Genomic DNA, 57671 nt, shown 5'->3' on the forward strand with positions numbered 1-57671 from the left:
AACAGCTGCACCCCGGCGGCATGCCGCACCATGGCGTCGACGTCGATATCTTCGCGGAAGGTCACCCACAGCGCCAGTCCGCCTTCGGGATTGCGCAGCGTGACGCGTTCGCCGAAACGTGCGTGCAGCGACTCCATCAACGCATCCTTGCGCGCGCGATACAGCTTGGCGGCACGGCGCAGATGCTTGCGCAATTCACCATCGGCGATCAGATCCGCCAGCATCTTTTGCAGGACGGCGTCGCCGTGCGTGGAAATCAGCAACTGATTCTTGCCCAGCGCTTCGATCAGGTTTTCCGGTGCGACGATGAAGCCGCAGCGGAACGACGACCCCAGCAGCTTCGACAGGGAGCCGATGTAGACGACGCTGCGCTGGCCCGGGTCGCTGGCCAGCGGCAGGTAGGGGCGGCCGTCAAAGTGGTACTCGTGGTCGTAGTCTTCCTCGATGATGGTGAAGCGATGCTGCTGCGCCAGCGCCAGCAGTTTCTGGCGGCGATCGGCGCGCAGGCTGACCGTGGTCGGGAACTGATGGTGCGGCGTCAGGTAGATCAGGCGCACCGGTTTCTTCAGGCACAGCGCTTCGATCTGGTCGATGCGGCAACCATCGCGGTCGACGTCGATGACTTCAATCTGCGCTCCAAGCGCGCGGAAGATGGCCCAGGCCGGCGGATAACTGAGCCGTTCCACCAGCACCAGGTCGCCGGGGCGGATCAATGCGCCGGCAGCCAGGTGCAGCGCCATCTGTGTGCCCTGCGTGAGACAGATGTTGGCGGCGCCGGCGGTCAGCCCGCGCGTGGCGCGCAGCATCTCGGCCAACGCCGTGCGCAACTGGCCGGCCGATTCCAGGTTGCCGTATTTGACCCAGTTGGACTTGAAGGCGGCCTTCATGGCGTTGCGGTAATAGCGATGCAGGACAGCCTGCGGCAACAGCCGGTGATCCGGCGCGCCGTTGTCGAAATACATGGTGTCGCGCGTGCGTCCCGCACGCATCGCAGGTACGTAGAGGTCGTCGAAATACGGCGGCAGCGCCGGCGTCATGAAGTCCGGTGCAAAGGCAGCACCGACACCGGCTGCACGTCGCGACTGCGGCGTTTTGGCGGCCGCCATGGCGTGGTCGGCGAACCGCGCATTGACGAAGGTGCCGCGGCGCGGTTCACTGACCAGCCAGCCTTTGATGATGGCTTCTTCGTAGGCCAGGATCACGGTCTTGCGGTTGACGTCGAGGATATCTGCCAGCTCGCGCGTGCCGGGCAAGGCTGCACCCGGCTCCAGTCGGCCGCTGCGGATGGCGTCGGCAAGGCCGTCGACGATCTTGCGGTAGGACGCTTTCTGTCCGGCGCCATCGGCGTCGAGATCGAGCAAGGGACGCCATTTTCTCATCTGGACCATGTGGATTGTTCAAATCTGGAGGTTTCAATGGTCCTATTCTAACGCCACAATCCTCTCATCCGATAAACGCTCGACGAGGACATCATGCAAGGCAAGCACACCATCACACTGGAGCAATCCGGCAAGACTTTTGCCGCAGGCGAGGAGTTGTTGCTCGACGCTGCGCTGGCGCAGGGTGTTTCGATTCCGTTTTCCTGTCGTCGCGGCGAATGCGGCTCGTGCAAGGTCAAGGTGCTGGAAGGCGTTCACGAGACCGAGCCGTACGTAGCCTTGGGCACGCCGTATCCGCTGGCGCATGACGAGATGCTGTTGTGCCGCAACCGCGCCTGCAGCGATATGCGCATAGCCATTCCGGGCTGGTCGCCGGAAGTACAGGCGTCGCGCTTCGAAGCACAGGTGCTGGAAAAAGACTTGTTGACGCCGACTGTGGTGCGGCTGGTGCTGCAAGGTACGGCAGCGATGCCGGTGCGTGCCGGCCAGTACGTGAAGGTCTACCTCGATGACGGCAGCAGCCGCTGCTTTTCGGTCGCCAACATTCCTGCCGACGATGACGGCAAACTGGTCTTCCATATCCGGCGCGTTGCCGGCGGCCGCTTTTCGGAAGGCATGCTCGACCGTCTCGCCGTCGGCGACGTGCTCAGCATCGAGGGCGGCTTCGGCGCCTGCACCTGGCAAACCGGCGAGCGTTCGGCCTTGCTGCTGTTTGCCACCGGCACCGGCTACGCCGGCATCAAGCCGATCCTGCTGGCGGCGCTGGCGGAAACAGATTCTGCCCCTGTGACCCTGTACTGGGGCGGCGCCCGCGCCGATGATTTCTACGACAGGGCATTCCTCGACGGTCTTGCCGCGACCGATGCCCGATTCACGTGGGCCGGCGTCATCGCGCAGGCGGAGCACATTGAAACCGGCATGCAGCAAGGCTACGTGCAGGACGTCGCAGCCGGCGGTGATCATGCCTGGACGAATGCTCGCGTGTATGCCTGCGGCAATCCGGCGATGGTCGCGGCCGTGCGCGAACGCTGCCTGGCGCTTGGCGTCGCGGCGCATCATTTCATTGCGGAAGCGTTCGTGCCGTCGGGAGCCAGCACGGCGCCGATGGCACGCGGCGGTTTCGATCCGGTGTGGGAGCGCGTCGGCCCCAAATATTCGCTCGACGGCATGCTGGCGGCACGCGAACAATCCATTCGCGCGCTGGCGCAAATCGTCGGCAAGCTGCGCGTGGGCATGACGACCGGCGAGGCAGTGGCAATGGCCAATGATCATCTGCGCGCGATGGGGTCGTCGCACACCTGGCATCCGACCTACATCCGCTTCGGCGACGACACGGTCAGAACGCCGCGCGAGGGCGTGGAGAAGGAACGCCGGCTGCGCGCCGCCGACATCGCGGTGGTCGATCTGGGCCCGGTGTGGGATGGTTATGAAGGCGATTTCGGCGACACCATCGTATTCGGCGACGACAGCCTGCACCGCGCCTGCGCGCAGGCGGCGCGCGATGTCTTCAGCGAAACGCGCGATGCCTGGCGCACCGGCCTGACCGGGCGCGCGCTGTACGATTTCGCCGAGGCGGCGGCGGCGCGCGGCGGCTGGCAGCTGGAGCGCAATCTGGCGGGGCACCGGGTGTCCGACTTCCCGCATGCGCTGTTCGGGCCGGCCAAGCTGGCCGAGATGGACATCGTGCCGGGCGACGCCGTCTGGGTGCTGGAAATCCAGCTGCGCCACCCGACCGAAGCGATCGGCGCCTTCTACGAAGATATCCTGATCGGCACGCCGTCGGCGCGTGCGGCGGAACCGGTTGCCGCAGTGCCTGCGTAGAAGGTCGACGTATTCGGCCGAAGCTCAGTCTTCGGCGACGATGCAATTGCGCCCGCGCTGCTTGGCCATGTACAGGCGTTTGTCGACGGCTTCCATGAATTCGATGCGCTGGTCCTGGCGGGACGGGATGATGGTCGCCATGCCGAGGCTGATGGTGACGACGCTTTCGACCTGCGATTTTTCGTGCGGAATTTTTTCTTTCACCACCAGCTTGCGGCAGCGTTGCGCCACCTTCAGGCCGGAGGCCCGATCGGTCTCGGGCAAGATCAGGACGAATTCTTCGCCGCCGTAGCGCGCGAAGAAGTCACGTGTGCGCGTGGCGGCCTTGCCCAGTACGCCGGCGATCTGCTTGAGGCAGGCGTCGCCGCGGATGTGGCCGTAGTGGTCGTTGTATTGCTTGAAGTAGTCAATGTCGAGCATGATCACCGACAGCGGCGTGCGGTTCCTGACGGCGTTGGCCCATTCCACTTCCAGCGCCGAGTCGAACATGCGGCGATTGGCGACGTCGGTGAGGCTGTCTCGGTAGGACAGCGCTTCCAGTTCCTTCTGCAGTTCGGCCAAACGTGCTTCATTCTTCTTGCGCTCGGTGATGTCGAACATGAAGCCGATCAGCGCGTCGACTTCACCATCCGGCTTGCGCACCACGTGCACCACGTCGCGGATCCAGACGTGCTCGCCGTCGCGCGTGATGGCGCGGTAGTCGGCTTCGTGATCGACGCCTGCCTTCGATTGCGCCACGCAAAAATTCACCACGCCTTCACGGTCTTCCGCATGGATGCGCGCGGCCCAGTCCTCCACCGAGACCCAGCTCTCCGGCGTCCAGCCCAGCAGCGCTTCGATCTGCGGACCGACGTAGGCAAACTTCATCGTGCTCCAGTCGATTTTCCAGGGTATCGCCTTGGTCGATTCAAGCAGTGTTTTGTAGACGGCGCTGTCGGGTTCCATTTGTTTTTGTACTTGTTTGATCATGTGGACGTCGTGATGAATTTTGCCAAGGGTTGCTTGAGGTTTTGAGTAACTCCGGGCAGCCGTCGGCGGCAAGGAAGATTGTCGTAAGGATAACCCGGCGTGTTGCAAGACGTATGAAATCTGTGTGAAAAATACTCGAAAAAGTTTAAGTCAAATCGATGCCGATTCAGGCCGATAGCGGAGTTGCGGGGCATATCGACGACGTTATTGCGTCAATAGTCATCATCAATTGATTTAAAACATTTAATCAATTGTGCAAAAGACTTTCGTCTGCTTTATCTTTTAGTACATGACTTGCAGAAAGATTCGACGCTGCCCGAGCAGCGCACTCGCCCCTCAACTCATCAAACAGGAACGCAGCACATGTCTTCGAATGCCTCCGCAACCTCCCTCAGCTCGCCCGGCGAGCTTCAACAAGATTCGGCAATCTTCCGCGCACTGGCCGAGATGCTCGCTCACGGCGGCATCCGCATCAACGGCAACAATCCCTGGGATATTCAACTGCATCGCGCCGGCGTGCCGGAGCGCGCCTTCGCGCAGGCCAATCTCGGCCTCGGCGAAGCGTACATGGACGGCGACTGGGACGCCGAACAGCTCGACGAATTTTTCTCGCGACTACTGCGCACGCGACTGACCGACAACATCAAGCCGCTGCGACTGGTCGGCCATGTGCTGGCGGCGAAATTCATGAATCGCCAGAACCTCAAGCGCTCGCGCATGGTCGGCGAAGTGCACTACGACCTCGGCAATGATTTCTATGCCGCGATGCTCGATTCCCGCATGACCTACACCTGTGGCTACTGGAACACCGCGACCACGCTGGAAGAAGCGCAGGAGGCCAAGCTCGACCTGATCTGCCGCAAGCTGCAACTCAAGCCCGGCATGCGTGTGCTCGACATCGGCTGCGGCTGGGGCAGCTTCATGTCCTTTGCCGCTGAACGTTACGGCGTCGAAGCGGTAGGCGTGAGCATTTCGAAAGAACAGATCGCGCTGGCGAAAGAGCGCTACGGCCATCTGCCGCTCGATTTCCGCCTGCAGGATTATCGTGAGCTCAACGAACGCTTCGACGCCATCGTCAGCATCGGCATGTTCGAACACGTAGGCCGGCGCAACTATCGCACCTACATGGAAGTGGCGCATCGCTGCCTGGCCGACGACGGCCTGTTCCTGCTGCACACCATCGGCAAGAACCAGCGCAAGTCCTCGCCCGATCCGTGGATCGACAAATACATTTTCCCCAACGGCGACCTGCCGTCGGTGGGCCAGATGGGCGACGCCTTCGATCACTTGTTCGTGGTGGAGGATTTGCACAATTTCGGCGCCGACTACGACAAGACGCTGATGGCCTGGCACAGCAATTTCGAAGCGGCGTGGCCGCGTTTCGAGGCACAGCTTGGCGCGCGCTTCCGCCGCATGTGGCGCTATTACCTGCTGTCCTGCGCCGGCGCCTTCCGCGCTCGCGACATCCAGCTGTGGCAATGGGTATTGTCGAAGAAGGGCGTGATGGGCGGCTATCGTCGCGAACGGATCTGATCAGATCGACCGTCCGAAGGCGGATCGTTTGTTCAAATTGGATTCAAGATGAATTCAGTTTGCACCCAGACGATTCGCCAGCAAAGGCAACAGCAATTCCGCCGCCTCCTGGCATTTGAGTGACAGCAAAGGATCCGCGCGCGTGACGCCGCGGTTGATGGCGGCGATAGGTTTTCCCGCTTCCGCAGCCATGCGGCAAAAGCGGTATCCCGAAAACACCACCAGCGACGACCCCACCACCAGCACTGCATCGGCCGCCGCCACTGCGCGTTCGGCAGCTTCGCTGCGTGCACGCGGCACGCCGTCACCGAAGAACACCACGTCGGGTTGCAGCATGCCGCCGCACACCGGGCAAGGCGGCACATGGAAATGGGCGAGGGCGGCTGTCTCCAGATCGGCGTCGCCGTCCGGCAAGGCGGCCGCATCACTGGCCGCCAGTTCGGGGTTGGCGTGTTCCAGCAAGTCCTGCACGCTGCGGCGTGTTTGCACCGTCGCGCAATCGAGGCAGACCACGCGATGGATGTTGCCGTGCAATTCGATGACCTCGCTGCTGCCTGCCTGCTGGTGCAGGCCGTCGACGTTTTGCGTGAGGATGGCGGAGACCTTGCCTGCAATTTCCAGCGTCGCCAGCGCACGGTGGCCGGCGTTTGGCGCGGTGCCGGCCAGCTTGGGCCAGCCGATCATGCTGCGCGCCCAGTAGCGCCGGCGCATGGCTTCCGAACTGCGGAAAGCGGGGCCTTCCATCGGCGCCTTGCCGCGCCGCACGCCGTTGGCGTCACGGTAATCGGGAATGCCCGACGCCGTGCTGATGCCGGCGCCGCTTAGGACCAGCACGTGGCGATGCGGCGCCATGAACGCGGCCAGCGCGTCCAGGTCCGCATCAAGCCGGCTGGAGATGTTGTCTTCCAAGAAAGTCTGTTCTTAAACCCGGTCCATGCCGGCGGTCACGATGAACGACACCAGCGCGGCCGTGATCGACCAGACCGCCAGGCGATATTGCGGGATGAATTTGGTGATGACCGGCAGCAGGAAATACAGGACGACGCCGATGAGGATGCAGGTGATGACTCTTTTCATGACTTGATCTTGTTGATGTTGATGAATATGCCCGCCGGCTCGTCGCCTGCGACCGTTGCGATCCTATCATTGATTGGGGGCAATGGCAGCAGGGCGACCGGCAACGGGCAGGGGCAAGAACGCACACGGGTATATTTAAAACTTATACCCCCATCGACAAACGGTATTTCCTTGATCTTCTCTTAAAAGAATAGACTTCAGTCACAGCAGTTTCGGAGGACGGATTGTTGTGAAGGTCGCTACCACGGCCGCTTTGTCTGACAGTAACGCATCGTACCCGGTGCAGTAACGGCAGGCGATATCTGAATAATCATTTTGGAGACGTACATGGAATACCGTTCGGCAGCCGAGCCTGTTGAATTGTCAGCCCCTGACCGGTCGGGGCGGGCAGTGACACCGGCAGCAACCACTGTAGCAAACTCAGCGTCATCAGTATCCACTCCCGTCTCGGGGACTGTACCGCTCGCGACGGTCAGTCTCGACGACAAATACACGGCCACTTCGGGTTCGATCTTTCTGTCCGGCATCCAGGCGCTGGTGCGCTTGCCGCTGCTGCAGTATCTGCGCGACCAGAAAGCCGGACTCAACACCGCCGGCTTCATTTCCGGCTATCGCGGTTCGCCGCTGGGCGGACTCGATGAAGCCCTGTGGAAGGCGCAGCCGCATCTGGAGGCGCACAAGATCAAGTTCCAGCCCGGCACCAACGAGGACATGGCGGCCACCGCCGTCTGGGGCACGCAGCAGGTCGACCTGATCGGCCCGGCCAAGGTCGAGGGCGTGTTCTCCATGTGGTACGGCAAGGGCCCCGGCGTGGATCGCTGCGGCGATGTGCTCAAGCACATGAACCATGCCGGCACCTCCGCCAAGGGCGGCGTGCTGCTGGTGGCCGGCGACGACCATGGTGCGTATTCGTCGACGCTGCCGCATCAATCCGATCATATTTTCTCGGCATCGATGATTCCGATGCTGTACCCCTGCAATGTGCAGGAATACCTCGATCTCGGCCTGCACGGCTGGGCCATGTCGCGCTTCTCCGGCTGTACGGTGGGCTTCAAGGCGCTGGCCGACACCGTCGAGTCGAGCGCCTCGGTGGACGCCGATCCGTTCCGGGTCGAGATCAAATACCCGGCCGACTTCGTCATGCCCGAAGGCGGCCTCAACGCCCGTTTGTCGACCGACACGCTGGGCGTGCAGGCGCGCAAGCAGGAAGCGCTGATGCAGGATTACAAGATCTACGCCGCGCTCGCCTACGCGCGCGCGAACAAGCTCAACCGCGTGATGATCGACAGCCCCAAGGCACGGCTGGGCATCATCGCCTCGGGCAAGTCCTATCTCGACGTGCTGGAAGCGCTGAGCGAACTTGGCATCGATGAAGACTTCGCCGCCGAGATCGGCTTGCGCCTGTTCAAGGTGTCGATGCCGTGGCCGCTGGAGCCGGAAGGCGTGCGTGAGTTCGCCCAGGGCCTCGACGAAATCCTGGTGGTCGAAGAAAAGCGCCAGATGGTCGAATACCAGCTCAAGGAACAGCTCTACAACTGGCGCGACGACGTGCGTCCGCGCGTGATTGGCAAGTTCGACGAAAAGGGCGAGTGGGTTGCGCCGCGCGGCGAATGGCTGCTGACCTCCAAGGCGGACTTTTCGGTAGCCCAGATCGCGCGCGTGATTGCGGCGCGTATCGCGCGTTTCCACACCAGCGACCTGATCAAGGCGCGCCTGGCTTTCCTCGACGCCAAGGATGCGGTGCTGAACAAGGCGGTCAGCACGCCGCCGCGTCCGGCTTACTATTGCTCGGGTTGCCCGCACAACACCTCGACCAAGGTGCCCGAAGGCAGCTTCGCGCTGGCCGGCATCGGCTGCCACGTGATGGCCACCGCCATCTATCCCGAGTTCAACAAGCTGACCACGCACATGGGCGGCGAGGGGGGGCCGTGGATCGGGCAGGCGCCGTTTTCGAAGGTGCCGCACGTGTTCGCCAACCTCGGCGACGGCACCTATTTCCATTCGGGTTATCTGGCGATCCGCGCTGCGGTGGCGGCCAACGTCAACATGACCTACAAGATCCTCTACAACGACGCAGTGGCGATGACCGGCGGCCAGCCGGTCGACGGCACCACCTCGGTGCCGATGATCGCGCAGCAGATGGCGGCCGAAGGCATCAAGCATATTGCGCTGGTGAGCGAAGACATCAGCCGCTACAGCGATCGTTCCAATCTGCCGGACCTGGTCACCATCCACGACCGCAAGGACATGGACGCAGTGCAACGGGACATGCGCGAGTTGAAGGGCGTGACCGTCATCATCTACGACCAGACCTGCGCCGCCGAGAAGCGTCGTCGCCGCAAAAAAGGCGAATATCCCGACCCGGATCAGCGCCTGTTCATCAATGAAGCCGTCTGCGAGGGCTGCGGCGACTGCGGCGTGCAATCGAACTGCACCTCGATCCTGCCGCTGGAAACCGAGTTCGGCCGCAAGCGCGCCATCGACCAGTCCTCGTGCAACAAGGACTATTCCTGCGTCAAAGGCTTCTGCCCCAGCTTCGTCACCGTCAGCGGCGGCAAGCTCAAAAAATCGAAGACCGGCGTCATCAAGAAGGACAGCGCAGACGACTTCGGCGTGCTTCCTGAACCGGCAATCCCGTCCTGCGACACGCCGTTCAACATCCTCATCAACGGCATCGGCGGCACCGGCGTCATCACCATCGGCGCATTGATGGGCATGGCCGCGCATCTGGAAGGCAAGGGCGCGTCGGTGCTGGACATGACCGGCATGTCGCAAAAGAACGGTTCGGTGACCTCGCACGTGCGCATCGCGCGCACGCCGCAAGCGATTCGCGCCCAGCGCATCGCCACCGGCGAGGCCGACCTGATCCTCGGCTGCGACATGCTGACCGCCGGTTCGCATGACGCGATTTCCAAGATGCGTCCGGGCCGCACCCGCGCGGTCGTCAACGTGCATCAGCAACCGCCGGGGCAATTCGCCAAGAATCCCGACTGGCAATTCCCATTCGAAGACGTCAAGGCGCTGATCGAGGACTCGGTCGACAATCAAGCTGACTTCATCGACGCCACACGCCTGGCGACGGCGCTGATGGGCGACTCGATTGCGACCAACCTGTTCATGCTGGGCTACGCTTATCAACGCGGCGAATTGCCGCTGACCGAAGCCGCCTTGCTGCGCGCCATCGAGATGAACGGCGTCGCCGTCGAGTCCAACAAGACCAGTTTCCTGTGGGGCCGCCGCGCCGCGGTCGACCTGGCGCGCGTCGAGCGCATCGCCGTGCCGGCGCAACCGGTGGTGATCCGCATGCCGGAGACCTTGGACAAGCTGATCAAGCGCCGTGTGGCTTTCCTGACCGATTACCAGGATGCGGCTTATGCTGAATCCTTCATGCGCTTCGTCGAGCAAGTGCGCGCGAAGGAAGCCGCCTTGAATCTGGGCGACAAGCTGACCATGGCGGTCGCACGCAATCTGTCCAAGCTGATGGCCTACAAGGACGAATACGAAGTCGCGCGGTTGTACACCGACGGTCGCTTTGTGGAACAACTGAAGCAGCAGTTCGAAGGTGACTTCTCGCTGAGCTTCAACCTGGCGCCGCCGCTGTTCTCGAAGAAAGATGCACAAGGCCGCCTGGTCAAGGCGAAGTACGGTTCCTGGATGATGTCGGCGTTCAAAGTGCTGGCGAAGTTCAAGGGACTGCGCGGCGGCAGCTTCGACGTCTTCGGCTACACCGAGGAGCGCAAGACAGAGCGTCGCCTGATCGCCGAATATCGCGATACGGTGACCACGCTGCTGGATGGCCTGAGTGCGGACAAGCTGGCGCTGGCCGTCGAGATTGCGCAGTTGCCGGAGCAGATCCGCGGTTACGGCCACGTCAAGGACAAGGCGCTGGCGCAGGCGCGCGGCAAGCAGGATGAATTGCTGACGCGCTATGCCGCCGCCGTGCCTGCCGGACTGGCGCAGAAGGTCAACGTGGCAAATATCGTTGCGGCTTGATTCTGTAGCCTGATGCAGAGGGACGCGCGGTGTGCAGAGATGCAAAGCAGTTTGGGATTGCTGCACACCGCGCGCTATTGACCGGATCTCTCAGCCATTACCCCATTTCGTGCACAATGACTGTCGTGAATGACGGCTTCAGCTTCAGCGCCAATGTCGCCCAGGCGACATCATTGGCGCTGCTTTTGCGTTAGTCTTTTGCCAAACAAGATAAAACAGACCTCAGGAGACAAGCATGGATTTTGAACTGAACGAAGACCAGTTGGCCTTCCAGGCCAGTGCGCGCGATTTCGCCGCCGGCGAGATGGCGCCGCATGCGGCCCGCTGGGACGAGGAATCGCATTTCCCCGTCGACGTCATCGCCAAGGCCGGCGAACTCGGTTTCTGCGCGCTGTACACGCCGGAGGAAGTCGGCGGCCTCGGCCTGTCGCGCCTCGACGCCACCGTGGTATTCGAAGAACTGGCCTACGCCTGTCCGTCGACGGCGGCGTTCCTGACGATCCATAACATGGTGAGCTGGATGATCGCCTCATGGGCCACGCCGGAAGTCAAGGCGACCTGGTGCGGCGACCTCGCGGCGGGCAAGAAGATCGGTTCTTATTGCCTTACCGAACCGGGTTCGGGCTCCGATGCCGCCTCGCTCAAGACGACCGCCAAGCTGGTCGACGGCCACTACATCATCAACGGTTCCAAGGCCTTCATCTCGGGCGCGGGCGCAACCGACGTGCTGGTGCTGATGGCGCGCACCGGCGGCGACGGCGCCAAGGGCGTCTCGGCCATCGTGGTGCCGGCCAATACACCCGGCATCAGCTACGGCAAGAAGGAAGTCAAGATGGGCTGGAACAGCCAGCCGACGCGCGCCATCAGCTTCGACAACGTCAAGGTGCCGGTCAATCATCTGCTCGGCGCCGAAGGCGAGGGCTTCAAGTTCGCCATGAAGGGCCTCGACGGCGGCCGCATCAACATCGCCACCTGTTCGGTCGGCGCAGCGCAGGCGGCGCTCGACGCGGCGCATGGCTACATGAAGGAGCGCACGCAGTTCGGCCGTCCGCTGGCCGACTTCCAGGCGCTGCAGTTCAAGCTGGCCGACATGCAGACCGAACTGGTCGCGGCGCGCCAGATGGTGCGCCTGGCTGCGGTCAAGCTTGATTCAAAATCGCCCAACGCCACCACCTATTGCGCCATGGCGAAACGCTTCGCCACCGATCTCGGCTTCAAGATCTGCAACGAAGCGCTGCAAATCCACGGCGGTTACGGCTACCTCCGCGAGTATCCGCTGGAGCGCTATTTCCGTGACGTGCGCGTGCACCAGATCCTGGAAGGCACCAACGAAATCATGCGCGTGATCATCGCGCGCCATCTGCTTAGCAACGATTCCAACGAGGACATCCGATGACCAGTTACACCAATTTGCGACTTGAGAAAGATGGCCACACCGCCATCCTCACGCTGGCCAATCCACCGGCCAACACCTGGACGCGCGAGAGTCTGGTTGACCTCAAGCGTCTGGTCACCGACCTTAATGATGATCGCAACATCTACAGCCTGGTTGTCACCGGCGAGGGAGAGAAATTCTTTTCCGCCGGCGCCGACCTGAAACTGTTTGCCGACGGCGACAAGGCAGTGGCGCTGGAAATGGCGCGCCGTTTCGGCGAAGCGTTTGAGACTTTGAGCCAGTTCCGCGGCGTCTCGATTGCCGCCATCAACGGCTACGCCATGGGCGGCGGTCTTGAGTGCGCGCTGTCCTGCGACATCCGCATCGCCGAGACGCAGGCGCAGATGGCCTTGCCGGAAGCGGCGGTCGGACTGTTGCCTTGCGCCGGCGGCACCCAATTGCTGCCGCTGCTGGTCGGCGAAGGCTGGGCCAAGCGCATGATCCTGTGCGGCGAACGCGTCACCGCCGAAACGGCCTTGCGCATCGGCCTGGTGGAAGAAGTGGTTGAGAAGGGACAAGCGAAGCAACGCGCGCTGGAGCTGGCAAAGCAGGTCGACAAGCAGAGCCCGTCGAGCGTGGCCGCCAGCAAAAAGCTGATTCAAGGCGCACGTCATCAGCCGCCGATGGCCAACCTGCCGGTGGAGCGTGAACTGTTCATGGATCTGTTCAGCACCCAGGATCAAAAAGAGGGCGTCAATGCCTTCCTGCAAAAACGCAGTGCGGAATGGAAGAATGCCTGAGGCCGGAATATTGATCTGAAGTTGATGTTTTGCAAACAATCAAAAAGCCGAAAGTGAAAACTTCCGGCTTTTTTTGTGTTTCAACAGGTTGCGCTGCAATATATTTGGTCCTTGGCATGGCATGATTATGATCGTTCTATTTTTCTTTTGATGTTAATTTACTGGTAAGACCATTCAAGTTCGTACTTCCTGCAGTTATAAAAATATGAAACAGCAAATCATCACACTGGGCGGCGGCGGTTTTTCGACCGAGAGCGATCCGTCTCTCGACGAATACATCCTCAAGCAAGCCCGCACTGCGCATCCGCGCATCGGATTCGTGCCGACCGCCAGCGGCGATGCGCCGTCTTATCTCCTTAAATTCTATGCACGCTTTGCGGCGCTCGATTGCATGCCGACGCATCTGCCGTTCTTCGATCGCACGCCGGACCTGCGCGAATGGGCCATGGCGCAGGACGTGATTTTCGTCGGCGGCGGCAACACCAAGAGCATGTTGGCGGTGTGGCGCGCCTGGGGCTTCCCGGCGATCCTCAAGGAAGCGCTGCAAAGCGGCACCGTGCTGGCAGGCGTGAGCGCCGGCGCGATGTGCTGGTTCGAACACGGCGTGACCGATTCCAACGCCGGTGTGCTGGCGCCGCTGGATGGCCTCGGCTTCCTGCGCGGCACCTGTTGCCCGCATTATTCCCATGAATCGGAACGCCGCCCGGCGTTCGAGGCTTTCGTGCGCGACGAAAAATTACCGGCCGGTGTGGCTGTTGATGACGGTGCGGCCTTGCACTTCATCGACGGCAAGCCGGTGCGCGTAGTGGCCGGCAGGTCGGGCGCCGGCGCCTACCTGGTCAGCAAGCAGGGCTCGGTGATGTTGGCAGATAGTCAAGCATCGCATTAAACCGGGGAACTGACGTCCCGCCCCGGCGATCTCCTTTCAGAGTCATGAACAGGAGTCGCCTATGGAAATACCTTACCTCAACAATCTTCAACCGGGGCCGCTGCAGTCAGGCGTGATCGTCGCGGTCGCCGCCGTGCTGGCGATCCTGCTGGCGATGATCGTGCATCGCATTGGCATCGTGGTGTTGCGGCGGCTGGTGCGCAACCGGCCGTTCACCACCAACGCCACCCGCATTGCGTTTCGCGCCAGCCAGGTCTGCGTGGCCTTGTTCGCCGTGCGCGTGGTGCTGACGGCAGCCCCCGACGATACGCCCGGACTGCGTTCGCTGTCCTATGTCTGCACGGTGGCGCTCATCGTCGCGCTGACCTGGTTCGTGATGAGGTGCATCGTGTCCGTCAGCGCCACCATCACCCAGCTGAATCCCTACGACGTCGCCGACAACCTCAAGGCCCGCCGCATCCTGACGCAGACGCGCGTGCTCACGCGCAGCGCGTATTTCATCACCGGTTTGCTGGGACTGGCCTTTGTGCTGCTGACCTTGCCCGGTGCGCGCCAGTTCGGCGCCAGTCTGCTGGCCTCGGCGGGCGTGGCCGGGCTGGTTGCCGGTATTGCAGCGCGGCCGGTGCTGGGCAACTTCATCGCCGGTCTGCAGATTGCGTTTTCACAGCCGATCCGCATCGACGACGTGCTGATCGTCAACGGCGAATGGGGCCGCGTGGAAGAGATCACCGGCACCTTCGTGGTCGTGCGCATCTGGGATGAGCGCCGCATGATCGTGCCGCTGCAATGGTTCATCGAAAATCCCTTCGAGAACTGGACTCACACCTCGTCGACCATCCTCGGCACCGTGTTTTTGTGGCTCGATTTCAAAGTACCGTTGGAGGCGCTGCGGACCGAGTTCGAGCGCGTCTGCAAGGCAGCGCCACAATGGGACGGGCGTGTCTGCGTCCTGCAGGTGACTGATTCGAACGAGCGCGCGATGCAGGTGCGCATGCTGGTCAGCGCGCAGAATTCAGGCAACGCCTTTGACCTGCGTTGCGCCATCCGCGAATCGATGATCGCCTTCATCGCCGAACATCATCCTGAGGCCTTGCCGCGCCTGCGCTCGGCGATTGATCCGGTTGAACTGACACCATCCACTTTGGCCGACGCCGGAGTGCACGACAAGATATTGGATGGCGCGCCGATGCAGCGCTGACTTGGCTGGAATCGCCTATACTTGCGCGATTCCAAAAACTGGCAGCAAGGCAGCAGTAACGTGACGCAACGACGAGCAGGTTTTCTCCTCACCAGGCACTGGCGCGACACGCCGGCCGGGACTGAAGTCGAGTTCTGGCTGGCGACCGATGACGGGCCGCAACTGGTGCGCCTGCCGCCGCAGCATTCCGTCGCTTTCATCCCTGCAGAACAGCGCGAACAAGCCGAAGCGCTGCTGCGCAACGAGCGCGAGGTCGAGTTGCGGCCGTTGCAGCTGACCGACTTTTCGCACCGTCCGGTGCTGGGGTTGTATTGCCGCCAGCATCGGCAGTTGATCAAGATCGAGAAGCAGTTCCGGGACTACGGCATCGCCATTTACGAGGCTGATATCCGTCCGCCGGAACGTTATCTGATGGAGCGATTCATCACGGCGCCGGTGCTGTTCAGCGGCGACGCCAACGGCGCCGGGCCGCTGCTCAACACGCAACTCAAACCGGCGCCCGACTACCGTCCGCAACTGAAGCTGGTGTCGCTCGACATCGAGACGACCATGGGCGGCGATTTGTATTCGATCGCGCTGGAAGGCTGCGGCCAGCGCCAGGTCTACATGCTGGGCCCGCCCAATGGCGATGCCGGCGGGCTTGATTTCGACATGGAGTATTGCGACAGCCGCGCGCAGATGCTGGAAAAACTGAATCAATGGATGGCGCAGCACGATCCCGACGCCATCATCGGCTGGAACGTGGTGCAGTTCGACTTGCGGGTGTTGCGCGAGCATGCCGCGCGCTTCGGCATCCCGCTGCGGTTCGGCCGCGACGGCAGCGAGCTGGAATGGCGCGAGCACGGCTTTCAGCAGAATCATTACTTCGCCTCGGCGGCGGGGCGGCTGATCATCGACGGCATCGAAGCGCTGCGCTCGGCGACCTGGAGTTTCCCGTCGTTCAGCCTGGAGTCGGTGTCGCAGACCCTGCTCGGCGAGGGCAAGGCGATCAACAATGCCTACCAGCGCATGGACGAAATCGACCGCCGTTTTTCCGAAGACAAGCCGGCGCTGGCGACCTACAACCTCAAGGATTGCGAACTCGTCACGCGCATCTTCGCCAAGACCGAATTGCTGAGCTTTCTGCTGGAGCGCGCCTCGGTGACGGGCTTGCCGGCAGATCGCAACGGCGGCTCGGTGGCGGCATTCGCCCATCTCTACATGCCGCACATGCATCGGCTTGGATTCGTCGCGCCGAACCTGGGCGATACGCCGGGCGAGCCGAGTCCGGGCGGCTTCGTGATGGATTCGCAAAGCGGCCTGTTCGACTCGGTGCTGGTGCTCGACTACAAGAGCCTGTATCCGTCCATCATCCGCACCTTCCTGATCGATCCGGTCGGCCTGATCGAAGGACTGGCGCATCCGGGCGACGCCGACTCGGTGCCGGGTTTTCGCGGCGCGCGCTTTTCGCGCAGCAAGCACAGCCTGCCGGCCATCGTCGAAAAGATCTGGCAAGGCCGTGAAGTCGCCAAGCGCCGGCAGAACAAGCCTTTGTCGCAGGCGCTCAAGATCATCATGAATTCGCTCTACGGCGTGCTCGGCTCGACCGGTTGCCGCTTCTTCGATGCGCGCCTGGCGTCGTCGATCACGATGCGCGGCCACGAGATCATGCATCGCACGCGCGAGCTGATCGAAGAACAAGGTTATGAAGTCATCTACGGCGATACCGATTCCACCTTCGTCTGGCTCAGGAAGGCGCACGACGAAGCGGCTGCCGACGCCATCGGCAACGCGCTGGTGCGGCACGTCAACGAGTGGTGGGCGGCGCATCTGCAGGAAACCTACGGCCTGGCCAACGCGCTCGAGCTGGAGTACGAAACCCACTACCGGCGCTTCCTCATGCCAAACGTGCGCGGCACCGATTTCGGCAGCAAGAAGCGCTACGCCGGCATGGTCATCAAGCCGGACGGCCGCGAAGAAATGGTCTACAAGGGACTGGAATCGGTGCGCACCGACTGGACGCCGCTGGCGCAGCAGTTCCAGCAGGAACTGTATCAACGGATTTTCCGACGCGAGCCCTACCAGGACTACGTACGCGACTATGTCGAACGCACGCTCAGCGGCGCACTCGACGACGCGCTGGTGTACCGCAAGCGCTTGCGGCGACCGCTGGATGCCTATGAGCGCAACGTTCCGCCGCACGTGCGCGCCGCGCGCATGGCCGACGAGTTCAACCGGGAACAGGGGCGACCGCTGCAATACCAGGACGGCGGCTGGATCAGCTACGTCATGACTACCGCCGGTCCTGAGCCGCTGGAGACGCGGCGCACCGCCATCGACTACGACCACTACGTCACGCGTCAGCTGCAGCCGGTGGCCGACGCCATCCTGCCGTTCTTGCAGGATGACTTCAGCGCACTGGTTGGTGGGCAGAAGGAACTGTTCTAGTCGGCCACCTTCACCACCACCTTGCCGAACTGCTTGCCGGATTCCAGGTGAGCGTAAGCCTGCGGCGCCTCATCGAAGGCGAACACGCGATCGACGATGGGACGCAGTTTTGTCGCGGCGATGAAATTGCTCAACTCATCCAGCATGGCGCGGCTGCCGACGAAAATGCCGCTGAGTCGCTTTACCCCTGCAATCAGCGCCAGCGGCTCGATGCTGGCGCCGCCGAAACCCGTCAATCCGCCGATCACCGACACCACGCCACCCATGCGCGTAGCCGTGAGCGAGCGCGCGATCGTATCTTCGCCGCCGACTTCGACGGTGAGGTCGACGCCGCGGCCGCCGGTCAGTCGCAGTACTTCGTCCTGCCACTCCGGCGTGGTCCGGTAGTTGATGGTCTCGTCGGCGCCGAGCTCACGCGCGCGCGCCAGCTTGGCGTCGCTCGACGAGGTGATGATCACACGCAAGCCGGCCGCCTTGGCGACTTGCAGCGTGAATATCGAGAGTCCCCCCGTGCCTTGCAGCAAGACCGTCGCGCCCGGCAGCAGTCCGCCGTCGCTGAACAGCGTGTTCCAGGCGGTCGTGCCGACGCAGGACAGCGTAGCCGCTTCGGCGTAGTCGAGATGGGCGGGAATCGCGACCAGTGTGTCTTGCGGCGCCACGAAGAATTCCGCCAGCGTGCCGTTGATGTGCGTGCCGAACGCAGCTGCGGTCTTGTACGGGTCCGGCTTGCCGTCGATCCAGCTTTCAAAGTAACTGTGCGTAACGCGGTCGCCGACGGCAAAACGCGTCACGTCCGCGCCGACTGCGACGATCTCGCCCGCGCCGTCGCCGGCCGGCACCAGCGGCGCCTCGGCCAGGTTGATGTAGTTGCCGCGCGCATACATCAGGTCGCGGTAGTTGAGCGCGGCGGCGTGGGTCTTGATCAGCACTTCATGCGGACGCGGCTGCGGTGTCGCGATGCGCGTGAGCGCCAGTTCGGCGACGCCGGCGCCGGGGCGCAGTTGATAGGCTTTCATGGTGGAGAGGCTCATGGTGGCTCCGAAAAAATGTTGCAGGGAAGGCGGTGCAAAAATTTCACCGAGCAGCTACGATATAAGAGATGTTATGGAAGCATTGGATAGAATTCGATCAATCATTGATTCTGAAATGGAACCAATATGAATGAACGCCTGGATGGGATTTCAGTTTTCGTCGACGTTGCCGAAGCCGGCAGTTTTGCGCTGGCGGCGCAGCGCCTCGGGGTCACGCGCTCGGCGGTCGGCAAGATCGTCGCGCGGCTGGAGCAGCGACTCGGCGTCCGGCTGTTCGTGCGCACTACGCGCCGCCAGACGCTGACCGAGGACGGCCAGATTTATTACGAACGCTGCCTGCGCGCTCTGGCTGAACTGGAGGCCGCCGAGGAAGCCTTTGAAGGCGGACGCCGGGCGCCGGCCGGGCGTTTGCGCATCAGCGTACCGGTCTTGCTGGGGCGGCATTGCATCGCGCCGGTGATGCTGCGCCTGATGCAGAAATATCCGTCGCTGCAGATCGAGATGTCGTTCAACGACCGCGTCGCCGATCTGGTGGAGGAGGGCTACGATCTTGCCGTCAGGGTCGGCACGCTGCCCGACAGCGGCAAGCTGGTGGCGCGACGTTTGGGCGTGCAGCGCATGGGCATTTGCGCGTCGCCGTCCTATCTCGCGCAGCATGGAACGCCGGTGAATGCGGAGCAACTGGCGCAGCATGCGGGCATCGCCTACAACAACGGCGGCCGCGATGCACCATGGGAGTTGCAAGGCGACGATGGTGAAATACATGAAGTCAGGGCGGACTGCCGTCTGCATCTGGACGATTTGCAGGCCATCAACGATGCGGCCGTCGCCGGAGCTGGCCTGGCGTGGCTGCCGTGCTGGATGATCCTGCACGAATTGCGCCAGCAGCGTCTGTCGCTGGTGATGGGCGCGGATCAACTGGTGGCGAGTCCGATCCACGTGGTGTGGCCGCAAGCGCGCCACTTGCCGTCCAAGGTGCGCGTCGCGATCGATGCGCTGGTGGAAGAGGTGCCGCCGCTGTTGGGACAGGACGAGGTGCTGGCGAACTATCCCGCCACGCTGCTGCAGACGCAAAAAAGCCCGCCGGTGGAACTGGCGGGCTAACAGGAGCTAATGGAAGCTAACAGAGGACTACCGCTAAAAACGGTGATTACAGATACTGCACTTCAATCGTGGCCGAGCCGTCGAGGTCGATGTTCTGCGTCAGCGGCAGGTTGGCGCCCTTGTCCAGAACAGCGGTGACGCCCAGGTTGCCGGAGATGGTCTTGTACGAACCGGGCACGGTCGAACCGCTGGCGGAGAACGACTGGCGGCCGGTGCCGTCAGCGTTGAAGCGGCCGTAGGTCGACTTGGCCCAGGTGTTGTTGTTGGCGGCGTCGGCGACGACATCAGGGGTAGCGCCATCAGCGGTGAACGAACCGACGATGGAGCGCACGCTGTAGGCGCCGATGTTCTTGCCGCCAGCAGCGCCCAGACCGTAGGCATGCTTGTCGGCCAGATTGGAGTTGATCGCAGTCATCAGGCCGGCGACGACGGTGGACGCCTTGTTGTCGATGGCGCGCACGGCAACCTTGGTTGCTGCATCGCAAGTGACGGTGAAGGCGATGGTTTTTTCATCCAGTACGTTCGGTGCGGTGGCGCTCAGGCCCTTGGCGGCGATGGTGCCGTAGTCGACCACGTTGGTGCCGGTGAAACTAGGTGTACAGGCCGAAGGGCGGATCACGCCTTTGACCTTCAGTTCAGCGGTGTCGGCGGCTTGCGCAGCGAAGGACACCAGCAGGGACGCCGACAGTGAAGCAGCCAGGGCGGAGAAGAGGGCGATTTGCTTGTTCATGATCGTTTCCTTAAAGAGTCAAAATGGGTTCAATTCGGTTTGCATTCGTTGTGCCTGAGCACCTTGTGTTTGCTTAAGCAGTGAAGCCATTTTGACGATTTAAAGATCGGATTTATATGAGAAAACTCTCAAAAAATCGGTGTTGCGGAAATGTGGAAATTACTAAGTTGGACTCCCGGCGCCAGGCCGGGAGCGGGATTGCAGAGGGATGAGAGAATTTCTGTTGCTTTGAGGAATTGGGGTGGGACGCTTAATTCAGCGCTTCCTTGGCAGCTTCTTCCGGCGTCAGGCCGTCATAAAACAGGTCAGTGAACCATTCGACTTCTTCCTCGATATGTTCTTGCGCCTGTTCCAACGTGGCGCCGCCTTTGACGAGGAATTTTTCGACTTCGGTACACCACTGAATGAGTGCTTCGGTTTCCGGATCGAGCTTTTCTTTCTTGGGCATGATGATTTCCTTGTTTCGTTATTGCAGGGGGTGTTATCCGGATGGTGTTGCAAGCATATGCCAAAGCGCGCCATTGTGCAGGAGCGAAATCAGCTCAGCGCCGCCCACAGCAGCGACAAACCCGATGCCAGCAGCAACAGGTCCAGCAGGCGCTGGAAATTGGCTTCGCTCATTTTCATGACGAAGACTTTGCCGACAAAGGTGCCGGCCATCAGCGACGCGCCCACCAGCACGCCTTGCAGGAACACCGACAAGGGCATCGCGCCGAGCTCACGGAAAGTCAGTACCTTGCTGACGTAGAGCAGCAATGAACTGGCCGCTTCGGTGGAGAGGAAAGCGCCCTTGCTGAGGCCGTAGGCGGTGAACACGGGTACGCTGAGCGGCCCGGTCGACAGCACGATGCCGGTCAGGTAGCCGATCAGGGCGCCGGCCAGCGCGAGCTGCCAGAGACGGATGCTGAAGTTGCGTTTTTTGACCCAGTGGCGGAACGGGATCATGACGATGAAGAACAAGCCGAGGCTGATGTCGATGAAGTGCGGCGGCAATTCCAGCAAGGTGCGCGCGCCCAGCGCCGCGGCCGGCACGCCGGGAATGGAGTACGCCAGGAAGGCGCGCCAGTCGACTACGCGCCACCACACCAGCACGCGCGACAGGTTGGCCATCACGGCGGCCACCGCCATGATGGGCACCGCCTGCTTGGGACCAAAGTTGTAAACCAGCACCGGCAACAGCATGATGGAAGAGCCGGTGCCGATGATGCCGCTGACCATGCCGGCAATCAGGCCGACGCTCAGGACGAAGATGTAAGCTGCCACAGGGTGTGTTCTGAAGGAGTTTTTATGGAATGCTGCGGCGGTATTGTACGCCGTCGTTCAGCACCCCGTTGGCGGCCGCGCTATTGACTAAGGACGTTCGCCGGCCTTGAGTCGCGTGGCGATCTCATTGACTACTGCCGGCAGGTCCGCCACCGAGTCGATGACGTAATGCGCGCCGGCTTCGCGCAGGCGCATTTCGGCCAGCGCCTTGAGCGCCTTGATCTGTTCCGGCGACAGCTGCGCCAGTTCGTCCTTGGTGCAACCGACTTCGTTGCCGGACAGCGAGACGCCGACGGTCCACATGCCGGCGTGGATGCCTTCTTCAATGCCGGGTACGGTGTCGTCGACCTTGATGCAGGCGGCGACGTCGCCGATCTTCAGCGCCAGCATGTTGGCCAGCGCCATGTAGGGACCGGGACGGCCGCCGGCTTCCAGTTCATCGCCGGCGATGACGTGGTCGGGCGCGATGCCTTCGGCCGCCGCCAGTGGCAGCAGCACGTCCAGCACCTGGCGCGGATAGCCGGAGCAGGAGCCGACTTTCAGGCCCTTGTTGCGCAGCCATGCCAGCATGTCGGCGGCGCCGTCGATGGCTTGCGAATACTCGCCGACCTTGGCGATCTGCATCGGCATGAAGCGCGCATAGATGGCGTCGACGTCGGCGTCGCTTGGAAGATTGCCGTGACATTCCTGCCATTGGCGGGCGATGTCAGGGTTGTCGAGCAGGGTGCGGATGTGCTGCCACTTGGACAGGCCCATCGGACCGCGCGCCTGCTTGAGCGAGATGTTCATGTCGAAGCTCTTGAAGGCATCGACGAAAATCTGCGTCGGCGCCAGCGAGCCGAAATCAACCAGCGTGCCGGCCCAGTCGAAGATCACCGCTTGCAGGTCGATGGAGGCGTGGAGGGGACGTGTCATGGGAATTCCTTTACGGTCAAAAATGCGATCAAGAGTGGATGGCGGCGATGAAATTGCGTCCGCGCGGACCTTGGAGTGCGCGTTGCACCAGCGCGTCCCAGGCTTCGGCGACGCCGTAGTGCGCGGGATCGGTGCTGACGCCGAGATGTTCCAGGAAGGCCGACAGGGTGGCGACGGCTTGCTGCGCATCGGCGGCGCCGAAGATGTCCAGCAGCAGGGCGTCGACGGCGTCATCGTTGCCGAAGGCCAGCGCCATCACATGCGGCAGCGAGAACGAGCAGGCGATGCCGTGGGCGACGCCGTGGTGCAGCGTGATGTCGTAGGACAGCGAATGCGCCAGCGCGGTCTTGGTGTTGGAAAACGCCAGGCCGGCTTGCAGCGCGGCGGTGGCCATGCGTTCACGCAGCGCCAGTTCGCGCGGATGCGCCATGAGGTCAGGCAAGGTCGCCACGATGTTGCGTGCTGCGGCGGCGGCCAGGCTGGAGGAGACCGGATTGCGGTTGACGTTCCAGATCGATTCCAGCGCGTGCGACAGCGCATCGAGGCCACTGGCCAGCGTAATGCCTTGCGGCAGGCTCAGCATCAGTTGCGGATCGATGATGGCGGCGGTCGGCCAGGTCCAGGTCTGGTGCAGCGAATACTTGCTGCCGGCATCGGCGTCCCAGATGGTAGCCCAGGGCGTGACTTCGCTGCCGGTGCCCGCGGTGGTGGGAATGGCGATCAGCGTCTTGGCGCCGTCGCCCGACAAAGGTGATCCATCATTTAAACCCTGTAAATGCGCCAGCAATTCATCGAAGCGGCCCGAAGGCGTGCGCGTCAGCATGGCCTTGGCGCAGTCGATGACGCTGCCGCCGCCGAAGGCGACGATGCAGTCGACATCGGCATGTTCTCGCCACACGCGTTCATACATCGCGGCCAGCCAGCTGACGTCGGGATTCGGTTGTACGGCGTTTTCAATACCGGCCAGTTGCGGGCCGAGCAATTGCGCGATGCGTGCCTCCAGTCCGAGTGCGGCGGCTTCGGGGAAAGTGATCAGCAGGGCGCGCCTGCCGTTGAGCAGCGCCGGCACTTGCGCCAGGCTGCCGCTGCCGGCCTGGATGGCGACCGGGTTGTGATAATTCCACATAAGGTTCTTTGCTAGAAATTAATGGGTCTTGCCGTCCTGGATCATCTGGCGCAGGCGGCTGGAGATGGTGTCGGCAACCACCACCATCAGCGTCACGACCACGATGCAGGTGGCGGTGTCCTGGTACTTGAACAGCTTCAGGCTGCTGACCAGTTCGAAGCCGAGGCCGCCGGCGCCGACCATGCCCAGCACGGTGGCCTGGCGCAGGTTGACTTCAAAGCGGTACAGCACGGTGGCGATCCATGCGGTGATGACTTGCGGCAGCACGCCGAAGACGATCACCTGCAACGGCCGCGCGCCGGTGGCGCGCAGGGCTTCCAACGGGCCGTCGTCGATTTCCTCAATGCTTTCGGCAAAGAACTTGCCGACCATGCCGATGCCGTGCAGCGCCAGCGCCAAGACGCCCGGGAAAGGACCGAGGCCGACCGCGGAGACGAACACCAGGGCCAGGATCAGCTCGTTGATGCTGCGCGTGACGTTGAGCATCTGGCGCACGGCCTGATAGACGACACGGTTGCGATTGAGGTTGCGTGCCGCCAGGAAGGACACGGGAATCGCGCCGATCACGCCCAGCAGCGTGCCCCAGATGGCGATCTGAACGGTTTCCACGGCGGGACCGACCAGATTGCCGAGGATCTTCCAGTTGGGCGGGAAGGAGCGGCTCAGGAAGTCGCCGATCTGTGGCAGGCCGTCGGCCAGTTCGCCCCAGCTCAGTTGCGTGCCTTGCGCGCTCCAGGCCAGGATGAAGGCGACTGCAGCCACGGCGGCGATCGACAGCAGCCAGGAGCGCAGGGTCAACGGGCGGGCGCCGGTCCAGACGTAGTCGTGATAGCTGGCGCGGTCCATTTGAGTAGACAAGGGCGTGCTCATGACAGGGCTCCTTCCAGGACCATTTCCGACGGTTGTCGCGCAGCGTATGTTTCGTCCTGCGCCTTGACCTGATCCAGACCGGAATAGATGAGATTGAGATGAGACTCGCGCAGCTCGTCGCCGCGGCCGTCGAACACCAGCTTGCCGCCGGCCAGGCCGACGATACGATCGCCGAACTCGCGTGCATAGTCGACCTGGTGCAGGTTGCAGACCACGGTGATGCCGAGTTCGCGGCAGGCGGCGCGCAGGTATTGCAGCACCAGGCGCGAGGTTTTCGGATCGAGGCTGGCGACCGGTTCGTCGGCGAGGATGACTTGCGGACGCTGCGCGAGGGCGCGGGCGATGCCGACGCGCTGGCGCTGGCCGCCGGACAGCGCATCGGTGCGCTGTTCCGCCTTGTGTTCCAGTTCGACGCGGCGCAGGCAGTCCATCGCCAGCGCCACATCCTGGCGGCTGAACAATTGCAGCACCGAGGCGATCGTCGAGGTCTGGCCGAGCCGGCCGGTCAGTACGTTCTTCAGTACCGACAGGCGCGGCACGACGTTGTGATGCTGGAAGATCATGGCCACTTGCTGGCGCAACTTGCGGATGTTGCCGTTGCGCGCATCGGTGGCGTCGAATCCGGCCGCCACCAGTTCACCGGAAGTGGGCGTGGCCAGACCATTGATACAGCGCAGCAAGGTCGACTTGCCGGCGCCGGACGGTCCCAGCACGACCAGGAATTCTCCGGGAGCGACATCGAGGTCAATGCCGCGCAGCACGGCATTGCTGCCGTATTGCTTGGTGAGCGAACGGATCTTGATCATTTCATTGCCTTGAGATCGAGATTGAGGATCTTGGCGGTATCGCGCACGATGTTGTAGGCGGCGTCATTGGTCGGCACGAAGCCGTTGAGCACGCCCTGGTCGCCCCATTCGACGTTCTTGATGTTGGCGAAAGCGGCGGCGATCTTCTTCTTCAGCTCAGGATCGAGATCCTTGCGCCAGACCATCGGCGACTCCGGAATGTCCGGCGAGGTCCAGACGATGTTGAAGTCGCTTTGCTTGACCACGCCCTTGGCGATGGCGGCGGCCAGGATGCGGTCGGCCACGGCGGCGGCGTCGACCTTCTTGTTGGCGACGGCGAGGATGCTGGCGTCATGCGAACCGGAGAAGATCACGCGCGAGAAATACTTGTTCGGCTCGACGCCTTGCTTTTGCAGGCCGGCGGTCGGGAACAGATGGCCGGAGGCCGACGACGGATCGACGAAGGCCATGGTATGGCCCTTGAGCGCGGCGACGCTGTCGATGCTGCTGTCCTTGCGCACGATGATCAGGCTCTTGTAGGCGCTCTTGCCGGTCTTCTTGGTTTCAGCCACGGAGAAGGCTTCGACGTTGGCGATCGAGGTCGCCAGCACGTAGGAGAACGGGCCGAGGTAGGCGACGTCGAGCTTCTTCGAGCGCAGCGCTTCGATGATGCCGTTGTAGTCGGTGGCGATAAAAGGCTTGACCGGCATGCCCAGTTGTTCTTGCAGGCTGTCGATGACCTTCTTGCTGTTTTCCAGCATGGCTTGCGAATCTTCGGCGGGGATCAGGCCGACGGTCAGCTGTTGGGGCTGGGCGGCGAACGAGACTGAGGCCGAAACCAAGCTGAGGCACAAGGCCACAGGGCGTAACAAGGCGGAAAGGCGTTTCATGATGCTCCTGGCGGTAGTGATGCTGAGGAAGGTCCGCCGCGGACGGCGCGTCCAGGCGGGTTTTTGTTCATGACCGCAAGATTAAGGCGCTTTTGTGACGTCTTTATTATCGATATAATCAGGAGATTGACGCTTACCTATTGATTGGATCTATAGATGACGCCTTCGCAACTACGTGCTTTCCTCGCCGTCGCCCGCAATCGCGGCTTCAGCGCCGCCGCGCGTACGCTCGGCGTGAGTCAGCCGACGCTGACCTCGCAGGTGCAGGCGTTGGAGCGCCAGCACAATGTGGAGCTTTTCTATCGGCGCGGCCGCAGACTTGATCTGACCGACACCGGCCAGCGCCTGTTGCCGATCGCACAAAAGATCGCCGAGCTCGAACTTGATGCTTACAACCTGCTGTACAACTCCGGCGTGCTCAATATCGGCCATCTGAAGCTGGGTGCGGTGGGGCCGTTCCACGTGATCGAAATGGTCGACGCCTATCGCCGCAAGTTTCCCAATGTCGAGCTGTCGATCCGTATGGGCAATTCGGCCGAGACCATGGCCGATCTGGAAAACTACGTCACCGACGTCGCCGTCCTGGCCAGCTTCAACGACGATCCACGCTTCGTGGCGGTGCCGTACGCCGACCATGCGATCGTGGTGTTTGCCCATGTCGATCATCCGTTTGCCAAGCGCGATTCAATCACCTTGCAGGATTTGCACGGACAGCCGATGGTGATGCGCGAGCAGGGTTCAACCACCCGGCTGGCGCTGGAGAAGGTGTTGAAGGAAGCCGACGTCATGCCGCGCGTGGTGATGGAGATCGGCAGCCGCGAAGCGCTGCGCGAGGCGGTGGCGCGCGGCATCGGGCTGGGGGCGGTGTCGGAGGCGGAGTTCGTGCCGGATCCGCGCTTGAAATTGCTGCGGATCGAAGGCAATCCGGTCAGCACGCATACCTACATCTATTGCCTGGCCGATCGCAAGGACAGCCGGCTGGTGGCGTCGTTCCTGGAGCAGGTGGCGACGCTGTAAGTGTTCAAGTTGCTGCGGTCATGCGTTGCAGGATGAAGTCGCACATCAGGTCGAGCACCGCCTGCGGCTGCTCCTGGTGCGGGCTGTGGCCGCAATCGGGCAGCATGGCTTTGTGCGCCGGCGGACCGTTTTCTTTTGCTATTCCGGTCACGATGGCGTCAACCTGAGCCGGCGTGCCGTACTGATCGTCAATACCTTGCATGATCAGCGCCGGACAGGCGACACGCGGCAAGTCGGCCTCGATGTTCCAATCGGCAAAAGCCGGCGTAAGCCAGGTGTCGGACCACGCCTTGAAGATCTGTTCGGTCTTGTCGCCATGATATTTTTGCAGGCCCTTGAGCTTGCCATCGGCATAGGCGCGGTCGGCCACGCGGATTCCTTCCAGCGTCACCGGTTCGACAAAGACGTGCGCCGCTTCGGTGACGATCGCCTGCAGCAAGGGTGGACATTGTGCGGCATGCAACAAGGCGATGCTGCCGCCGTCCGAATGGCCGATCAGGATATAGGCTTGTCCGGGCAACAAGAGGGCCAGCACTTCCGGCAATTCGTCGAGCGCATAGCGATGCAGATAATCCGCTGCACGGGTTTGTTGCAGTGCATCGGAAAGGCCGTAACCAAGACGGTCGAAAAGCAGCCCGCGACAGCCGGTCGCCATACACAAACGCTGCGGAAAATCCTTCCACATTGCAGTGCAACCCAAACCTTCGTGGAGGAACACCAGCCAGGGTTTTGCTTGATCGCCTTCGATGATTTCGTAGTGGATTTGTTGTCGTTTGTTATTCGTCAGGAAAGGCATCGGGACCGGGTTTTGCGAGTCGTAAGAACGGCTAGTTTTCCATGTTTTTAAAACGCAGTGCAAATATCTTCAAATCTCTGCCGCGCACAAAAATAAATCTGCTATCTTTATAAACGGCACTGACCTGAAACCACGAGGAGACGCATATGGATTTGGTTGAAAAATTTGACGCCAAAGGCAAGACAGGAGGCGCTTATCACGTCGAGGTGTACCAGACGGAGATAGAAGAAGCCGATAAGGCCGCTCCGCCCGGACTCAAGACCTACAAGCTGGCTGACGGCCGCGCGCTCGATCCCTTGTCGGACGCCAAATTCAAGATTGTCCAGACCGGCGAAAAGATATACCGGGTCTGACAGAATAAAGAAGCGCGCAAGCGCAAGCTCAAACGGCAGACTTTTCGTCTGCCGTTTTTTATTGGATCAGGATTTTATTGCGTCAAGACTTCGCGTTCTTAACCTGAGGTCGGCTTGCGATAACCGCCTTCAACCCAGCGCTCGGCGCTGGCGGCGCTCAGTTTGAAGTTGGGAGCGACCTGCGCCTTGGCCAGCATCTCACCCATCTCATCCCAGGCCTTCAGATCGGCATACGGGAAGTCGTCATCGGGCACGATGTCCAGCGTCACCTTGATGCTGCCTTCGGGACCGTCCACGGTCACATGCTTGTGCAATTGCGCATGCAACTGCTGCTCGCTGCGGCGGCGGAATTCCGAGGCCGTCTTCACCAGCGTGTTGAAGGCGTTCTTGTCCATCGGTTTCGGGTTCTTCTTGTCGCGGCCCATGGTCCACGGACCGATCAGCGTCGGTTCGCGTTCACCTTCACGCGTCATCTCCACCGCCCAGCCGTCATCGTCGTCGTTCTTGATGATGCGCGCGGTCCAGCCTTCGTCACGCCACAGGCGCGGCTCCTGAATCACGTCGGAAATGTCGGTGATGGGTTCTTCGGTATCGGGGGATTCGGGCACGAGGTCGGACATGAGGGACTCAATGAAGCAAAGTCCGCCATGATACGACAGGTTTGCGGGTAAACTCCCGGCCATGGAAATCGAACTCAAATTACTTATCGCCACCGAAGATGTGGCGGCTTTCTGCGCCTTACCCCTGCTGCAGCAACACGCCGTCGCGGCGTCGGAATCTCAGGATCTGTTCAGTACCTATTTCGACACGCCCGCGTTGCATCTCAAACAACATCGATCGGCGTTGCGTGTGCGCAAGGCCGGCGCATTGTGGATCCAGGCCTACAAGGGCGGCGGCAGCGTCGCGGCGGGCCTGCATCAGCGCCATGAATGGGAATGCGAAGTGGCCGGACCGCGCATCGAGTTGGCGAAGCTGCTGCCGCTGGTCGACAATCCCGCTGCGCGCACCGCGCTGGAACTGCCCGGACTGGCGCAGCAGTTGGAGGAGGTCTTCACCACCAGTTTCCGCCGCACCGCCTGGCAGTTGCGCCTGCCGCAGGGCACTGAAGTAGAACTGGCGCTCGATCAGGGCGTGGTCGAGGCGGGTGGTCGTACGCTGCCGATCTGCGAGATCGAACTGGAACTGAAATCTGGCCAGACCGACGAACTGCTGGCGTTTTCGCAGGCGCTGCGGCAGGCGATTCCCCTTGCGCCGAGCAATGTCAGCAAGGCCCAGCGCGGCTTTGCCTTGCGCTTCCCGGGCAAGGACAGTTCGCTGTAACAGTGCTGTAACGGCGAATCAGCGCTGCAACAGTTTTTCCCAACAATTTTCCCCGACATTCGGATGGGGTCTCGTTCCTGCAGTGGCATGGATGCTGCTTGCCTGGAACAGGACGGCAAACTTCGCTGATTTGCACAGCAATGGTGCAAATCGAGGTGGCCGTCACGGATTCGATTCATCCAAGACAGGGGAGCCCATGAACACCATCGCCGCAGCCGCGCCTGCCAACATCGACATCGCCGTGGAAGAGCGCGACGTCACCTTCCGCCGCGTCATCTGGCGCATTGTCCCGTTCGTCACCCTGATCTGGTTCCTGGCCTGGGTCGACCGCGTCAATGTCGGTTTCGCCAAGCTGACCATGATGAGCGACCTGCAATGGTCGGATGCCGTCTACGGCGCCGGTGCGGGGATTTTCTTCATCGGCTACTTCATCTTTGAAGTGCCGAGCAACCTGGCGCTGCAAAAATTCGGTGCGCGCAAAACCATCATGCGCATCACCATCGGCTGGGGCATCACCTGCGTGCTGATGGCGTGGGTGCAGACCTCGACGCAGTTCTACGTCTTGCGCTTCCTGATGGGCGCGTTCGAAGCCGGCCTGCAACCCGGCGTGATCCTCTATCTGACCTACTGGCTGCCGACGCACCGGCGCGGCAAGGCGCTGGGGATTTTCGTGTCGGCCTCGGCGGTGTCGCTGGTGGTCGGCAGCCCGCTGGCGGCTTACATCATGGAGTTGTCGCAGGGCATGGGCGGCTACAAAGGGTGGCAATGGCTGTTCCTGATCGAAGGGACTCCGTCGATCCTGGCCGGTGCGGCGGCGTATTTCCTGTTGACCGATCGTCCGCGCGATGCGCGCTGGCTCAGCGAGCGCGAAAAGGAACACGTCGAAACCGAACTGGCCGCCGAAGACCAGGCGCTGGGTCCGCGCGAGCACAGCTTCTTTGCATCCCTGCGCAGCGCGCGCATGTGGGCGCTGATCGCCGTGTTTTTCTGCATCATCGCCGGCAACGCCACGCTGGTGTATTACGGCCCCAGCCTGGTCAAGGAAGTCGGCTTCACCGATATCAAGACGCTGGGCTGGGTAATGGGTGGGATTTATTGCTGCGGCTGGTTCGGAATGCTGCTCAACGGCTATCTGTCGGACCGCAACAAGGAAGTGCGTATCCACACTGCGGTGGCGGCGGCCATCGGTGCGCTGGGTTTGCTGCTGGCAGCGTATTTCCTGGGCGAGAAGAGCGCCGCAGGCGTGGTGTTTGCGCTGGCGTTGTCGTCGGCCGGCACGATGGGCGCGATTCCGGTGTTCTGGCAGTTGCCGGGACGCTTCCTGTCTGGCACGGCCATCGTGGTCGGCCTGGCGGTGATTAATTCGGTGGCCAACTTGGCGGGCTATTTTTCGCCGCAGCTGCTGGGCTACCTGAAAACCACCACCGGGCAATACGGCAAGGGCCTGACCACCATCGCCATTGTCGAGCTGATGGCGACGGTGATGATTTTTGCGTTCATCAGCAAGACGGCCCGGCTGGGGGAGCAGGCTTTAGCCAGATGAGTTGCCCGGCCTTCGTTCAATCATGCGCACCAGATGGCATAGCGTTTCGGTGACCGGGGCCGGCACTTGATGGGTGCGTGCCACGGCGGCAATGGCGCCGTTGATGGATTCGATCTCGGTAGCCCGTCCCTGCAGAATATCCTGCAGCATCGAAGGCTTGTGCTGCGCGTGTTCGACAAACACGGTGCGGATCGATTGCCAGATCGCATCCGCGTCGATCACAATGTTCTTGGCGCGGGCCACGTCCGCGGTCTCAGTGACGATCTGCCTGGCCAGAACGGGGCCGGACACGCTCGCGCCAACTTCGCCGACGGTCATGCCGGTGACGGCCGTCAGGCTGTTCATCGCGGCATTGAAGGCGACCTTTTCCCAAATGGCGCGTTCGACGTCGGCGTCCAGCGTGCAATTGAATCCGGCTTGGCACAACGCATCCGCTATCGCCTGCTGGGCATCGGAGCATAGACCGGCCACGCCGTAAATACGGATATAGCCGCTGCCATGCGATGACACATGGCCGGGACCTTTCAGGTCACTGGGGTAGTTGGTGACGCCGTGCATCAGCCGTTCAGCCGTGGCGAACCTGCCGAGGGTTTCAACATTTCCCAATCCGTTTTGCAAGGTGAGCAGGTACGTCTGTTCTCCAAGTAAATGACGGACGGATTCCAAGGCTGTCGCCGTATGCAGCGTCTTGGTAAAGACAATGACCAGATCCGGGTGGACATTGATATCGGCGGCGCTGCCGGCTTTTATCCGCACGGTGTGTTCGCCATCATCGCTGTGGAGTTTCAAGCCGGCGGCATTGATGGCCTCGATATGTTCACGCCATACGTCGACCAGCGCGACATCGTAGCCGGCTTGCGTAAGCCTGGCGCCGAACAGGCAGCCCATGGCGCCGGCGCCGAGAATCATGATTTTGTTCATCGGTGACTTTCAGAATGGATAGTGGCGAGGGGTGGTCTGCACTGTGACCCAGCGCAAATCGGTAAAAGCGTCGATGCCGGCCTTGCCGCCGAAATGACCTACGCCGCTGCCTTTGACGCCGCCGAAGGGCATCTGCGGTTCGTCGTGGACGGTGGCGCCGTTGATGTGGCAAATGCCGGATGCGATGCGCTGGGCGACACGCAACGCGCGCGCTGTGTCGCGACTGAAGACTGCAGACGACAGCCCATACTCGTTGTCGTTGGCGCAGGCAATGGCAGCGTCGTCACCACTGACGCGAACGATTCCCTTGACAGGACCGAACGATTCTTCACCGTAGATGTTCATGTCGGGCGTGACATGGTCCAGCAGGGTGGCCGGCATCAGCGTGCTGTCGGTTTTGCCGCCGCACAGTAACGTGGCGCCCTTGGCGACGGCGTCGTCGATCAGGGCATTGCAGCGGATGACCGTCGTTCGGTCGATGACCGAGCCGAGTACGACCGGCCCACGACGTGGATCGCCAAGGGACAATTTGCCAGCTTTGGCGGCCAGGCGCCGGACGAACTCGTCAGCGACCTTGTGATCGACAATGATGCGTTCGGTGGACATGCAGATTTGCCCAGAATTGGCGAAGGCGCCAAACGTGACCCCGTCGACCGCCGCATCCAGGTCTGCGTCGTCCAGCACCAGCAGCGGCGCTTTGCCGCCCAGTTCCAGTACGGCGGGCTTCAGGTGGCCGGCGCAATGTCGGGCGATGATTTTACCGATGCGCGTTGATCCGGTGAAGTTGACGCGCCGTACTGCGGGATGCGCGATCATTGCCTCCACTACGGCGGCAGCATCGTCCGGGGCGTTGGTGATGAAGTTGATCACGCCCTTGGGCAAGCCGGCTTCCTGCAACGCATCGATGATCAGGCCGTGCGTGGCCGGACACAATTCGGAACCTTTGAGGACCACGGTATTGCCGCAGGCCAGCGGCACCGCGATGGCGCGTACGCCGAGGATCACCGGCGCATTCCATGGCGCGATGCCCAGCACCACGCCGGCAGCCTGGCGGATGCCCATCGCCAAGCTGCCGGGAAGATCTGAGGGGATCACCTCGCCGCTGATCTGCGTGGTCAGGGCCGCGGCTTCGACCAGGATATTGGCAGCGAGTTGGACGTTGAAACCGGCCCAGATCGCGGACGCGCCGGTCTCCGCCGCCATGGCGGCGGCAAACGCATCGCCCTTTGCCTCCAGTGCATGCGCCGCTTTCAGCAGCAAGGCGCGGCGCTCTCCCGGGCCGGTTGCCGACCAGGACGGAAATGCCGCGGCCGCCGCATCTACCGCCCGGATGGCATCGCTGGCCGTGGCAGCCGGAGCGCGGGTTGCGACTTGCCCATCAAGGGGACTATGACGTTCGAAAGTGGCGCCATTGCCGGCCATGGTGCGCTCGCCGTTGATTGACATGGTGATGGTGTTCATCATGCGACCTCGATTTCGACTAAGACGGGGGTTGGTGAATTCAGGGCTTGCAGCAATGCTTCGCGCAGCGCAGATGCTTCCGACACGCGTACTGCGCTGCAACCCATGCCGTTGGCGAGCGCAACGAAGTCAATTGCCGGCAGTTCGGTTCCTTGCACGACGTCGGTTTCGGAAAAGCCGAATACCGGTGCGAAGTCCTGCAGCGCCGCATAGCGCCGGTTGTTGAGGATGACGAACGTCATCGGCAGCCTGGCTTGTGCCGCGCTCCACAGCGACTGGATCGAGTACATGCTGGAGCCGTCGCCGAAGATGCCGATGATGCGCGCGCCTGGCTTGGCCAGTGCGACACCGACTGCGGCGGGCATGCCGTAACCCAAGCCGCCGCTGTCCATCGTGAAGAAGCCCTCGCTGCGCGTGATCGGCAAATACTTCTGCATGACCGAGCGCGCGCTGGGGGCTTCTTCCACCACGATGTCGGAAGCTGCGCGGACCTCCGACAATGTCTGCAGTGCATAGGCGACCGAGATGACCTGAGACGGTTCGGCTCGCGGCGGGATGGCGCGCGCGGCCGGTAGCGGCCGAACCGGAGCGGATGGCCGCGCCAGCAAATCAAGTACGCTCAGGCGGATGCTGCCAAGCGCCGACGTCCCCAGCGGCGTCCAGGCTGCGGTCGCGGGATCGTCGGTGAGCTGGCAAAGCGTGGCACCCGGCGGGATGTGCGGTCCGTTGCCTTCGATGTGGTACGTGAACGCCGGCGCGCCGAGTGCAAAGATACAGTCGTGTCCTTCAAGCAGCTGCACGATTTTTTCGCGCATCGCGGGCAGGAAGCCGGCAAACAGACGATGGTTTTCCGGAAAGCTGCAACGTCCCGACATCGGGGCAGCCCAGACGCGCGCATGGTGTTTCTCGGCCAACTGCACCACCGCTTCCCACGCATTGTCGCGATCAACGGCCGCACCGACCACGAAGGCGGGACGCTGGCTGGCCTCGAGCGTCTTGCCGATCTGATCCAGCAGCAGCGGTTCCGCGCGGAGTTCGGTACTGACGCTGCGGGCGGACAGCAATTGCGCCGGCTGGTCCCAGTCATCAGCCGGGATCGAGATCAGGACCGGCCCGCGCGGCGGCATCATCGCGAGGTAGTAGGCACGGGCGAAAGCCAACGGGACGTCTTCGGCGCGCGCCGGTTCGATGCTCCATTTGACGTAGGGCTTGGGCAGTTCCGTCGCCTGCGCCGATGACAGAAACGGATCGAAAGGCAAGATGGATCGCGCCTGCTGGCCGGCGGTGATCACCATCGGCGTCCGGTTCTTGTGCGCGGTAAAGATATTCCCCATGGCATTGCCGACGCCCGCAGCCGAATGCAGGTTCACCAGCGAGGCATTGCGCGTGGCCTGCGCATAGCCGTCGGCCATGCCGACCACGACGGCCTCCTGCAAGCCCAGAACATAACGAAAATCCTCGGGAAAGTTTCGGAACATGGGCAATTCGGTAGAACCGGGATTGCCGAATACGGAGGTCATGCCGAATTGGCGCATCAAATCAATGACTGCATCTCGGACGGTAGTGGGGGCGGTAGGGGACAAAGGACTCACGGGACATTCTCCTGTTGGCAATGAGAGAGGGAGAGCAATCGGCTCAGGTCGGTGTTTTTGGCGTGGCGCGCGGGATGTGGTTTCGCACCACGGCCAGCGCGATCAACACGAAGGCCATTGCAGTTCCGAGCATCGCCAGATAGCCGCTTGCGCCGGTCGCGGTGATGATGGACGCCCCTGCGAATGCGCTCAGGATGGCGCCGATACGGCCGAAGGCCAGTGCCGATGCGGTGCCGGTGGCGCGTACATTGGTCGGATAGATGTAGGCGCACAGCGGATACATGGTCGATTGGACTGCGTTGACGAACATCCCATGCACGCCCAGCCCGAAGATGAACAGGTTGGTATGGTTTGCTGCATCGATGCTCAGCAAGAGCACGGCGCTGGCCACGCCGCCCACAGCGCAGGCAATCAGCGGCAGGCGCGAGCCGATTCGCGTGATTGCCAAGGCGCAGCTCAGGGCGCCGATGACGCCGCCAAGGTTGTAGGCGGTCAGTCCGGAGCCGGCGATGCTGACGCTGAGGCCTTCAGCCGCGAGCATGGTCGGCAACCAGCTGAAGGCGCTGTAGATCGCCAGCAGGCACATGAAAAACGCCGCCCACAGCGCCAGCGTATCGCGTGTCTTACGCGTGCCGAAGAGCGATGAGAAGCCTTCGCGCTGCTCGTTTTTTTGCTCAGCGGCATCGATAAACACCGCATCGGCGGGAACCGGCCTGGACAGGCGTCCCAGCAATTCCCGCAACTCGGACCAGCGATGCCGCTGATGCGCCAGATAGCGCGGCGACTCAGGCAGCGTCAGCAGCAAAAGCACGGTCAGTCCCAGAGGCAGTGCGCCGCCGATGAAAAACAAGGCGCGCCAGCCGTAAGCAGGGATTACCACGCTGGAAAACAAACCTGCCAGCATGCCGCCCAATGGCACGCAGACGATGGTGGCGGTGACCGCCATGGTGCGATAGCGCGTCGGCGTAAATTCTGCGGTCATGGTGGTCGAGCTGGGCAGGGCGCCGCCAATCCCCAGACCGGCGATGAAACGCAGAACGGCAATGGTGAAAACATCAGGCGCCAGCCCGATGGCGCAGGTCGCGGCGCCAAAGACGAATACGCTGCCGATCACAGCCCAACGCCGGCCGAAGCGGTCCGCGAACAAACCGGCGCAGGCGCTGCCGATCGCCATGCCGATCAGGCCGGCCGCCACAGCCGGGGCAAAGGCGCCGCGGGTGATGCCCCATTCCTTGATCAGCACGGGAATGGCAAAGCCGATCAGCTGCCCGTCAAAGCCGTCCAGCACGATCGACAGCGCCGCCAGGCAGACCACGATTTTCTGCATGGTGGTGTAAAGCCCGTCGTCGAGCGTTTTTCCAATATCGATGAAAGCATTTGCAGGTGTAGTCGATGTATTCATTTTTCCTCCGCTCAGGCAAATCAGGCAAACGCCAGTCCCACATAGTTTTCGGCCAGCGCCGTGGCTGCCGCCCGTGAACTGACGATATAGTCCAGTTCGGATCTCTGTAACTGCCGCTCAAACGGCGACGCTTCCTTGGAGGTATGCAGCAGGCTGGTCATCCACCACGAAAAATGCTCGGCGCGCCAGATGCGTTTCAGCGCGGTGGCGGTGTATTCATTCAACTCGTCTCGCTTGCCCGTGGTGTAGAAGCGATCCAGTCCACGCGCCAGAAGACGGACGTCGGATACCGCCAGATTGAGTCCCTTGGCCCCGGTCGGCGGCACGATGTGGGCGGCGTCACCTGCCAGGAACAGACGGCCGTGCTGCATCGGCGTCGAGACGAAACTGCGCATGCCGATGATGTTCTTCTGGAAAATCTTTCCTTCCTTGAGCTGCCAGCCGTCGTGATTGGCCAGGCGTGCGTTGAGCTCGGACCAGATGCGATCGTCCGACCAGCGATTGACGTCGTCATTGGGATCGCATTGAAAGTACAGCCGCTGTACCTGGGGCGAGCGTGTACTGACAAGCGCGAAGCCGCGTTCATGTTGCGCATAGATCAGTTCGTCCGACGACGGCGGCGCGTCGACCAGAATGCCAAACCAGCCAAACGGGTAGATTCGTTGGAAGTCTTGGCGTTGTGCTGCCGGCATTGCAGAGCGCGAGACACCGTGAAAACCGTCGCAGCCGATCACGAAATCTGCCCTCAGGGTGCGCGGTTCGCCTGCTCGCTGATACGTCACCGACGGCGTGTCGGTATCGAGCTGGTGCAGCCTGACCTCGCTGACTTCAAACTCGATTCTGCCATCGGCCGCCAGACGCGCAGCAACCAGATCCTTGATGACTTCGTGCTGGGCATAGACGGTAATGGCGCGTCCCGTCAATCCGGTCAGATCGATACGATGCCGTTGTCCGCCGAACGCCAGTGCAAAGCCATGATGCACTGTGCCCTCGCGCTGCATGCGCGCGCCGATGCCGCTCTCGTTCAGGATATCCATGGTGCCTTGTTCCAGCACGCCGGCGCGGATGGTGGCTTCGATTTCTGCGCGGCTGCGCGTTTCCAGTACGACCGATTCGATTCCCTGCAGGTGCAGCAGGTGTGACAGCAGCAGGCCGGCAGGGCCCGCGCCGATGATGGCGACTTGCGTTGACATAGGTCTCCTTTGAGGCGATGCCCGGAACAGCCTCGCATCCGGGATTCGCGATCAATTGTTTTTTTGAAATGTTCTTTTTTGAATGCAACAGATCATAGGGAGTCCATACGTGTGAATCAATGCGAAAGACTGCCGTGATAGCCGCTTATCGCCCAACATGCGCGATAAACGCCCAAACGAAAAAAATGTGAAGAGACGTGAATTAACCGACGACTATCTGCGAGAAAAAATATCGGTCATTAGCAGCATTAGCAGCAGAGAGGCGGCCGCGCAGCGCACAGGATTCAGTTGGAGGAAGAGGAGGGGGGGCTCGCGATCAACATCAGCGTGCATGCATTGCACATGCACGCTGATTTTTCGATAGATCAGAGATCCGGTGGCGGCGGCGCCAGCACATCGCGGCTGCCGCTCTTGGACATCGAGGACAGGATACCGGCGGCTTCCATCTGTTCCACCAGACGCGCTGCGCGGTTGTAGCCGATACGGAACTGGCGCTGCACCGACGAGATCGATGCGCGCCGGCTGCGTGTGACGTAGGCCACCGCTTCGTCGTAGAGCGGGTCGGCTTCATCGCCGGGTTCGCCGAACATGTCACCTTGTTGCGGCTCTTCCGACGCCGGGCCGGCCAGGATCGCTTCCTCGTATTGCGGCTCGCCGTGGGCCTTCAGGTGTTCCACCACGCGATGCACTTCCTCGTCCGACACGAACGCTCCATGCACGCGCTGCGGATAGCCCGAGCCCGGCGGCAGGAACAGCATGTCGCCGTGGCCGAGCAGCGTCTCCGCACCCATTTGGTCGAGCACGGTGCGCGAGTCGATCTTGGACGACACCTGGAAGGCCACGCGCGTCGGGATGTTGGCCTTGATCAGGCCGGTGATGACGTCGACCGAAGGCCGCTGCGTCGCCAGGATCAGGTGGATGCCGGCGGCGCGCGCCTTTTGCGCCAGACGCGCGATCAGTTCTTCGATCTTCTTGCCGGCCACCATCATCAGGTCGGCCAACTCGTCGATCACGACCACGATCATCGGCAACGGATCAAGCGGCTCAGGCGCATCCGGTGTGAGCGAGAACGGATTCTTCACGCGCTTCTCGGCGGCGATGCCGTCGGCGATCTTCTGGTTGTAGCCGGCGAGGCCGCGTACGCCCAACGCCGACATCAGGCGATAGCGCTTGTCCATTTCGGCAACACACCACGACAGCGCATGCGCTGCCAGCTTCATGTCGGTCACGACCGGCGCGAGCAAGTGCGGGATCCCGTCGTAGACCGACAGTTCCAGCATCTTCGGATCGATCATGATCAGGCGCACGTCGTCGGGGGTGGCCTTGTACAGCAGCGACAGGATCATGGCGTTGATCGCCACCGACTTGCCGGAGCCGGTCGTGCCGGCCACCAGCATGTGCGGCGCACGCGCCAGGTCGGTCGCCACCGGGACGCCGGTGATGTCCTTGCCCATCGCCAGCGTCAGGTGCGACGCCGAGCGCGCATAGGCTTCGGACTGGATGATTTCGGCCAGGCGGATCATTTGCCGCTTGGGGTTGGGCAGCTCCAGGCCCATGCAGGTCTTGCCGGGGATGGTTTCCACCACGCGGATCGAGGTCAGCCCGAGCGCACGCGCCAGGTCCTTCATCAGGTTGACGATCTGCGCGCCGCGCACGCCCAGCGCGGGTTCAATTTCAAAGCGGGTGATCACCGGGCCGGCGTAGGCGCCCAGTACGGTGACCGGGACCTTGAATTCCTTCAGGCGCTGTTCGATCAGCTGGCCGATTTCCAGTAGCTGGTTTTCGTCCATTTCGACCGGCATGTCGCTGCCCTGGTCGAGCAGTTCGATACCGGGCAGGGGAACCTCGGTCGGACGATACGGGCGCACCGGCGCCGCAATGGGAGCAGTCGGTTGCGTTGCCGGCGCCTGCGTCCAGGTGCGAATCTGCATGGGCGCAGCTGGGGTGGCGACAGGCTCCTGAATCGGTTCTTCAAACAGCAAAGCCGGCGCTGGTGCCTGCGCGACGTAGGCGGGCTCGGAGATCGCAGCGACTTCCGGTTCAATACGGGTGTCGATGATGTTGAATGGCTCGGGCGCAATGATGACTTCCGGTTCCGGCTCGGGGGCATGGAAGGCGACGGTATGCGGTACAGCCGGCGGCAGGACCGGAATAAGACTCGCAGCAACCGGAGGAATAATGACCGGTTCAACAGGCGCGGCCGGTTCGCGCCCACGCAGCGAAGCGCTCAGCGATGTCGGAATCGCCTGGCTGCGGTCACTGGCGGTGCTGATGCGGACCTTGGTGCTGCTGCCGACGATAGGAGTGATCTTCGGTTTGCTGATGATGCTGGTGGCAAGCGAGGGCTTGGGCGCCGCACTATGTGCCGGCGCTTCAGGTTGCTGACTGGAAGTCGAACGCGCCAGCATCGCTTGTGTCGGCCGCAGCGATTCAAATGCCGCCCATTCGGACGCGGGACGCGCCGGGCGTTTGGGTGGTTCAGCTTTTTGCTGGGCAGTGCCCGGCCAGTTGCCGGCAGGATTGGCAGCGCGCGGCAATTCATTGGGCAGCGGCCAGGGATCGCGCTTGCGCGTCAGGTTGCCGAAGGCAGGCGCGGCAGGCGGTTTCGGTTGCGCAGGCGGAGGACGGTGCGAGTGCGCTGCGGGCATGTTGCGGATCGTGGGAGCGATATTGGCTTGGGTGCGGCGCGGCACCGAAGCCTGCAGCGGCAGCGAACTGGTGTCGACCTCGAGGTCGGGCTTGGCCTTGCGGCGGCCGAACAGCCAGAACAGGCCGATCAGTCCTGTTGTCATCAAGGCAATAACGGCGATCAGCTTGCCGAAGGCGGCGGTGACGTTGCGTGCGAGCGCCTGGCCGAAGAGATCAGTTTCAAGAGGAGTATCGCCTTGCGAGCGGAGCATGGCCTCGATGGCGCTGCTGGCGCACAGGACGGCCAGCGTACCGAGCCAGATGCGGATGGAACCGCGTCCGCGCAGGCCTTTTCCGGACAGCAAAGACAGTAAAACTCTGCCCAGCAGGGGCAGTATCCACAAGAACGACCAGCCGAACCAGTCAAGTAAAAATAAGCGCATCCCGCAAGTTTACAGGAAGCCGGGACCGAATCTGAAACTTGCTTGAAAATTTCCCGCAGCAAAAGCTGAAATCCCGCTGTCCGGATTCCGGAAGCGGGGATATCTGCACGAAGGATTACTTCTCCAGAGGCACCGTCAACGGCTTGCCGTCCTGCACCAGCGACCAGACCAGCAACTTTGCCGGTTTGGTGGCGCTGGCGTTGCGCGACACCAGGTGCGGCGTGTCCGGCGCTTCATACCAGGATTCACCTGCCTTGTAAGTCACCGGCGCGCCGCCTTGCAATTGCGAGATGACTTCGCCTTCCAGCACGTAGGCGAAGATCGAGCCGGGATGGCGGTGCGCCACCGAGCTTTGGCCGGGACCGTAAGCGACGAGGGCCATGACGCCACTTTTGCCGGGGGCATCGGACAGGGTCTGATGCTGCAAGGGCGTGACGACTTCATCGCCATGTTTGCCATCGTGGGCGCCTGCACCGGCCGTCAGGGCCAGCAGAGTAAGCAGCAGCGCGCTTTTTACCGTAGAAATGAATCGCATGTCAGGCTCCTTGTCCGTCGCTGTTTCAGGCAACAGGCATCTTGCGGAAGCCGATGGCGAAACGGTTCCAGGCGTTGATGGTGTTGATGGCCAGGGTCAGGTTGACCAGTTCGGCATCGGTGAACTGGGCGCGCGCCAGGGCATAGTCTTCGTCGGGAGCGCCGGTTTGCGAGATCAGGGTCAGCGATTCGCTCCAGGCCAGGGCTGCGCGTTCACGTTCGGTGAAGAACGGAGTTTCGCGCCAGACCGGCACGGCGTACAGGCGACGTTCGGTTTCGCCGGCCTTGCGGGCGTCGGCAGTGTGCATGTCGACGCAGAAGGCGCAACCGTTGATCAGCGAGACGCGCAAGCGGACCAATTCCAGCAGCGAGGTTTCGAGGCCGAGCTTGCCGACCACGTTTTCGAGGGCGATCATGCCCTTCAGGACTTCAGGGGATGCTTTGTAGAAATCGACGCGTTGTTCCATGGTAATGCTCCTTGGTAAGTGAGTTAAGTCAGTAAGTCAGTAAGTAAGTCGGTCAGTGAAAATCGTCTTGGCGGTATTGCGTGTTTGCTTAGCCAGTGACGTCATCATAAGGAGACCACTCCCTGTCGCGGATAACCAATTCCTCGAAAAAACAGGAGACCACTTTTGATCGCCCGGCTAGAATCGCCAGGAAAGAACAAGCAGCAAAAAACAAACAAAAACGCATGAGCACAAGGGAGCAGGCGCCGTATGGAATTGCATATCGTCATCGAAGGCAGCAAGGACCTGGCCGGCCAGGTGTATCGCCAGTTGCGCGACGCCATCCAGAGCGGTCGCCTGGCGCCGGGCGAACAGGTGCCGCCGTCACGCCTGCTGGCCACGCAACTGGGCCTGTCGCGCAAGACCGTATCGGAAGCCTATGGCCGTCTGACGCTGGACAAGCTGCTGGTAGGGCGGACCGGCAGCGGCACCTTCGTCAATGCGCCGGCCGAACCGAAAGCCAAGCCGAAACGCTTCGAGAGCGATGACCTGGCCTCCGGCAAACTGATCGCGCACTGGCTGAATCAGTCGTTCCCATTGCTGATGCGCCACGTCGGCCCGGAAACCCGTTCGCACTACGATTTCATGGGCGGCATCCCGGTGCGCCGGCAATTTCCGCAGGAAGAGTGGCGCCAGTGTGTGCAGTACGGGTTGCGCCAGATCGCCGAATCGCGTGGCTTCTATGCCGAGACCGAAGGCCTGCCGGCATTGCGCGAAGCGATTGCGCGGCATGTTTCGTTCTCCCGCGGCGTGCAATGCACGGCCGCTGATGTGCTGGTGACCAATGGCGCGCAGCAGGCGCTGGACCTGATCGCACGCGTGCTGGTGGAGCCGGGCAGTGTGGTGGCGGTGGAAGATCCCGGTTATCCGCCGGCGCGCATGCTGTTCTCGGCGCAGGGGGCTACGGTGGAGAGTGTTCCGGTGGACAGCGAAGGCATGCAGGTCGATCTGATTCCGGACGGCACGCGCCTGATCTACACGACTCCGGCGCATCAGTTTCCGCTCGGCATGCCGATGAGCCAGGCGCGGCGCACGGCCTTGCTGGCGCGCGCACGGGAATTGCGCGCCATCGTCATCGAAGACGACTACGACAGCGAATTCCGCTATGAAGGGCGGCCTCTGGATTCGCTGCAGAGCATGGATCAGGATGGGCTGGTGGCATTTGTCGGCACGTTTTCCAAATCGATGAATCCGGAATTGCGTGTCGGCTACGTGATCGCGCCGCCGGCCATTCTGCGGGCAATGACCGTGGTCAAGGGCTTGTCGGACTGGCATACGCCGACCATGACCCAATGGGCGATGGCCAGGTTCATCGACGAAGGCTACCTGCAAAAGCACATCCGTCGCTGCCACGGCATCTATGTCGCACGGCGCGAAAAGCTGCATGCCGCGCTCAACGGCAGTCTCAAACCATGGATGCGTGCGGTGCCGACCACGGCCGGCTTCCATCTGGCCGCAGAGATGACGGCCGAGGTGGACATGACGCAACTGCTGCGGCTGGCGCGCCGGGTCGACGTCGCGCTGTACACGCTGGACGAGTTCTACTTCAGGGTCAAGCCGCAGCCGGCGCTGTTCTTCGGCTACGGCGCCATCGAGTCGCTCGACATCGAGACGGCGCTGGGACGCGTGAAGACGATCCTGGAAGAACTTAGCGGCGGAACCTGACTGTGGCTTGGCTCAGACCTTTTCGATCATCGGATAAAAATCGCGGTCTTCTCGCTGCATGCGGTCGAACAGGACTTTCAGCACCTTGTTGGCTTCGCTGCGGAAACCGTCCGGATCAGCCGCCACGTGGCCGGCATCGTTCCATTTGCGCGCGAATTCACCGTAGGCTTCGGCGATGTGCGTCATTTCATGCTGGTATTGCTTGCCCATCATGGCCAGGCGCGGATTATTGGCTTCCTGCAAGGCCGGATAGAGGAACTTGTCCTCGATCGACAGGTGCAGCTTGATGACCGAGCTCATCTTGATCACCTGTGCGGCGATGTCGGCGGCGTGTTCGGCGATGCCCAGATGGGAAAACTCCTTGAGCTTGCGGATGTTGTCGAAGATGACGGTGTGCTGGTGTTTGTATTTGTCGATGTCCATGGTGTTTCTTTCAAAAAATACGCCGGACCGCAGCCCGGCGAAAAATGCTTAATCCAGCGCTTAATCCAGCGAAGAAGCCGGGCCGAAGAACTCGTAACGGGCCTGCGCCGCCGGTACGCCCAGCTCGTGCAGGTGGCGCTTGATCGCCTTCATGAAGGACTTGGGACCGACGAAATAGGCGTCCACGTCCATCGATTCAGGCAGCCAACCGGCCAGCTTGTCGCGGTCGATGTAGCCGATCGCATGCGGGGCCTGGTCCTGTTCGCGCTGTTGCTCGTAGCAGAAGTAATGCTGCAACTGCGGATGTTCCTGCGCCAGGTCGGCGATTTTCTTGCCGAAGGCGTGCACGCCGCCATGGCGCGCCGCGTGGATGAACACCACCGGACGCTTGCTCGGCAGCGCCGCGTCCAGCATCGCCAGCATCGGCGTGATGCCGACGCCGCCGCTGATCAGCACCAGCGGGCGTTCGCTTTGGGTCAGCGTGAATTCTCCCGATGGCGGCATCAGGTCGATCTGCTTGCCGACGGTCATGTGGTCGTGCAGGAAGTTGGAGACCTTGCCGTTCGGCTCGCGCTTGACGCTGATGCGGTACATCTTGCTGTTCGGCGCGGCCGACAGCGAGTACTGGCGGCGCATTTCTTCGCCGTCGACGGTGACGCACAGGCCGATGTACTGGCCGGGGTGGTATTCCAGGATGGCCTTGCCGTCTTCCGGCGCGAAGTAGAAGGAGGTGATTTCCTCGCTCTCGTCGACGCGGTGCACCACCACGAACTTGCGCAGGCCGCGCCAGCCGCCGTCGGCCTTTTCGGTGGCCTGGTAGACGCCTTCTTCGGCGCCGATCAGGATGTCGGCCAACTGGCCATAGGCGGCGCCCCAGGCTTCGATGACCTGGTCGGTGGCGATTTCCGCGCCCAGCACTTCACGGATCGCGCGCAGCAGGCAGTCGCCGACCATCGGATAATGTTCGGGCTGAATCTGCAGCGCGACGTGTTTGTTGATGATGGTGGTGACCAGGCCGCCCAGTTGTTCGAGCTGGTCGATATGGCGTGCGTACATCAGCACGCCGTTGGCCAATGCGCGCTGCTGGTCGCCGCTGCCTTGATGGGCCTTGTTGAACAGCGGGATGACTTGCGGGTAGTCGCGCATGAGCATCTTGTAGAAATGCGTGGTCAGCGCTTCGCCGCCGCTTTCGAGCAGGGGGACGGTGGATTTGACGATGGCGCGATGGGTGTCGGAGAGCATGGCGATACCTTTCAGGGTTGGTTCAGGTTGAGCAATTGGGGAGGGAGGTCAAAAATTCTCGTTTTTTATCCTTCCTTTATCCCTTCTTAATCAAACTCCATGCCAGACTAAAAATCTTTTATAATCAGTCACTTAAAAAATGACCGAGTCGAATAGACCCGAGTCATATTGACTCAATAAGGGTAAAAATGACTCCAAAGCTCATGCTGGACGCATTGATTCCGCTGATGGCCGATTTGTCGAAGGAGTTGCACGACAGCGAGCGCTACCGGCGCCTGCTGGACACGCTGCGCATGCTGTTTCCGTGTGACGCCGCAGCCTTGTTGCGGCTCGACGGCGAGGTATTGGTGCCGCTGGCGATCAACGGCCTGAGCAGCGACACGCTGGGACGACGCTTTCGCGTGAGTGAACATCCACGCTTTCGCGTGCTGTTGTCGAACGTTCCGCCGACGCGTTTCCCGGCCAACTCGTCCTTGCCCGATCCCTACGACGGTCTGGTCGAAGCGCATTCCGGCGAACTTCACGTCCACGATTGCATGGGCTGCCAGATCACCATGAACGGCCGGCCCTGGGGTTTGCTGACGCTGGATGCGCTCGGTCCCGGCCGTTTTGATTCGGTCGACACCGCCTCATTGCAGGCTTTCGCCAGTCTGGCCGCCGCCACCGTCAACGTCGCCGAACGCATCCACACCCTTGCGGAGACCAGCGAACAGGAGCGCCAGCGCGCCGAAGCCTACCGGCTTGCCGCCAACCAGAGCCGGCGTGAGCTGATCGGTCAGAGTCCCGCGCACAAGCGCATGATGAAAGAGGTGCGTCTGGCCGGGCCCAGCAACATGACCGTTCTGATCACCGGCGAAACCGGCACCGGCAAGGAACTGGTCGCCAACGCCATCCACGCCGCCTCGCCGCGTGCGCGCAAGCCCATCATCAGCCTCAACTGTGCCGCCTTGCCGGAAACCCTGGTCGAGAGCGAGCTGTTCGGCCACGTGCGCGGGGCGTTTTCGGGCGCGGTCAGCGACCGGCGCGGTAAGTTCGAGCTGGCCGACGGCGGCACCTTGTTCCTCGATGAAGTGGGAGAGTTGTCGCTGACGGTGCAGGCCAAGCTGTTGCGCGCGCTGCAGAGCGGGCAGATCCAGCGCGTCGGTTCGGATGAGGAGCACAAGGTCGACGTGCGCGTGATCGCCGCCACCAACCGCGATCTGGAGGAAGAAGTGCGGTTGGGCCGCTATCGCGCCGACTTTTACCATCGTCTCAGCGTCTATCCGCTGGCGGCGCCGCCGTTGCGCGAGCGGGGTCACGACATTTTGCTGATCAGCGGATTTTTCCTCGAAGAAAACCGTTTCCGGCTGGGTTTGCTGAGCCTGCGGCTGGCCACCGATGCCCAGGAAGTGTTGCTCAATTACCGCTGGCCGGGCAATGTGCGCGAGCTGGAACACGTGATCGCCCGCACCGCGCTCAAGGCGCTCGGCAAGCATCCCGAACGGCCGCGCATCTTGACGCTGGCGGCTGAGGATTTCGATCTTTCCAATGAGAAGGCGACTGCGCTGTCAGCGCATGACGCATCGCTTGAACAGCAGGTCCAGTCCGAGCTGGACCTGCAGAACGGCAGCGGCCTGCGCGACGCGGTGAGCGCCTACGAACGGAAGTTGGTCAGCGCCTGCCTGGTACGCAACGGCGGCAATGTCGCTTCCGCCGCGCGCGAATTGGGCGTGGACCGCGCCAACCTCAACCGGATGGCCAAGCGGCTTGGTCTGAAGTAGGCGGCTGGCGCTGCCTTAAAACTGCTCCCACGAACCTTCATCATGCGCCAGCGCAGGACTAGGGCTGGCGATGGCTTTGCCATCCGAGCTTGGTACTGCACGCAGCGCAGGCCGCGCAGGAGCTTTCGGCGCGGAAGCGGGGCGCTTCAGCGTTGCCCTGGCGGTAAAGGACGGCGTGGCGACATTGCCGTCCAGTTTGAAGACGCTGACGGTCTGGGCCAGCTTGCCGGCCTGTTCCTGCAGCGATTGCGCGGCGGCGGCGGCTTCTTCCACCAGCGCGGCATTCTGCTGGGTGACTTCGTCCATCTGCGCAATGGCCCGGTTGATCTGTTCCAGACCGCTGCTTTGCTCCTGGGTGGCAGATGAGATTTCTCCCACGATATCGGTTACGCGCTTGACGCTGCTGACCACTTCGTCCATGGTCGATCCTGCCTGTTCCACCAGCTTGCTGCCCACATCGACCTTGGCGACCGAGTCGTCGATGAGGGTCTTGATTTCCTTCGCCGCCGCCGACGAGCGTTGCGCCAGGCTGCGCACTTCCGACGCCACCACGGCGAAACCGCGTCCCTGTTCGCCCGCGCGGGCGGCTTCGACGGCGGCGTTCAGGGCCAGGATATTGGTCTGGAAGGCAATGCCGTCGATCACACTGATGATGTCGAAGATCTTGCGCGAGGACTCGTTGATCGAGCCCATGGTGTCGACCACTTTTCCGACCACGGCGCCGCCCTGGACGGCGACTTCCGAGGCAGTCGTCGCCAGTTGGTTGGCTTGGCGCGCATTGTCGGCGTTCTGCTTCACGGTTGAGGTCAGTTCTTCCATCGCCGATGCGGTTTCTTCAAGGGAACCGGCCTGTTCTTCGGTGCGTGACGACAGATCGAGGTTGCCCGAGGCAATTTCGCTGGACGCAGTGGCGATGGTGTCGGTGCCTTGGCGCACGCTGCCGACGATGCGCAGCAGGTTGTCGTTCATTTGCCTGAGCGCGCCGAGCAGCTGGCCGGTTTCATCTTCGCTGTTTTGTCGGATGTCGGCAGTGAGGTCGCCGTCGGCAACCTGGCGGGCGACTTTGAGGGCCTCCGTCAGCGGCCGTGAAATGATGCGCGCCACCATGATCGCCAGCGTCATTGCCGCGACGATGCACAGCACCAGCATGGCGATGATCCACAGCCGTGCGCTGCTGTAGGTGTCGTCGGCCAGCTTGTTGGAGATGTTCGAGCCGCGCTCGTTGATGGCGGTCAGCTGATCGAGGAGCTCAATGGCCTTGCGATAGTTTTTGGTCGATTCGCCCTTCATGAGGGCGCGTGCTTCGACATTCTTGTTGTCGCGCGACAGGGCGATGATCTTGGGATGTTCCGCGACCACGACGTCCAGCATCTTGCTGACCTCCGGATAAATGGCGCGTTCTTCAGGCTCTGTGATCTGGCTCTCGTACAGCTTGCGCGATGCGGCAAGGGCTTCGAGCTGCTTGTTGGCGCTCTGCTCGATTTCCGCAAACTCCTTGGCGTCGGAGGCAAGAATATGTTGCTGCTCAAAGCTGCGGATACGCGAGGCCGTGAATTTCAGCTGCGCCAGGGTGCGGATGGTCGGCAGCCAGTTGGTGGCGATATCGGTGGAGGCGCGATTGACCTTGTCGAGTTGCCCGATGGCGAAAATGCCGAGGCTTGTCGCCAGCACGATCACGGCGAGAAAAGCGGCGATCAGCTTGGTGGCGATCTTCAAGTCGTAGAACCATTTCATTACGTTTCTCCCCGCTTTTTTTGTGAGTCGGCGCAACGGTTTCCCGGCGCGTCGGATCCTGTCCGCAGCAGCGGGCAGTTGCTCACAGAATTGCATGAAAGATAACGTTGCTCAAACAAACATCGTTGTTATTTGTGTATTTTTTGATAATTTTTCTTCTTGCAATCCAAAGGGGATATGCAGGTGCTGACAACAAGCTGGCGATGTTGCAGAAACGGTTTTTTGGACGATGCGACGGGAGATCGTCAGCGGTTCAGGCCAGCGTGATGGCGATGCCTTGCGCTTGGTAAGGCGCGATCAATTCGGGGGCGGTGTCGCGGTTGATCACGATGCGGCTGACCTCGGCCAGCGGCACGATTTCGAACGGCGAGGTGGTGTCGAGTTTGTCCGGAGAAGCCAGCACCACGGTGTCGGCGGCGGCGCGGCTGAAGGCGCGCTTGATGCCGGCTTCGTCGAAGTCGAGCGAAGTGATGCCGGTGCGCGGATGCAGGCTGCACACGCCCATGAAATACTGGTCGGCGCGCACGCGTGCAATCTCCTCGATGGTGCCGCTGCCCATCGCCACCACGGAATGCTTGAACAGCTTGCCGCCGATGATGATGACGTCGATATGCGCATGGTTGGCCAGCTCGACCGCGATCGAGGGGCTATGCGTCACGACCGTCGCCTTGAGATCGGGAGCAAGGTGACGCGCCAGCTGGACGCAGGTCGTGCCGCCGTCGATGAACACCACCTGGCCCGGCAGCACCAGCGCCGCCGCCGCGCGGCCGATGTCGGCCTTGGCGCCGGGTTCGATGTGCTGGCGATCGGCGAACATCACCATCGCCGGCGTGCCAAGCAAGGGCAAGGCGCCGCCATGCACACGCCGCAGCAATCCTTCCCTGGCCAGTTCACGCAGATCGCGCCGGATCGTGTCTTCGGACACGTCCAGTTGTTCGCTCACCGGCTTGGCGACGATGCGGCCGTCGCGGCTGAGCAGGTCGAGCAGGTGTTTCTTTCGTTGACTGGTCAGCATGCTGGTTTGATCCGATCTGATGTATGAGCTGGGGAGTGTACAAGAAATGCGTAAATTCGTGCAGTTTCATGGAATTAATCGCGACATTTTTGCACGAATATTCTTGATAATTCCTGATGTTGCATGATATTTTAAATAAAGCGTGCAATACCGGCATGGATGAATGCGGGTTTGCGGTCTTACGAATTCACTGCACAGGAGTAAAACAATGGAAAACGAGCGCGTCCGCATCCGCAATGTCAAAGTCTTGTCCGACGACTGGTACCTGCTCAAGAAGACTACCTTCGACTACCGCCGCGCCGACGGTGTCTGGCAGACGCTCGACCGCGAAACCTACGATCGCGGCAACGGCGCCACCATCCTGCTGTACAACCTGGAACGGCGCAGCGTCATCCTGATCCGGCAATTCCGGTTTCCGACGTATTGCGACGGTCACGACGGCTTCCTGGTCGAAACGCCGGCAGGTTTGCTGGACAATGCCAGCCCGGAACAACGCATCCGCGCCGAGGCGGAAGAAGAAACCGGCTATCGCGTCGGCGACGTTCGCAAGGTGTTCGAAGTCTTCATGAGCCCGGGTTCCGTCACCGAGAAGCTGCATTTTTTCGTCGGCGAATACGCAGCGGATGCGCGCGCAGGTGAGGGCGGCGGCAATGTCGCCGAAGGGGAGGATATCGAAGTGATGGAAGTGCCGATCCAGCAGGCGCTGATGATGATTGCCGAAGGCGAAATCGCCGACGGCAAGACCATCATGCTGCTGCAGTACGCGCAATTGCACCTGTTCGGCGCGGGGCCGAACTAAAGCAGGCGAATCAGAATCAGGACGGCCTGGCGACGCGCCACTGACGCCATACGTGGCGTGTCACGACCGCCACCGGAATGCCCAGGCCCAGCCAGCACAGCCAGTCCCAGATGCCGTCGCCGAAAATCCCGGCCGCCAGTCCGCCCAGCGACAGTGAGCCGAGCAGCAGCGGCATGCTCCATGTTCCCTTCATGCTTTTTCTCCAGATAAGCTCAGTGCCGATTCCAGTTTTGCTTCGCCGCCAACGACCTTGCTGCGCCGATGCCGTTTGAGCCAGACCACGAACCCGGTCACCGTGGCTCCCGCGGTCATGATGGTCAGCAGCGCCCACAGGATCTGCAGAGGACGTCCGGCGTAATTGCCGAAGTGGAACGGTCCCGACAGCAGCAATACCTGCAAATACCACGGCATGCCGCGCACCGCCGATACGGTGCCGTTATCGGCGTCGACCATGGCGATGGTGAAGACGCGTTTTTCCAGTTCGGTATGGCCGCGCAGGACCACGCCGTAATGGCGGCCGGTGGAATATTCCGTGCCCGGGTAGAACACGTAGGCGATGTCCTTGCCCGGCACTGCCGCCTGGGCGGCGTTGATGGCGCTGTCGACCGCGATCAGGCGCGACGGTGTCGGCCCCGGCAGTGTCTCGATCAGGTGCTGCAATTCGGTCTTTTGCCACAGACCGAGGATCAGCGGCGAGAACGACAGGAAGGCGCCGGTCAGGCCTACTACCAGCGCCCACACCATGACGACGATGCCGAACAGGTTGTGGAAGTCGGCATTGACCACGCGCGTGGTTTTGCCGAAACGCAGCAGCCCGAATGCCAGTTTGCGCATGAACGGTGCATACAGGACCAGCCCGCTGACCAGGCTCAGCACGAAGATGATGCCCATGACGCCCATGAACAATTGCCCCGGCAAGCCGAGGAACAGGTTCACGTGCAGCTTAAGGATGAAGCCGCTGAAGGTTTCGCCGGGAACGGTATTGTTGCGCTCGCCGGTGGCGCCGTTGAATTGGACGCTCTTGCCGACGGCCAGCTTGGTTTCGCCGGGCGGGCCGACGCGCACGTTGACGAAGTGTTCATCGCCGAAAAAGATGGATTTGGCGGCTTGTCCGGCATGCATGGCCTGCGCCATGTCAATCAGCGACTGCACTGATGGTTTGGGGCCGGCCTGCGCCATGGTCGCTTCGGGATGGCCTTGTCCCAGCCAGTCGTCGATGTCGTCATGGAAAATCAGTAGCAGCCCGGTCAGGCACAGCACCAGCAGATTAAGGGTGCAGATCAGGCTGGTCCAGCGGTGAATGGCATACCAGGTCCGTAACGTGGACGCTTTCATCAGGGGGTTCCTTGCGCGATGCCGACCGGTCGTCATGGGACAGAGCGAGGCGGTTGTTGTGATTGTTGTTGATTCTTGGGGACGACTTTTTCGTGCAGGCGATTATAGATGAAAATAATTCTTATTCATATTCGATTGATTCGCTATAAATCAGTAGTGAATAGCAGGCATTGTTGTGGCGTTGATAGTGGACATAGAAGGTTGGAGTGTTGGCAAAGTGAAAATCCGCCGATGTTAAAACTTGTCATGGAGGCAACAGGAAATGTGCTTTTCCGCTGAAAGCCGCTGTAGAAGGGGGTCTTTACATCTACGGAGATTGTGACGTGGTATCGGCATGGATTAAAATAAGAATCATTCTTATTAATTCGGATCCTTCGCCGTGGCCGAATCCACCTTTCAGCCGGACATGCATTCCTTTTACAGCAGCCATCACGGCTGGCTGTACGGTTGGCTGCGCAAGAAGCTGGGCTGCGCGCATAACGCCGCCGACGTCGCGCAGGATACTTTCATGCGCATCATCGCCTCGCGCGACGCCTTGCTTGGCGTGCAGGAGCCGCGCGCCTACCTGACTGCCACAGCCAAACGGCTGATGCTGGACCGGGCGCGCCGGCAAGTCATCGAACAATCCTATCTGGCGGAACTGGCGCTGACCATGGAGCACGCCGAAGGCTACCCGAGTCCCGAAGAAATCCTGCTCGCCGTGGAAGCGCTTGAGCAGATCAGCGCCGCACTGCAGGCCGTCGCCGCCAAGGCGCGGGATGCCTTCCTGCTGCATTACCTGGAGGGGCAGACGCAGGCGGAGGTGGCGCTCGCGCTCGGCGTGTCCACCCGCATGGTGGGCAAGTATCTGGTGCAGGTGCTGGTCAAATGCAGGCTGGAGCGAGCATGAGGCGAGACCTGTGAAGCGCGACCTCGAATTCGACGCGGACACTGCGCAAGAAGAGCGCATCGCCGAGCACGCAGCACAGTGGATCGTCCAACTGAGCGCTGACGACGAAGCGCTTCGCATCACTGCGCAACGCGACTTCGACGCCTGGAAGAACGCCGATCCGCGCCACGCCGTTATGGCTGCGCGGGTGGAAGGTTTCATCAGTCGCGTGCAAGGCTTGCGCGGTACGGACGGCAATCAACGGCAACCGGCGCGCGCCGCGCTTGAAGCCACTTTTTCGCTCCAGCAAAAACGCAGCGGCCGCATCAAACAGGTCAAACGCATAGGCGCCGCCGTGGCGATTGCAATGGCGCTGGGTTTGCCGGCATGGCTTGCGGTGCGGGTATTTCCGCCGGCTTACCTGACCGCAGACCTGCGCACCGCCACCGGCAAATGGGAAACCCGGGTGCTGGCCGATGGCAGCAGCATCACCCTGAACAGCGCCAGCGCGGTCAACCTGCATTTCAACGCCGCACGCCGGACGCTGGAACTGGTGCAGGGAGAAATCCTGCTCGACGTCGCCAAGGATTCCGAACGTCCTTTCGTGGTGGAGACTGCGCATGGCAGCGTTCGCGCTCTCGGAACGCGCTTCGTGGTCAGCCGCGAGGCTGACGCCACGGTGCTCAGCATGCTGGAGTCGCGCGTTGAAGTGCGCGCGGCGCGTCAAAATCCCGATCATCCGACGGTGGTGGCGGCCGGCCAGCGCATACGCTTCACTGCCGACAACATCGGCTCGATTGAAGACATCGACGCCCGCAGTCTTGCCGACGCCTGGAAATTCCATCAACTGGTGGTGCGCAACCAGCGCCTGCCCGACGTGCTCGACGCGCTGGACCGCTATCGTCCCGGCACCATCAGCTACAACCGCGAGCAGATCGCCCGCATCAATGTGTCGGCAGTGCTGCCGCTGGACGACACCGGCCGCGCGCTGCAATTGTTGGGCAATAACTTCCCGGCGCTGCGCATACGGACCTTGTCGCCGTATCTGGTGCGCGTGGATGCGCCCGCCGTGCCTGATGAATCTGCGGCGCGCTGAGCGATGGAAGATTTTTTCAACTTATTTTTCAAACAGTAGTTCCACTTTTCGTTTTTCGTGCGTCAAGCGGGTATGACCAACGAAAAGGAAGTCTCCACCATGCAGCACCATGACGTTCATCCACAGCACCGGCATACAACCCGGGCATCTTCCCGTTTCAACCTGCGACCGCTGGCGTTTGCGGTCCGGATCAGCCTGCCGGCTCTGCTTTTGAGCGGCGCGGCAATGCAGGCGCACGCGCAAACCGCAGCGCAGACGATTTCCTACGACGTCCCGGCGGGCCCGCTGGCCGATGCATTGAATCGCTATGCGCAGCAATCGGGCATCTCGATTGCGATCGATGCCGACAAGGTTGCGGGCAAGCAAAGCGCCGGCATCCGCGGCAGCTACGGCGTGGACGAGGGTTTCCGCGTGCTGCTGCGCGATACGGGATATGAGATGCGCAAGACGGATGCAGGTTATGTACTGGTCGCGCCAACTGCAGACAACCGCAGCAGCGGCAGTCTGCCGGCTGTGAGCGTGACGGCGGCGGCCGACAGCGGCCTGCATCTCAACGAACGCGTGACCAGCGGTGCGCTCGGTACGCGATCGCAACTGGACACGCCGTTTTCGATGGCCGTGATCAAAGCCGACGACCTGGCCGAGCGCCAGGTCACCAAGCTGGGCGACGTGTTTGCGCTGGACGCCTCGGTTACCGACAACAGCGGCGGCTACAGCAGCTGGGCCAGCTATGTGACCGTGCGCGGCCTGCCGCTGGACTGGCAGAACGCTTACCGCATCGACGGCCGCCCGTTCATGAGCTATGCGATCACCTTGCCGTATGAGCACTTCGAGCAGATCGACCTGCTCAAGGGTTCGTCGGGCTATATGTACGGTTTCGGCGCGCCGGGCGGCATGATCAATTACGTCACCAAGCGTCCGACCGATGAGCCGGTGCGCAGCGTCGAAGTCGGTTTCAAGTCGAACAACATCTGGAGCGAGCATGTCGACCTCGGCGGACGCTTCGGCCAGGACGGCATGTTCGGCTACCGCGTCAACGCCACGCACGAGCAGGGCCGCACCTTCAACGAGGGCAAGGTGCGCCGCGACACGCTGTCGCTGGCGCTGGACGCGCGCCTCACGCGCGACCTGACCTGGGACTTCCAGTCCATGTATCACAACCGCAACTCGGAAAACCAGACCCCTTCGATCAGCACCAGCAAGCTGACCGGCAACGTCCTGCCGGGCGTGCCGGCCGGCGACGACCAGTCGTTGCAGGGCCGCGGCCAGCATCTGAACACCAACTTCCAGTTCTATTCGACCGGCCTGAAGTACGCCATCAATCCCGACTGGAAGCTAAGCCTGAACTACAGCCACAGCACCTCGCGCCGCAGCCGCAACGAGTCGTCGCTGTATCTGGCCAACGCAGCCGGCGATTACGGCGATACGCGTTCGGACAGCCGCGAAGGACATACTTTCGACTACTGGCAGGGCGTTCTCGAAGGCAAGGCGAAGACCGGCTTCATCGACCACCAGATGGTGTTCGGCGCCTCCTGGCAAAAGCAGGTCAACGACTACACCATCAGCAGCTTTTACCAGTCCATCGGCAACGGCAACCTGTATCGCCAGAACACCAACGATTACGTCAGCGCGACCGACCTGCGTACTTACCACGACTCGGATATCAGACAGCAGTCGCTGTTTGCCAGCGATACGCTGACATTCTCCGAACAATGGTCGTTGCTGGCCGGCCTGCGTTACACCAATTTCGAGCAGAACAGCTACGGTCTGACCGGCGCGCGCACCGCGCAGTACAAGAAGGATGGCGTCGTCACGCCGACCGTGGCGCTGATGTTCAAGCCCGAACCGAACACCACGATCTACACCAGCTACGTCGAATCGCTGGAGCAGGGCGGTATTCCGACCATCGACAATTCCAATTACCGCAGCACGCTCAATCCGCTCACCAGCAAGCAATATGAATTCGGCGTGAAAACCGAACAGGACCGCTGGAGCGCCACGGCTGCGCTGTTCCGCATCGAGCGCGGCGCCGAGTACACCAATACCGTCACCAAGGCGCTGGTGCAGGACGGCGAGTCGGTCTACCAGGGCCTGGAGCTGGGCGCAGGCGTGAAGCTGGGGCACGACTGGAAAGTGTCCAGCAACCTGATGTTCCTCGACAGCAAATACAAGAAGGGACTCACTTATAATGGCAACCGTGTCGCCGGCGCCCCCGATTTTGTCGCCGCCGGACAGGTGGTTTATCAGGTGCCGCAGATCAGCGGCCTGAAACTGTCGACCGACGCCAAGTACACCGGCACCACCATGCTGCGCGCCGCCAACGATATCAAGCTGGCCGGCTATACGCTGTTCAACGTGGGCGCCAACTACACCACCCGCATCGGCAAGTTCGACACGACATTCCGTGCGGCCGTCAATAACATTACGGACAAACGTTACTGGGAATACCAGTACGAAAACTGGATCAAGCCGGGCGATCCGCGTACCTTCAGCCTTAGCGCCAAGGTGGATTTCTGATCCATTTGCAACGCGGTTGAATAGTTAACCTGCCGGCGGTCTTGCTTCGATACCGAAGCAGGGCCGCTCAGGCATTTTTTGAAGCGACTTTTATGCGTGCTGTTCTCGTCCTCCTTCATCGCTGGTTCGGTCTCGGCGTGGCCGTGTTCCTGTTCATTTCAGGCGCCACCGGCGCGATCATTTCGTGGGATCACGAGCTCGATGCCGCGCTCAATCCGACCTTGTTCCACGCCAACAGCGCCAACCCCGGCAACGTAGCCGGCACGCCCAAACCGGGCCTGGAACTGGCAAACATCATTGAGGCGCGCGAGCCGAAGCTGCGCGTCACCTACGTGATGAACGAGAGCGAGCCCGGCCACACCAGCAGCATGATGGTCGAGCCGCGTCTTGATCCGGCCACCGGCAAGCCATATGAGCTGAGCTACAACCAGATCGCAGTCGACCCCGTCACCGCCGAAATCCAGGGCAAGCGCATGTGGGGCGCAATTTCGCTGAGTCCGGAAAACCTGCTGCCGTTTCTCTACAAGTTGCACTACACCATGCATCTGCCCGAGATCGGCGGGATCGAATTGGGCATTTGGCTGATGGGCATCATCGGCATCGTCTGGGCGCTGGATTGCTTCATTGCATTGTGGCTGTCTTTCCCCAACTGGAAGAGCTGGCGCAAGTCGTTCGCGTTTCGCTGGAAGGACGGCGGCCACAAGCTCAACTTCGACCTGCACCGCTCGGGGGGCGTGTGGGTGTGGGGCTTGCTGCTGATCCTGGCCGTGACTTCGGTGTCGATGAACCTCAACAACCAGGTCATGACGCCTCTCGTCAAGATGTTCTCGACGGTCACGCCGACCGCCTTCGACACGCGCACGCCGGTGGCGCCTGACAAGGTGGTCGAGCCGAAAGTGTCGCGCGAGCAGGTGACACTGCTGGCAGTGGAAGAGGGCAAGCGTCGCGGCTTCGAAGTGCCGGCCGGCGGCGTGTTCTACTCCTCGATGTTCGGCCTGTATGGCGTCGGCTTCTTCGAGGCCGGCAACGACCATGGCGACGTCGGCCTCGGCAACGCCTGGCTGTACTTCGATGCTGCTACCGGCGCACCGGCCGGCACCCGGATCCCGGGCACCGGCAGCGCCGGCGACTTGTTCATCCAGGCGCAGTTCCCCTTGCATTCGGGACGCATCCTCGGCTTGCCGGGGCGCATCTTCATTTCCTTCATGGGGGCGCTGGTGGCGATGCTGTCGGTGACCGGCGTGGTGATCTGGATGCGCAAGCGCAAGGCGCGCGTGGCGCAGAAGCGCAAAGGGCAGGAGACGGAGAAGGAGAAATCAGGATCAGCCTCGCC

49 protein-coding genes (2 of these 49 running past the window's edge) are annotated in these 57671 nt (G+C 61.8%); 20 read left to right on the forward strand and 29 right to left on the reverse strand.

What is annotated here, in order from left to right; all coding sequences use genetic code 11:
• On the reverse strand, window positions 1-1388 hold the 5' portion of the coding sequence (locus ACIROY_RS02125; protein WP_402339252.1) for a PLP-dependent aminotransferase family protein. 136 nt of this gene lie to the left of the window's left edge; 1388 of the gene's 1524 nt are visible here — the first part of the coding sequence; its start codon is at window positions 1386-1388; its stop codon lies beyond the left edge, outside the window.
• Window positions 1389-1472: 84 nt separating this feature from the next.
• On the opposite strand from ACIROY_RS02125, the gene ACIROY_RS02130 reads away from it, so the two are divergent.
• Window positions 1473-3200, forward strand: coding sequence for a M24 family metallopeptidase (locus ACIROY_RS02130; protein WP_402339254.1), 1728 nt, complete (start codon window positions 1473-1475; stop codon window positions 3198-3200).
• A 24-nt stretch (window positions 3201-3224) separates the two neighbouring features.
• On the opposite strand, the gene ACIROY_RS02135 is transcribed toward ACIROY_RS02130, so the two are convergent.
• Complete coding sequence (locus tag ACIROY_RS02135; protein ID WP_402271697.1) at window positions 3225-4169, reverse strand: GGDEF domain-containing protein; 945 nt, start codon at window positions 4167-4169, stop codon at window positions 3225-3227.
• Between the two features lie 363 nt (window positions 4170-4532).
• On the opposite strand from ACIROY_RS02135, the gene cfa reads away from it, so the two are divergent.
• Window positions 4533-5702, forward strand: coding sequence for a cyclopropane fatty acyl phospholipid synthase (cfa, locus tag ACIROY_RS02140; RefSeq protein ID WP_402339256.1), 1170 nt, complete (start codon window positions 4533-4535; stop codon window positions 5700-5702).
• 54 nt (window positions 5703-5756) lie between these two features.
• On the opposite strand, the gene ACIROY_RS02145 is transcribed toward cfa, so the two are convergent.
• Both ACIROY_RS02145 and ACIROY_RS02150 read right to left on the reverse strand, forming a co-directional pair.
• The gene (locus ACIROY_RS02145; protein ID WP_402339258.1) at window positions 5757-6611 is read right to left on the reverse strand and encodes an NAD-dependent protein deacetylase; all 855 of its coding nucleotides are present in this window, start codon (window positions 6609-6611) and stop codon (window positions 5757-5759) included.
• A 12-nt stretch (window positions 6612-6623) separates the two neighbouring features.
• A complete protein-coding gene (locus ACIROY_RS02150) occupies window positions 6624-6779 on the reverse strand; it encodes a hypothetical protein (protein ID WP_167552701.1) in 156 nt (51 codons plus the stop codon).
• 327 nt (window positions 6780-7106) lie between these two features.
• Between ACIROY_RS02150 and ACIROY_RS02155 the strand changes: the two genes are divergently transcribed.
• From ACIROY_RS02155 to ACIROY_RS02180, 6 genes are all read left to right on the forward strand, one after another.
• Window positions 7107-10772, forward strand: a complete 3666-nt coding sequence (locus ACIROY_RS02155; RefSeq protein ID WP_402339260.1) for an indolepyruvate ferredoxin oxidoreductase family protein — start codon at window positions 7107-7109, stop codon at window positions 10770-10772.
• A 235-nt stretch (window positions 10773-11007) separates the two neighbouring features.
• The gene (locus ACIROY_RS02160) at window positions 11008-12168 is read left to right on the forward strand and encodes an acyl-CoA dehydrogenase family protein (RefSeq protein ID WP_402339262.1); all 1161 of its coding nucleotides are present in this window, start codon (window positions 11008-11010) and stop codon (window positions 12166-12168) included.
• Window positions 12165-12947, forward strand: coding sequence for an enoyl-CoA hydratase (locus ACIROY_RS02165; protein ID WP_402339264.1), 783 nt, complete (start codon window positions 12165-12167; stop codon window positions 12945-12947). The genes ACIROY_RS02160 and ACIROY_RS02165 overlap by 4 nt, the downstream gene beginning before the upstream one ends.
• Before the next feature lie 205 nt (window positions 12948-13152).
• The gene (locus ACIROY_RS02170; protein ID WP_402339266.1) at window positions 13153-13836 is read left to right on the forward strand and encodes a Type 1 glutamine amidotransferase-like domain-containing protein; all 684 of its coding nucleotides are present in this window, start codon (window positions 13153-13155) and stop codon (window positions 13834-13836) included.
• A gap of 61 nt (window positions 13837-13897) precedes the next feature.
• Complete coding sequence (locus ACIROY_RS02175; protein WP_402339269.1) at window positions 13898-15034, forward strand: mechanosensitive ion channel family protein; 1137 nt, start codon at window positions 13898-13900, stop codon at window positions 15032-15034.
• Window positions 15035-15094: 60 nt separating this feature from the next.
• Window positions 15095-17461: a DNA polymerase II gene (locus ACIROY_RS02180; RefSeq protein ID WP_402340130.1), complete on the forward strand. Its 2367-nt coding sequence runs from the start codon at window positions 15095-15097 to the stop codon at window positions 17459-17461.
• Here ACIROY_RS02180 and ACIROY_RS02185 read toward each other — a convergent pair.
• Complete coding sequence (locus tag ACIROY_RS02185; RefSeq protein WP_402340133.1) at window positions 17458-18477, reverse strand: NAD(P)-dependent alcohol dehydrogenase; 1020 nt, start codon at window positions 18475-18477, stop codon at window positions 17458-17460. The genes ACIROY_RS02180 and ACIROY_RS02185 overlap by 4 nt on opposite strands.
• Before the next feature lie 141 nt (window positions 18478-18618).
• Here ACIROY_RS02185 and ACIROY_RS02190 point away from each other — a divergent pair, with 141 nt between their 5' ends.
• Window positions 18619-19596, forward strand: a complete 978-nt coding sequence (locus tag ACIROY_RS02190; protein ID WP_402271675.1) for a LysR substrate-binding domain-containing protein — start codon at window positions 18619-18621, stop codon at window positions 19594-19596.
• Window positions 19597-19642: 46 nt separating this feature from the next.
• Here ACIROY_RS02190 and ACIROY_RS02195 read toward each other — a convergent pair whose 3' ends face one another.
• From ACIROY_RS02195 to phnD, 8 genes are all read right to left on the reverse strand, one after another.
• A complete protein-coding gene (locus ACIROY_RS02195) occupies window positions 19643-20326 on the reverse strand; it encodes a DUF1120 domain-containing protein (protein ID WP_402271673.1) in 684 nt (227 codons plus the stop codon).
• A gap of 250 nt (window positions 20327-20576) precedes the next feature.
• Window positions 20577-20774: a hypothetical protein gene (locus tag ACIROY_RS02200; RefSeq protein WP_029363050.1), complete on the reverse strand. Its 198-nt coding sequence runs from the start codon at window positions 20772-20774 to the stop codon at window positions 20577-20579.
• Window positions 20775-20863: 89 nt separating this feature from the next.
• Window positions 20864-21589 (reverse strand): sulfite exporter TauE/SafE family protein, encoded by a 726-nt coding sequence (locus tag ACIROY_RS02205; RefSeq protein ID WP_402271670.1) that lies wholly within the window; start codon window positions 21587-21589, stop codon window positions 20864-20866.
• Between the two features lie 87 nt (window positions 21590-21676).
• Window positions 21677-22504: a phosphonoacetaldehyde hydrolase gene (phnX, locus tag ACIROY_RS02210; RefSeq protein ID WP_402339271.1), complete on the reverse strand. Its 828-nt coding sequence runs from the start codon at window positions 22502-22504 to the stop codon at window positions 21677-21679.
• 28 nt (window positions 22505-22532) lie between these two features.
• Entirely contained in the window at window positions 22533-23630 is a 1098-nt protein-coding gene (gene psrA / locus ACIROY_RS02215; RefSeq protein WP_402339273.1) for an iron-containing alcohol dehydrogenase PsrA, read from the reverse strand.
• Between the two features lie 18 nt (window positions 23631-23648).
• Window positions 23649-24500 (reverse strand): phosphonate ABC transporter, permease protein PhnE, encoded by an 852-nt coding sequence (gene phnE, locus ACIROY_RS02220; protein ID WP_116432678.1) that lies wholly within the window; start codon window positions 24498-24500, stop codon window positions 23649-23651.
• Entirely contained in the window at window positions 24497-25306 is an 810-nt protein-coding gene (gene phnC, locus ACIROY_RS02225) for a phosphonate ABC transporter ATP-binding protein (protein WP_402339275.1), read from the reverse strand. Before phnC ends, phnE begins: the two co-directional genes overlap by 4 nt.
• Entirely contained in the window at window positions 25303-26175 is an 873-nt protein-coding gene (gene phnD, locus ACIROY_RS02230) for a phosphonate ABC transporter substrate-binding protein (protein WP_402339277.1), read from the reverse strand. Before phnD ends, phnC begins: the two co-directional genes overlap by 4 nt.
• Window positions 26176-26331: 156 nt before the next feature.
• On the opposite strand from phnD, the gene ACIROY_RS02235 reads away from it, so the two are divergent.
• The gene (locus ACIROY_RS02235) at window positions 26332-27192 is read left to right on the forward strand and encodes a LysR substrate-binding domain-containing protein (RefSeq protein WP_402271658.1); all 861 of its coding nucleotides are present in this window, start codon (window positions 26332-26334) and stop codon (window positions 27190-27192) included.
• 4 nt (window positions 27193-27196) lie between these two features.
• Here the strand turns inward: ACIROY_RS02235 and ACIROY_RS02240 are convergent, their stop codons facing one another.
• Window positions 27197-27988 (reverse strand): alpha/beta fold hydrolase, encoded by a 792-nt coding sequence (locus ACIROY_RS02240; protein WP_402339279.1) that lies wholly within the window; start codon window positions 27986-27988, stop codon window positions 27197-27199.
• A 146-nt stretch (window positions 27989-28134) separates the two neighbouring features.
• Here ACIROY_RS02240 and ACIROY_RS02245 point away from each other — a divergent pair, with 146 nt between their 5' ends.
• Entirely contained in the window at window positions 28135-28341 is a 207-nt protein-coding gene (locus tag ACIROY_RS02245) for a hypothetical protein (protein WP_402271653.1), read from the forward strand.
• Window positions 28342-28439: 98 nt separating this feature from the next.
• On the opposite strand, the gene ACIROY_RS02250 is transcribed toward ACIROY_RS02245, so the two are convergent.
• Window positions 28440-28961 carry a hypothetical protein gene (locus tag ACIROY_RS02250; protein WP_402339281.1) on the reverse strand — a complete coding sequence of 174 codons (522 nt, stop codon included), beginning with the start codon at window positions 28959-28961 and terminating at the stop codon, window positions 28440-28442.
• A 61-nt stretch (window positions 28962-29022) separates the two neighbouring features.
• Here ACIROY_RS02250 and ACIROY_RS02255 point away from each other — a divergent pair, with 61 nt between their 5' ends.
• Both ACIROY_RS02255 and ACIROY_RS02260 read left to right on the forward strand, forming a co-directional pair.
• The gene (locus tag ACIROY_RS02255) at window positions 29023-29661 is read left to right on the forward strand and encodes a CYTH domain-containing protein (RefSeq protein WP_402339283.1); all 639 of its coding nucleotides are present in this window, start codon (window positions 29023-29025) and stop codon (window positions 29659-29661) included.
• A 196-nt stretch (window positions 29662-29857) separates the two neighbouring features.
• Window positions 29858-31204 (forward strand): MFS transporter, encoded by a 1347-nt coding sequence (locus ACIROY_RS02260; RefSeq protein WP_402339285.1) that lies wholly within the window; start codon window positions 29858-29860, stop codon window positions 31202-31204.
• Here the strand turns inward: ACIROY_RS02260 and ACIROY_RS02265 are convergent.
• The 8 genes from ACIROY_RS02265 to ACIROY_RS02300 all read right to left on the reverse strand — a co-directional run bounded on the left by ACIROY_RS02265 (window position 31193) and on the right by ACIROY_RS02300 (window position 41845).
• Window positions 31193-32125, reverse strand: coding sequence for a ketopantoate reductase family protein (locus tag ACIROY_RS02265; protein WP_402339287.1), 933 nt, complete (start codon window positions 32123-32125; stop codon window positions 31193-31195). The genes ACIROY_RS02260 and ACIROY_RS02265 overlap by 12 nt on opposite strands.
• A gap of 9 nt (window positions 32126-32134) precedes the next feature.
• Window positions 32135-33586, reverse strand: coding sequence for an aldehyde dehydrogenase (locus ACIROY_RS02270; protein WP_402340135.1), 1452 nt, complete (start codon window positions 33584-33586; stop codon window positions 32135-32137).
• Window positions 33586-35178, reverse strand: a complete 1593-nt coding sequence (gene mdlC / locus ACIROY_RS02275; RefSeq protein ID WP_402339289.1) for a benzoylformate decarboxylase — start codon at window positions 35176-35178, stop codon at window positions 33586-33588. Before mdlC ends, ACIROY_RS02270 begins: the two co-directional genes overlap by 1 nt.
• 43 nt (window positions 35179-35221) lie before the next feature.
• Complete coding sequence (locus tag ACIROY_RS02280) at window positions 35222-36580, reverse strand: MFS transporter (RefSeq protein ID WP_402339291.1); 1359 nt, start codon at window positions 36578-36580, stop codon at window positions 35222-35224.
• Window positions 36581-36600: 20 nt separating this feature from the next.
• Complete coding sequence (locus ACIROY_RS02285) at window positions 36601-37773, reverse strand: 4-hydroxybenzoate 3-monooxygenase (protein WP_402339293.1); 1173 nt, start codon at window positions 37771-37773, stop codon at window positions 36601-36603.
• Window positions 37774-38138: 365 nt separating this feature from the next.
• On the reverse strand, window positions 38139-40844 hold the full coding sequence (locus ACIROY_RS02290) for a DNA translocase FtsK (protein WP_402339295.1): 2706 nt from the start codon (window positions 40842-40844) through the stop codon (window positions 38139-38141).
• A gap of 115 nt (window positions 40845-40959) precedes the next feature.
• The gene (locus ACIROY_RS02295) at window positions 40960-41379 is read right to left on the reverse strand and encodes a cupin domain-containing protein (RefSeq protein ID WP_402339297.1); all 420 of its coding nucleotides are present in this window, start codon (window positions 41377-41379) and stop codon (window positions 40960-40962) included.
• Window positions 41380-41404: 25 nt separating this feature from the next.
• A complete protein-coding gene (locus tag ACIROY_RS02300; RefSeq protein ID WP_016832519.1) occupies window positions 41405-41845 on the reverse strand; it encodes a carboxymuconolactone decarboxylase family protein in 441 nt (146 codons plus the stop codon).
• 249 nt (window positions 41846-42094) lie between these two features.
• Here ACIROY_RS02300 and ACIROY_RS02305 point away from each other — a divergent pair, with 249 nt between their 5' ends.
• Window positions 42095-43549 carry a PLP-dependent aminotransferase family protein gene (locus ACIROY_RS02305; RefSeq protein ID WP_402339299.1) on the forward strand — a complete coding sequence of 485 codons (1455 nt, stop codon included), beginning with the start codon at window positions 42095-42097 and terminating at the stop codon, window positions 43547-43549.
• Between the two features lie 12 nt (window positions 43550-43561).
• On the opposite strand, the gene ACIROY_RS02310 is transcribed toward ACIROY_RS02305, so the two are convergent.
• Window positions 43562-43972, reverse strand: coding sequence for a hemerythrin domain-containing protein (locus tag ACIROY_RS02310; RefSeq protein ID WP_116432693.1), 411 nt, complete (start codon window positions 43970-43972; stop codon window positions 43562-43564).
• Between the two features lie 60 nt (window positions 43973-44032).
• Window positions 44033-45214: an NO-inducible flavohemoprotein gene (gene hmpA / locus ACIROY_RS02315; RefSeq protein ID WP_402339302.1), complete on the reverse strand. Its 1182-nt coding sequence runs from the start codon at window positions 45212-45214 to the stop codon at window positions 44033-44035.
• 188 nt (window positions 45215-45402) lie between these two features.
• Between hmpA and norR the strand changes: the two genes are divergently transcribed.
• Window positions 45403-46974 carry a nitric oxide reductase transcriptional regulator NorR gene (gene norR / locus ACIROY_RS02320; RefSeq protein ID WP_402339304.1) on the forward strand — a complete coding sequence of 524 codons (1572 nt, stop codon included), beginning with the start codon at window positions 45403-45405 and terminating at the stop codon, window positions 46972-46974.
• Between the two features lie 15 nt (window positions 46975-46989).
• Here the strand turns inward: norR and ACIROY_RS02325 are convergent, their stop codons facing one another.
• Together ACIROY_RS02325 and ACIROY_RS02330 are read right to left on the reverse strand one after the other, a co-directional pair.
• Window positions 46990-48708 carry a methyl-accepting chemotaxis protein gene (locus ACIROY_RS02325; RefSeq protein WP_402339306.1) on the reverse strand — a complete coding sequence of 573 codons (1719 nt, stop codon included), beginning with the start codon at window positions 48706-48708 and terminating at the stop codon, window positions 46990-46992.
• A gap of 253 nt (window positions 48709-48961) precedes the next feature.
• Window positions 48962-49723: a DeoR/GlpR family DNA-binding transcription regulator gene (locus ACIROY_RS02330; RefSeq protein WP_402271622.1), complete on the reverse strand. Its 762-nt coding sequence runs from the start codon at window positions 49721-49723 to the stop codon at window positions 48962-48964.
• Between the two features lie 208 nt (window positions 49724-49931).
• Between ACIROY_RS02330 and ACIROY_RS02335 the strand changes: the two genes are divergently transcribed.
• A complete protein-coding gene (locus tag ACIROY_RS02335; RefSeq protein WP_402339308.1) occupies window positions 49932-50522 on the forward strand; it encodes an NUDIX domain-containing protein in 591 nt (196 codons plus the stop codon).
• 16 nt (window positions 50523-50538) lie between these two features.
• Here ACIROY_RS02335 and ACIROY_RS02340 read toward each other — a convergent pair whose 3' ends face one another.
• Together ACIROY_RS02340 and ACIROY_RS02345 are read right to left on the reverse strand one after the other, a co-directional pair.
• Window positions 50539-50715, reverse strand: a complete 177-nt coding sequence (locus tag ACIROY_RS02340; RefSeq protein ID WP_402271617.1) for a hypothetical protein — start codon at window positions 50713-50715, stop codon at window positions 50539-50541.
• Window positions 50712-51857, reverse strand: a complete 1146-nt coding sequence (locus tag ACIROY_RS02345; protein WP_402339310.1) for a PepSY-associated TM helix domain-containing protein — start codon at window positions 51855-51857, stop codon at window positions 50712-50714. Before ACIROY_RS02345 ends, ACIROY_RS02340 begins: the two co-directional genes overlap by 4 nt.
• Before the next feature lie 406 nt (window positions 51858-52263).
• Between ACIROY_RS02345 and ACIROY_RS02350 the strand changes: the two genes are divergently transcribed.
• The 4 genes from ACIROY_RS02350 to ACIROY_RS02365 all read left to right on the forward strand — a co-directional run.
• On the forward strand, window positions 52264-52746 hold the full coding sequence (locus ACIROY_RS02350) for a sigma-70 family RNA polymerase sigma factor (RefSeq protein WP_402339312.1): 483 nt from the start codon (window positions 52264-52266) through the stop codon (window positions 52744-52746).
• A gap of 10 nt (window positions 52747-52756) precedes the next feature.
• Window positions 52757-53821: a FecR family protein gene (locus tag ACIROY_RS02355; RefSeq protein WP_402339314.1), complete on the forward strand. Its 1065-nt coding sequence runs from the start codon at window positions 52757-52759 to the stop codon at window positions 53819-53821.
• 72 nt (window positions 53822-53893) lie between these two features.
• Window positions 53894-56338 (forward strand): TonB-dependent siderophore receptor, encoded by a 2445-nt coding sequence (locus tag ACIROY_RS02360; RefSeq protein WP_402339316.1) that lies wholly within the window; start codon window positions 53894-53896, stop codon window positions 56336-56338.
• A gap of 92 nt (window positions 56339-56430) precedes the next feature.
• Window positions 56431-57671: the 5' portion of a PepSY-associated TM helix domain-containing protein gene (locus ACIROY_RS02365; RefSeq protein WP_402339318.1), read on the forward strand. 64 nt of this gene lie beyond the right edge of the window; 1241 of the gene's 1305 nt are visible here — the first part of the coding sequence; the start codon lies at window positions 56431-56433; its stop codon lies beyond the right edge, outside the window.

The sequence above is a fragment of the Herbaspirillum sp. NPDC101396 genome, assembly GCF_044767365.1.
Classification (GTDB): domain Bacteria; phylum Pseudomonadota; class Gammaproteobacteria; order Burkholderiales; family Burkholderiaceae_D; genus Herbaspirillum.

Bases quoted from the DNA above. Each gene is read 5' to 3' on its own strand.
- ACIROY_RS02130 (WP_402339254.1), top strand. From the start codon at position 1,473: ATGCAAGGCAAGCACACCATCACACTGGAGCAATCCGGCAAGACTTTT.
- ACIROY_RS02135 (WP_402271697.1), bottom strand. From the start codon at position 4,169: ATGATCAAACAAGTACAAAAACAAATGGAACCCGACAGCGCCGTCTAC.
- cfa (WP_402339256.1), top strand. From the start codon at position 4,533: ATGTCTTCGAATGCCTCCGCAACCTCCCTCAGCTCGCCCGGCGAGCTT.
- ACIROY_RS02150 (WP_167552701.1), bottom strand. From the start codon at position 6,779: ATGAAAAGAGTCATCACCTGCATCCTCATCGGCGTCGTCCTGTATTTC.
- ACIROY_RS02155 (WP_402339260.1), top strand. From the start codon at position 7,107: ATGGAATACCGTTCGGCAGCCGAGCCTGTTGAATTGTCAGCCCCTGAC.
- ACIROY_RS02160 (WP_402339262.1), top strand. From the start codon at position 11,008: ATGGATTTTGAACTGAACGAAGACCAGTTGGCCTTCCAGGCCAGTGCG.
- ACIROY_RS02165 (WP_402339264.1), top strand. From the start codon at position 12,165: ATGACCAGTTACACCAATTTGCGACTTGAGAAAGATGGCCACACCGCC.
- ACIROY_RS02170 (WP_402339266.1), top strand. From the start codon at position 13,153: ATGAAACAGCAAATCATCACACTGGGCGGCGGCGGTTTTTCGACCGAG.
- ACIROY_RS02175 (WP_402339269.1), top strand. From the start codon at position 13,898: ATGGAAATACCTTACCTCAACAATCTTCAACCGGGGCCGCTGCAGTCA.
- ACIROY_RS02185 (WP_402340133.1), bottom strand. From the start codon at position 18,477: ATGAAAGCCTATCAACTGCGCCCCGGCGCCGGCGTCGCCGAACTGGCG.
- ACIROY_RS02190 (WP_402271675.1), top strand. From the start codon at position 18,619: ATGAATGAACGCCTGGATGGGATTTCAGTTTTCGTCGACGTTGCCGAA.
- ACIROY_RS02195 (WP_402271673.1), bottom strand. From the start codon at position 20,326: ATGAACAAGCAAATCGCCCTCTTCTCCGCCCTGGCTGCTTCACTGTCG.
- ACIROY_RS02200 (WP_029363050.1), bottom strand. From the start codon at position 20,774: ATGCCCAAGAAAGAAAAGCTCGATCCGGAAACCGAAGCACTCATTCAG.
- phnX (WP_402339271.1), bottom strand. From the start codon at position 22,504: ATGACACGTCCCCTCCACGCCTCCATCGACCTGCAAGCGGTGATCTTC.
- psrA (WP_402339273.1), bottom strand. From the start codon at position 23,630: ATGTGGAATTATCACAACCCGGTCGCCATCCAGGCCGGCAGCGGCAGC.
- phnE (WP_116432678.1), bottom strand. From the start codon at position 24,500: ATGAGCACGCCCTTGTCTACTCAAATGGACCGCGCCAGCTATCACGAC.
- phnC (WP_402339275.1), bottom strand. From the start codon at position 25,306: ATGATCAAGATCCGTTCGCTCACCAAGCAATACGGCAGCAATGCCGTG.
- phnD (WP_402339277.1), bottom strand. From the start codon at position 26,175: ATGAAACGCCTTTCCGCCTTGTTACGCCCTGTGGCCTTGTGCCTCAGC.
- ACIROY_RS02235 (WP_402271658.1), top strand. From the start codon at position 26,332: ATGACGCCTTCGCAACTACGTGCTTTCCTCGCCGTCGCCCGCAATCGC.
- ACIROY_RS02240 (WP_402339279.1), bottom strand. From the start codon at position 27,988: ATGCCTTTCCTGACGAATAACAAACGACAACAAATCCACTACGAAATC.
- ACIROY_RS02245 (WP_402271653.1), top strand. From the start codon at position 28,135: ATGGATTTGGTTGAAAAATTTGACGCCAAAGGCAAGACAGGAGGCGCT.
- ACIROY_RS02250 (WP_402339281.1), bottom strand. From the start codon at position 28,961: ATGTCCGACCTCGTGCCCGAATCCCCCGATACCGAAGAACCCATCACC.
- ACIROY_RS02255 (WP_402339283.1), top strand. From the start codon at position 29,023: ATGGAAATCGAACTCAAATTACTTATCGCCACCGAAGATGTGGCGGCT.
- ACIROY_RS02260 (WP_402339285.1), top strand. From the start codon at position 29,858: ATGAACACCATCGCCGCAGCCGCGCCTGCCAACATCGACATCGCCGTG.
- ACIROY_RS02265 (WP_402339287.1), bottom strand. From the start codon at position 32,125: ATGAACAAAATCATGATTCTCGGCGCCGGCGCCATGGGCTGCCTGTTC.
- ACIROY_RS02270 (WP_402340135.1), bottom strand. From the start codon at position 33,586: ATGAACACCATCACCATGTCAATCAACGGCGAGCGCACCATGGCCGGC.
- ACIROY_RS02280 (WP_402339291.1), bottom strand. From the start codon at position 36,580: ATGAATACATCGACTACACCTGCAAATGCTTTCATCGATATTGGAAAA.
- ACIROY_RS02285 (WP_402339293.1), bottom strand. From the start codon at position 37,773: ATGTCAACGCAAGTCGCCATCATCGGCGCGGGCCCTGCCGGCCTGCTG.
- ACIROY_RS02290 (WP_402339295.1), bottom strand. From the start codon at position 40,844: ATGCGCTTATTTTTACTTGACTGGTTCGGCTGGTCGTTCTTGTGGATA.
- ACIROY_RS02295 (WP_402339297.1), bottom strand. From the start codon at position 41,379: ATGCGATTCATTTCTACGGTAAAAAGCGCGCTGCTGCTTACTCTGCTG.
- ACIROY_RS02300 (WP_016832519.1), bottom strand. From the start codon at position 41,845: ATGGAACAACGCGTCGATTTCTACAAAGCATCCCCTGAAGTCCTGAAG.
- ACIROY_RS02305 (WP_402339299.1), top strand. From the start codon at position 42,095: ATGGAATTGCATATCGTCATCGAAGGCAGCAAGGACCTGGCCGGCCAG.
- ACIROY_RS02310 (WP_116432693.1), bottom strand. From the start codon at position 43,972: ATGGACATCGACAAATACAAACACCAGCACACCGTCATCTTCGACAAC.
- hmpA (WP_402339302.1), bottom strand. From the start codon at position 45,214: ATGCTCTCCGACACCCATCGCGCCATCGTCAAATCCACCGTCCCCCTG.
- norR (WP_402339304.1), top strand. From the start codon at position 45,403: ATGACTCCAAAGCTCATGCTGGACGCATTGATTCCGCTGATGGCCGAT.
- ACIROY_RS02325 (WP_402339306.1), bottom strand. From the start codon at position 48,708: ATGAAATGGTTCTACGACTTGAAGATCGCCACCAAGCTGATCGCCGCT.
- ACIROY_RS02330 (WP_402271622.1), bottom strand. From the start codon at position 49,723: ATGCTGACCAGTCAACGAAAGAAACACCTGCTCGACCTGCTCAGCCGC.
- ACIROY_RS02335 (WP_402339308.1), top strand. From the start codon at position 49,932: ATGGAAAACGAGCGCGTCCGCATCCGCAATGTCAAAGTCTTGTCCGAC.
- ACIROY_RS02340 (WP_402271617.1), bottom strand. From the start codon at position 50,715: ATGAAGGGAACATGGAGCATGCCGCTGCTGCTCGGCTCACTGTCGCTG.
- ACIROY_RS02345 (WP_402339310.1), bottom strand. From the start codon at position 51,857: ATGAAAGCGTCCACGTTACGGACCTGGTATGCCATTCACCGCTGGACC.
- ACIROY_RS02350 (WP_402339312.1), top strand. From the start codon at position 52,264: ATGCATTCCTTTTACAGCAGCCATCACGGCTGGCTGTACGGTTGGCTG.
- ACIROY_RS02360 (WP_402339316.1), top strand. From the start codon at position 53,894: ATGACCAACGAAAAGGAAGTCTCCACCATGCAGCACCATGACGTTCAT.